The 42318-nt window shown below is 30.3% G+C and carries 41 protein-coding genes, 1 pseudogene, 1 riboswitch and 1 other annotated feature; of the genes and pseudogenes, 4 read left to right on the plus strand and 38 right to left on the minus strand.

Annotated elements, in window-relative coordinates:
• From hisF to ACX6CF_RS16675, 20 genes and pseudogenes are all read right to left on the minus strand, one after another.
• Window positions 1-463: imidazole glycerol phosphate synthase subunit HisF (gene hisF, locus ACX6CF_RS16580; protein ID WP_458786469.1), on the minus strand; the 463-nt coding region annotated here is incomplete at its 3' end.
• A gap of 72 nt (window positions 464-535) precedes the next feature.
• On the minus strand, window positions 536-1255 hold the full coding sequence (gene hisA, locus ACX6CF_RS16585) for a 1-(5-phosphoribosyl)-5-[(5-phosphoribosylamino)methylideneamino]imidazole-4-carboxamide isomerase (RefSeq protein ID WP_458786470.1): 720 nt from the start codon (window positions 1253-1255) through the stop codon (window positions 536-538).
• Window positions 1256-1288: 33 nt separating this feature from the next.
• Window positions 1289-1888 (minus strand): imidazole glycerol phosphate synthase subunit HisH, encoded by a 600-nt coding sequence (hisH, locus tag ACX6CF_RS16590; protein WP_458786471.1) that lies wholly within the window; start codon window positions 1886-1888, stop codon window positions 1289-1291.
• Window positions 1889-1995: 107 nt separating this feature from the next.
• Window positions 1996-2583 carry an imidazoleglycerol-phosphate dehydratase HisB gene (gene hisB, locus ACX6CF_RS16595; protein ID WP_458786472.1) on the minus strand — a complete coding sequence of 196 codons (588 nt, stop codon included), beginning with the start codon at window positions 2581-2583 and terminating at the stop codon, window positions 1996-1998.
• A gap of 13 nt (window positions 2584-2596) precedes the next feature.
• Window positions 2597-3667: a histidinol-phosphate transaminase gene (gene hisC, locus ACX6CF_RS16600; protein ID WP_458786473.1), complete on the minus strand. Its 1071-nt coding sequence runs from the start codon at window positions 3665-3667 to the stop codon at window positions 2597-2599.
• Window positions 3660-4955 carry a histidinol dehydrogenase gene (gene hisD / locus ACX6CF_RS16605; RefSeq protein ID WP_458786474.1) on the minus strand — a complete coding sequence of 432 codons (1296 nt, stop codon included), beginning with the start codon at window positions 4953-4955 and terminating at the stop codon, window positions 3660-3662. Before hisD ends, hisC begins: the two co-directional genes overlap by 8 nt.
• Before the next feature lie 14 nt (window positions 4956-4969).
• Window positions 4970-5602, minus strand: coding sequence for an ATP phosphoribosyltransferase (hisG, locus tag ACX6CF_RS16610; protein ID WP_458786475.1), 633 nt, complete (start codon window positions 5600-5602; stop codon window positions 4970-4972).
• Window positions 5599-6867, minus strand: a complete 1269-nt coding sequence (gene hisZ / locus ACX6CF_RS16615) for an ATP phosphoribosyltransferase regulatory subunit (protein ID WP_458786476.1) — start codon at window positions 6865-6867, stop codon at window positions 5599-5601. The genes hisG and hisZ overlap by 4 nt, the downstream gene beginning before the upstream one ends.
• Window positions 6868-7068: 201 nt before the next feature.
• Complete coding sequence (gene recU, locus ACX6CF_RS16620) at window positions 7069-7599, minus strand: Holliday junction resolvase RecU (protein ID WP_458786477.1); 531 nt, start codon at window positions 7597-7599, stop codon at window positions 7069-7071.
• Between the two features lie 36 nt (window positions 7600-7635).
• A complete protein-coding gene (gene queG, locus ACX6CF_RS16625) occupies window positions 7636-8730 on the minus strand; it encodes a tRNA epoxyqueuosine(34) reductase QueG (RefSeq protein ID WP_458786478.1) in 1095 nt (364 codons plus the stop codon).
• Between the two features lie 10 nt (window positions 8731-8740).
• Window positions 8741-9706 (minus strand): RluA family pseudouridine synthase, encoded by a 966-nt coding sequence (locus ACX6CF_RS16630; protein ID WP_458786479.1) that lies wholly within the window; start codon window positions 9704-9706, stop codon window positions 8741-8743.
• Window positions 9707-9719: 13 nt separating this feature from the next.
• Window positions 9720-10289 carry a hypothetical protein gene (locus tag ACX6CF_RS16635; RefSeq protein ID WP_458786480.1) on the minus strand — a complete coding sequence of 190 codons (570 nt, stop codon included), beginning with the start codon at window positions 10287-10289 and terminating at the stop codon, window positions 9720-9722.
• A 48-nt stretch (window positions 10290-10337) separates the two neighbouring features.
• Window positions 10338-10886 (minus strand): GNAT family N-acetyltransferase, encoded by a 549-nt coding sequence (locus ACX6CF_RS16640; protein WP_458786481.1) that lies wholly within the window; start codon window positions 10884-10886, stop codon window positions 10338-10340.
• A 150-nt stretch (window positions 10887-11036) separates the two neighbouring features.
• Entirely contained in the window at window positions 11037-11576 is a 540-nt protein-coding gene (locus ACX6CF_RS16645) for a hypothetical protein (RefSeq protein ID WP_458786482.1), read from the minus strand.
• An 81-nt stretch (window positions 11577-11657) separates the two neighbouring features.
• The gene (gene thiC, locus ACX6CF_RS16650) at window positions 11658-12965 is read right to left on the minus strand and encodes a phosphomethylpyrimidine synthase ThiC (RefSeq protein WP_458786509.1); all 1308 of its coding nucleotides are present in this window, start codon (window positions 12963-12965) and stop codon (window positions 11658-11660) included.
• Window positions 12966-13007: 42 nt separating this feature from the next.
• Window positions 13008-13592: pseudogene (gene thiE / locus ACX6CF_RS16655) on the minus strand (thiamine phosphate synthase); the annotation flags it as partial.
• Window positions 13576-14406 (minus strand): hydroxyethylthiazole kinase, encoded by an 831-nt coding sequence (gene thiM, locus ACX6CF_RS16660; protein WP_458786483.1) that lies wholly within the window; start codon window positions 14404-14406, stop codon window positions 13576-13578. The gene thiM and the pseudogene thiE, both read right to left, overlap by 17 nt.
• Window positions 14399-15190: a bifunctional hydroxymethylpyrimidine kinase/phosphomethylpyrimidine kinase gene (gene thiD / locus ACX6CF_RS16665; RefSeq protein ID WP_458786484.1), complete on the minus strand. Its 792-nt coding sequence runs from the start codon at window positions 15188-15190 to the stop codon at window positions 14399-14401. Before thiD ends, thiM begins: the two co-directional genes overlap by 8 nt.
• Entirely contained in the window at window positions 15187-15690 is a 504-nt protein-coding gene (gene thiW / locus ACX6CF_RS16670; protein WP_458786485.1) for an energy coupling factor transporter S component ThiW, read from the minus strand. The genes thiD and thiW overlap by 4 nt, the downstream gene beginning before the upstream one ends.
• A gap of 138 nt (window positions 15691-15828) precedes the next feature.
• Window positions 15829-15936: riboswitch (TPP riboswitch) on the minus strand.
• Window positions 15937-15996: 60 nt separating this feature from the next.
• Entirely contained in the window at window positions 15997-17478 is a 1482-nt protein-coding gene (locus ACX6CF_RS16675) for an alpha-L-fucosidase (RefSeq protein ID WP_458786486.1), read from the minus strand.
• Window positions 17479-17593: 115 nt separating this feature from the next.
• Between ACX6CF_RS16675 and ACX6CF_RS16680 the strand changes: the two genes are divergently transcribed.
• Window positions 17594-18430, plus strand: a complete 837-nt coding sequence (locus ACX6CF_RS16680) for a helix-turn-helix domain-containing protein (protein WP_458786487.1) — start codon at window positions 17594-17596, stop codon at window positions 18428-18430.
• Between the two features lie 67 nt (window positions 18431-18497).
• Here ACX6CF_RS16680 and ACX6CF_RS16685 read toward each other — a convergent pair whose 3' ends face one another.
• Both ACX6CF_RS16685 and metG read right to left on the minus strand, forming a co-directional pair.
• The gene (locus ACX6CF_RS16685; RefSeq protein ID WP_458786488.1) at window positions 18498-19331 is read right to left on the minus strand and encodes an MBL fold metallo-hydrolase; all 834 of its coding nucleotides are present in this window, start codon (window positions 19329-19331) and stop codon (window positions 18498-18500) included.
• A gap of 165 nt (window positions 19332-19496) precedes the next feature.
• Window positions 19497-21119 (minus strand): methionine--tRNA ligase, encoded by a 1623-nt coding sequence (metG, locus tag ACX6CF_RS16690; protein WP_458786489.1) that lies wholly within the window; start codon window positions 21117-21119, stop codon window positions 19497-19499.
• A 146-nt stretch (window positions 21120-21265) separates the two neighbouring features.
• Window positions 21266-21528, minus strand: a binding site (T-box leader).
• A 235-nt stretch (window positions 21529-21763) separates the two neighbouring features.
• Here metG and ACX6CF_RS16695 point away from each other — a divergent pair.
• Window positions 21764-22930: an amidohydrolase family protein gene (locus ACX6CF_RS16695; protein WP_458786490.1), complete on the plus strand. Its 1167-nt coding sequence runs from the start codon at window positions 21764-21766 to the stop codon at window positions 22928-22930.
• A gap of 46 nt (window positions 22931-22976) precedes the next feature.
• Window positions 22977-23252 (plus strand): DUF503 domain-containing protein, encoded by a 276-nt coding sequence (locus ACX6CF_RS16700; protein WP_458786491.1) that lies wholly within the window; start codon window positions 22977-22979, stop codon window positions 23250-23252.
• Window positions 23253-23305: 53 nt separating this feature from the next.
• Here the strand turns inward: ACX6CF_RS16700 and ACX6CF_RS16705 are convergent, their stop codons facing one another.
• From ACX6CF_RS16705 to ptsP, 12 genes are all read right to left on the minus strand, one after another.
• On the minus strand, window positions 23306-24097 hold the full coding sequence (locus ACX6CF_RS16705) for an HAD-IIA family hydrolase (protein ID WP_458786492.1): 792 nt from the start codon (window positions 24095-24097) through the stop codon (window positions 23306-23308).
• Window positions 24098-24241: 144 nt separating this feature from the next.
• Window positions 24242-26416, minus strand: a complete 2175-nt coding sequence (locus ACX6CF_RS16710; RefSeq protein ID WP_458786493.1) for a beta-galactosidase — start codon at window positions 26414-26416, stop codon at window positions 24242-24244.
• 12 nt (window positions 26417-26428) lie between these two features.
• Window positions 26429-27766 carry an L-fucose/L-arabinose isomerase family protein gene (locus ACX6CF_RS16715; protein WP_458786494.1) on the minus strand — a complete coding sequence of 446 codons (1338 nt, stop codon included), beginning with the start codon at window positions 27764-27766 and terminating at the stop codon, window positions 26429-26431.
• 2 nt (window positions 27767-27768) lie between these two features.
• Window positions 27769-28620, minus strand: coding sequence for a class II fructose-bisphosphate aldolase (locus ACX6CF_RS16720; protein WP_458786495.1), 852 nt, complete (start codon window positions 28618-28620; stop codon window positions 27769-27771).
• A gap of 12 nt (window positions 28621-28632) precedes the next feature.
• The gene (locus ACX6CF_RS16725; RefSeq protein WP_458786496.1) at window positions 28633-29631 is read right to left on the minus strand and encodes a dihydroxyacetone kinase subunit DhaK; all 999 of its coding nucleotides are present in this window, start codon (window positions 29629-29631) and stop codon (window positions 28633-28635) included.
• A gap of 13 nt (window positions 29632-29644) precedes the next feature.
• Complete coding sequence (gene dhaL / locus ACX6CF_RS16730; RefSeq protein ID WP_458786497.1) at window positions 29645-30280, minus strand: dihydroxyacetone kinase subunit DhaL; 636 nt, start codon at window positions 30278-30280, stop codon at window positions 29645-29647.
• Window positions 30281-30292: 12 nt separating this feature from the next.
• Window positions 30293-31135 (minus strand): sugar phosphate isomerase/epimerase family protein, encoded by an 843-nt coding sequence (locus tag ACX6CF_RS16735; protein WP_458786498.1) that lies wholly within the window; start codon window positions 31133-31135, stop codon window positions 30293-30295.
• Window positions 31136-31277: 142 nt separating this feature from the next.
• Window positions 31278-32585: a PTS ascorbate transporter subunit IIC gene (locus ACX6CF_RS16740; RefSeq protein WP_458786499.1), complete on the minus strand. Its 1308-nt coding sequence runs from the start codon at window positions 32583-32585 to the stop codon at window positions 31278-31280.
• Window positions 32586-32739: 154 nt separating this feature from the next.
• Window positions 32740-33027 (minus strand): PTS sugar transporter subunit IIB, encoded by a 288-nt coding sequence (locus tag ACX6CF_RS16745; protein WP_458786500.1) that lies wholly within the window; start codon window positions 33025-33027, stop codon window positions 32740-32742.
• 42 nt (window positions 33028-33069) lie between these two features.
• The gene (locus ACX6CF_RS16750) at window positions 33070-35100 is read right to left on the minus strand and encodes a BglG family transcription antiterminator (RefSeq protein ID WP_458786501.1); all 2031 of its coding nucleotides are present in this window, start codon (window positions 35098-35100) and stop codon (window positions 33070-33072) included.
• A 43-nt stretch (window positions 35101-35143) separates the two neighbouring features.
• Window positions 35144-35413: an HPr family phosphocarrier protein gene (locus ACX6CF_RS16755; RefSeq protein WP_458786502.1), complete on the minus strand. Its 270-nt coding sequence runs from the start codon at window positions 35411-35413 to the stop codon at window positions 35144-35146.
• Window positions 35414-35443: 30 nt separating this feature from the next.
• Entirely contained in the window at window positions 35444-37153 is a 1710-nt protein-coding gene (ptsP, locus tag ACX6CF_RS16760; protein ID WP_458786503.1) for a phosphoenolpyruvate--protein phosphotransferase, read from the minus strand.
• A gap of 417 nt (window positions 37154-37570) precedes the next feature.
• Between ptsP and trhA the strand changes: the two genes are divergently transcribed.
• Complete coding sequence (gene trhA / locus ACX6CF_RS16765) at window positions 37571-38227, plus strand: PAQR family membrane homeostasis protein TrhA (RefSeq protein ID WP_458786504.1); 657 nt, start codon at window positions 37571-37573, stop codon at window positions 38225-38227.
• 18 nt (window positions 38228-38245) lie between these two features.
• Here the strand turns inward: trhA and ACX6CF_RS16770 are convergent, their stop codons facing one another.
• From ACX6CF_RS16770 to ACX6CF_RS16785, 4 genes are all read right to left on the minus strand, one after another.
• Entirely contained in the window at window positions 38246-38845 is a 600-nt protein-coding gene (locus tag ACX6CF_RS16770) for a thermonuclease family protein (RefSeq protein WP_458786505.1), read from the minus strand.
• Between the two features lie 43 nt (window positions 38846-38888).
• On the minus strand, window positions 38889-39650 hold the full coding sequence (locus tag ACX6CF_RS16775; protein ID WP_458786506.1) for an SDR family NAD(P)-dependent oxidoreductase: 762 nt from the start codon (window positions 39648-39650) through the stop codon (window positions 38889-38891).
• Between the two features lie 17 nt (window positions 39651-39667).
• Window positions 39668-41584, minus strand: a complete 1917-nt coding sequence (locus tag ACX6CF_RS16780; RefSeq protein WP_458786507.1) for a YgiQ family radical SAM protein — start codon at window positions 41582-41584, stop codon at window positions 39668-39670.
• A 2-nt stretch (window positions 41585-41586) separates the two neighbouring features.
• Window positions 41587-42318, minus strand: a 732-nt coding sequence (locus ACX6CF_RS16785; RefSeq protein WP_458786508.1) for a sensor histidine kinase, incomplete at its 5' end; no start/stop codon positions are given.

Here is a 42318-nt window from a genome sequence, read left to right on the forward strand (position 1 = left end):
CATCAATACCCGTATTGATGCGTCCACCATTGATATAGACATCCCAGCTGTTATGTTCTTCGTTTCGCTTTGCATCAATCGCAACAACAACACATTGATTGCCAAACTTACTTGCGGCTTCATTGATAAGTTCAGGTCTTCTTATTGCCCCAGAATTTACAGCAACTTTATCAGCTCCAGCTCTAAGTATTGTTTTAAAATCATCGAGGGTCTTAATACCGCCCCCTACAGTCAATGGTATAAAAATTTGTTCAGCAGTTTTTTTCACCACGTCCACTATGGTGTCTCTTCCTTCATGGGTAGCGGTAATATCTAGAAATACGATTTCATCTGCTAAACTCTTATTATATATTTTAGCTACTTCAACAGGATCACCTGCATCTATTAAATTAACAAAATTGATTCCTTTTACAACTCTCCCCCTATCAACATCTAAACAAGGGATGATCCTTTTTGATAACATATAAACACCCTTTCTTACATATAAAGAACTCTTTTTTAGTTTAATATGAATAATTCACAAAAAGTGGTCTAGTTAGTCCTCAAACAATGAAATGGCTTCTTTTAAGTCAATTGTATTGGTATATAGTGCTTTTCCAATTATAGCTCCCTCAGCATTAATTATTTCCACATCCTTAAGGTCTTTTATAGAAGATACACCTCCAGAAGCAATAATATCTAAACCCGTTTCATCTATTAAATATTTTGTATAATCTATATTAGGACCAATAAGCATTCCATCTTTTGAAATATCTGTATAAACAATGGTTTTGACACCGTATCCTCTCATCTGTTTACATAAATCTAACGCAGATACGACACTCAGTTCTTCCCATCCATTAATAGCAACCATGCCATCTTTCGCATCTATCCCGACAACAATTCTATCGCTACCAAATTTCTTAACAGCATCTTTTACAAAGCTAGGATTTTTTACTGCCAATGTACCTATTATAACACGAGTTATTCCAACACTTAATCTGTCTTCAATATCTCTTATAGATCTTATTCCACCGCCTGTTTGTACAGGTATATTTACAGAATCAACTATTTTTTTAATAGCATCTTTATTAGTCCAATTACCATCTAATGCACCGTCCAAATCAACTACATGGATATATGAAGCTCCATTATCAACCCACTTTTTTGCTATAACATAGGGATCATTAGAGTAAATTGTCTGTTCATTGAATTTTCCTTGTTTTAACCTAACACATTTACCATTTTTAATATCTATTGCTGGATATAATCTCATAACTTTCCTCCATCCATAATTACAAAATATCTATTATAAAGAAACAAAATTCCTCAGTATTGAAAGTCCTATGACTCCACTTTTCTCAGGATGAAATTGTAAGGCAAATATATTCCCTTCTTGAGCTGCTATCTGGATCTCTTTGCCATAATTAGTTTTTGCACTAACAATATTTTCTGATGTTTCCAAATGATATGAATGTACAAAATAAACATGTATATTTTTTGGTAATCCTTTAAACAAAGGGTCTTCTTTAATAATATTTAATTTATTCCATCCCATATGTGGTACTTTTAGATCAGTATCAAATTTAACGATATCTCCATGTAGTAGTCCTAAACCTTCATGTGATCCATATTCACTTGATGAATCAAATAATAGTTGCATTCCAAGGCATATCCCGAGAAGCGGTTTGCCTTTATTAACACTATCATGTATGAATAAATCGATCTTTTTTTCCTTAATAAGATTTATAGCATCTTTAAAAGCACCTACACCAGGCAATATAAGTTTATCTGTTTTTTCCAATTCCCTAACATCAGAAGATATTATATAGTCTACACCAATATACGAAAGTGCATTTGATATACTTCCTAGATTACCCATTCCATAATCAATAATACCAATCTTCATCACATCCACCCTTTCTTAATATGATAAATCTTCAAAATTAAAAAAGATTAATCTTAATATAAGTACTTTTCCAAATGATTCTATATAAGTTCAATATATATTATAGTTTAAAGAACCCCTTTAGTAGTAAGAGCACCCTTTATTCTAGAATCTATAATCGTAGCTTGATCAAGAGCATTTCCAAATGCTTTAAATATACCTTCTACAATATGGTGATTGTTTTTACCATCTAATAACTTGATATGAAGATTCATTTCAGCATTCATAGCTACAGCTCTAAAAAACTCCTCTACCATTTCTGTATCCATAGTACCAATCCTATCAGTTGATAATTCAACATCATAATTCAAATATGATCTTCCGGATAAATCTAGAGCACACAATATTAGCGTTTCATCCATTGGAATAACTGCAGAACCGTATCTTTTGATACCTGTTTTATCCCCTACAGCTTCTTTTAAGCATTTACCAAATACAATACCGATATCCTCAATAGTATGGTGGCAATCAATTTGTAGGTCGCCTTTACATTTGACATTAAGATCAAACAAACCATGTTTAGAGATATGTGTCATCATATGATCAAAAAATCCAACACCTGTATCTATTTCATAATCTCCAATTCCATCTATATTTAATTTTAGACTAATATCAGTTTCATTAGTCTTCCTATTGATTTCACTGATTCTATCCATTCTATTAACTCCTTTATTTTAAGTTAATCTCATATTTTTTCATAACGTTGATTAATTGTTCATTTTCTTCCTTAGTACCTACTGTAATACGAATACAATTAGCCAATTCCCCTTGCTCTCCATAACCTCTAACAAGAATCTTGTCTTTTTCTAGTTTTTCAGCAATTTTAGCATCTGACACTTTTATTAATAAATAATTAGCATGTGAAGGATATACCTTATCTACATAATATATTTCTTCTAAATTATCATTTAGCCATTTCCTATTATGAATTATTTCTTTAACCCTTATATCATATTGTTGACTATTTTCTATAACGATTTTAGCTAAAAATTGAGATAATGAATTAAGATGATAAGGTGGTATAACAACATTTATCGCATCTATCATACTCTTGGAAGCAATTCCATATCCAACTCTAAGACCTGCTAAACCATAAGCTTTTGAAAAAGTCTTTAACACTATAAGGTTATCATATTTTCTGAACTTCCCAATCATTGTGTCATCTATATATTCACTATAAGCTTCATCAATTATAAGTGGACATTTAATCGTTTGTAAAAGTCTTTCAATGTCTTTAGTAGATATAATGTTACCTGTCGGGTTGTTAGGTGTACATATAAAAACACATTTAGGCTTAATCTCATTATATAAATCTAATATTTTATTTACATCATAAGAAAAGTCATCATTTAATTTAAAATCTACCGGAACACCTCTATTTAATTTAGTTGCAAGTTTATACATACTAAAAGAAGGTGTTGGCATTAATACCTTATCTCCCGGTTCTAAAAAAACCTTTAATATACAATCAATTAGTTGATCAGAACCAACAGAGCAGACTACATTATCCTTTTCTACTTGCCAAAACTTAGCTAAAGCATCCCTTAATTCATTACAATCAGTATCTGGATATCTTCTTATATTATTACAATCATTAATCCATTCCTTTACTTTATCAAGAATCTTTTCTTCATGAAGATACGGATTTTCATTAGCATCTAGTTTGATATCGCATTCTTTTAAAGGAGCATGGTATGGTTCAAAGTCTTTTAAATCTTTTCTTATATAATCTTTAATCATTTTCAAATCTCACCTTTATTGAATTTGCGTGTGCAGTCAATTGCTCTGCATTTGCAAATTTTATTATATCTTCTTGTAATTCTTCTAGAGCTTCTCTGTCAAAAGAAATAATACTTGATTTCTTAATGAAATCATCTACACTTAATGGTGAAAAAAACTTAGCTGTCCCATTAGTAGGTAAAACATGATTAGGTCCAGCCATATAATCACCCAAAGGTTCTGGACTATAATTTCCTAAGAAAATTGCACCTGCATTTTTAATCTTAGGTAGAACCGTAAAAGGCTCTTTCGTACATATTTCCAAATGCTCTGGTGCTACCATATTACTTAAATTAACAGCTTCATCTATTGATTTAACAACTACTATTGCTCCAAAGTCATTAAGTGATTTTTGTAAAATATCTTTTCTACTTAAATACGATGTTTGCCTAATTAATTCTTTTTCTACTTTTTTCCCTAAATCATCACTGTTAGTAACTAAAATAGCTGATGCCAATTCATCATGTTCAGCCTGGGATAATAAATCAGCTGCTACATATTTTGGATTAGCACTTTCATCTGCTATAACTAACACTTCACTAGGACCAGCTATGGAATCTATACTTACATGTCCATACACAGCCTTCTTGGCTAGAGCTACAAATATATTCCCTGGTCCAACAATCTTATAAACCTTAGGAATAGTCTCTGTTCCGAATGCTAATGCAGCCACTGCCTGCGCCCCACCTACTTTGTATATTTCATCAACACCACATTCATTAGCCGCAACTAAAGTAACAGGATTCACTTTTCCCTCTTTATCAGGTGGTGTCACCATTACTATTCGCTCTACCTCTGCCACTTTTGCAGGCATAACATTCATTATAACAGATGATGGATAGACCGCTTTCCCTCCTGGAACATATACTCCGACCTTCTCTATTGCTGTAACCTTCTGCCCCATAATACTACCAGTGTCACAACTATCAAACCAACTCACTTGCTTTTGTTTTTCATGATATTGTTTAATTCTTTTCTTGGATTTTTTTATAATTCTAATTAAATCATCATCGACTAGCTTATAAGCTTCTTCAATTTCTTCTTTCGTTACCTTCAATGATTTCTTATCAAGCTTGACACTATCAAACTTCTCTCCATATTCAAAAATGGCTTTGTCTCCATTATTCTTCACATTATTAACTATACTAGCCACTATCTGCTCATACTTCCCATAATTATCAGGGGTTCTATCAAATAACATCTTATGCAGTTCATTAATTGAACAATCACTATAATTAATGTATCTCATATAATTATCACTCCTTAATCTAAACTTCTCAATCCTTTAATTATCTTAGATATCCTCTCATTCTCCATCTTCATACTCACTCTATTAACAACCATTCTAGCAGATAATGGACATATTTCCTCTAAAACAACTAATCCATTATCTTTTAATGTAGTTCCTGTTTCTACTATATCAACAATAACCTCTGATAAACCAACTAAAGGGGCAAGTTCTATTGATCCATTCAGTTTTATAATTTCTACGGTTTGATTTTTTTTATTATAAAAATAATCTTTTGCTATATGAGGATATTTAGTAGCCACCCTTATAAAGCTTCCTTTATCCATTACTTCTTTCATTTCACTAGGTCCAGCAACAATCATCTTACATTTACCAAAACCTAAATCCAAAACCTCATATAAATTTTTCTTTTCTTCAAGTATAGTGTCTTTTCCTACAACACCTATATCCGCAGCTCCATATTCCACATATGTAGGCACATCACTAGCTTTAGCTAGAAAAAATCTTAATTTTAGCTCTTCATTAGTGAATATAAGTTTTCTTGTATCACTTTTCATTTCATCACAGTTGATTCCTATTTTTTCAAATAATTTAACGGTCACTTTAGCTAGTCTTCCTTTAGCTAATGCAATTGTAAGATATCTCATGCTTTTTCACCTCTATCTATTAGTTCATTAATTGCTACAACTGTTTTATCCATAGTTTGTAAGTTAACCATTACAACTTCTTCATTATTGTTAAAACTCATAATGCCACCAATACCATGTTTTTTACCATATTCAATATTATCTTCAATTGATTTGTTTAATAATCCAATTTGTACGTTCATTCCCTTTGACCTAAACTCTTCAGATATCATTATAGCTTGCTTTCTAGTTTGCTGGTTATAAACTATCAATGTATCTATATTAAATTCCGGTAGAGAAATCTGCTGTCTTTCAATAGCTAGCATTAATTCGTCAATAACAATAGCAAAACCTATAGCCGGTACATCTTTACCAAATTGCTTTAAAAGTGTATCGTAACGACCTCCATCAACTATTGAAACCCCAGTACCGTATGTGTAACCTCTAAATATAATACCAGTATAGTAATTAAGACAGTTCACTAGTCCAAGATCAAAAGAAACATAACCTTCAACACCATAATCACAAAGTATTTCATAAACCTTTTCCAATCTATCTAGTGATTTAATCGCCTTTTCGTTATTTGTTAACTTCCTAGCTTTTTCAATAACTTCTACAGAACCAAATAATTTTGGTAGATCTAAAAAGACTTGTTTCAGCTCCTTTGACATATTACATCTAGTAAGTAATTCTTCAACAGCAATGAAGTTTTTTTCATCTACAAAATTCCTAAGTTCTTCCTCTTCATTAGCATCAAGTCCAGCTTCTTCAGCAAGCCCTTTAAAAAATCCTGCCTGTCCTAGATCTATTTGAAATTTTTCAAGACCAGCCATACTCAGGCTATTAATAATCAAAGCAATTATTTCAGCATCTGCATCCTCACTATTGATACCTATCAATTCTACTCCTGCCTGTGTGAATTCCCTTAACTTTCCTTGATAACTCTTGCCATTTCTGAAAGTGTTACCAACATAACAAACACGTACAGGATTTTTTTCATTCTTATAATATGTAGAAACATATCTAGCAATAGAAGGTGTTATATCTGGTCGAAGAGCTAAAATATTTCCATCTCTATCAAAAAATTTATACATTTCTCTTATATCCACAGTTCCACGCTCATGATTAAATACATCATAGTATTCAAAAGTAGGAGTCTGGATATCCCTAAAACCATATCTATGGAATACAGACCCTATCCTATTTTGCAATTCAATTTTTTTAGATGTTTCTTTAATATTAAAGTCCCTAACGCCTTCTGGCGTATGTAATAAACAATCTATCATACTAATTACGTCCTTCCTGAAAATATTTTTAAGTATATTAATATAAATTATTCTAATTATCCTTAATAATAAATGTCGTTATGCTTTCGCGCATTAAAGTGCTAATTCATTAAATCATCTAATTATTGTAATATTATATGTTAATTTACTATAAATGTCAACATCAAATAACAAAAAACATTCTCAAATATTTAACCTGAATTAGTTTTTATCAATATAATTTTTGATTTGCTCTAGATAATGCAGATAAATTCCATTTTTATTAGATATAATGTAAGACTTATCCATTTCTTTATACGGTATAGATTTTCTACCACCTATTTTAGCTTTTTCCCAATAACTTTTAATGTTTTGGTAAGGTAAATAAAAATACTCGTTATATTTAGAAAAATAGACCAAAAAGAAGGCTATGCCTCCTTGTTTTTCATAATCCTCCATAAAAACCATTTGATGTTCATGTATATTCTGTAAAGGAAGTATTTCTTTCGTAGTTTCTTTTGCATCAAAACATACTGCAATTCCTTGTACAACTCCAATATAATCCACTGTACTTTTTTGTTCAAAGTATGCTAATGAGATTTGCCTAGTCTTTTGATCAATTTTTATAGGTTTAATCGGAGTGGGAATCTTCTGAATTAACGCTAATCCATTTTCTCTGTATTTTTTATTGGTATGATTAATAAGTTCCTCAAGGGTACTTCCTCTTAATCCTCTTGAATTCCAATATGCCATAATACCCCCACTTTCTAATTCTAACTTAATCTATATTTATTTCAACTTATCTATTCCCTTTTCTATTAACATAAGTATATCACTATCATTTTCTTTAGCTTTCATTTTCTCTAATGAATCTAAGCCTTCTTTGAATGAAAGTCTCACTATGGAATCAATTATTTCTTTTCTTATATCTATTCTAATATCATCTAAATAATTATTTAATATAGTTAGTGCTTTTTTACTTTTTGAATTTCCTAAAGCAATTATTGCGTTTCTTTGTAATAACTTTTTTCCTCTCCATCCTGAAGAAGATATTCCATAAGTTTTTTTAAATTCTTTGTTGCTCATATTAAGCAGCGAATCATATTGCGGATAAGGCTCAATAACATTAGGTAAATCTTTATTATCAACTTTATTATATGGACATACCTTTTGGCAAACATCACACCCATATACTTGTTGACCCATTTTTTCCTTAAGCTCATTATTTATCTGTCCCTTTTGCTGGGTCAGATAGGAAACACATAGATTACAATCTATTTCATTATTTCCTATTATAGCTCCACTTGGACATGATTTAACACAGTTATTGCAACTTCCACAGCTAATAGAAATTTCATTTTCATCTGGCTCAATATAAAAATCTGTTAGTATATACCCTATGAATACTCTGGAACCATATTTTTCATTTATTAACATAGAATTCTTTCCAATAAAACCAAGACCCGCTCGTCTTGCAACAGCTCTATCTGAAAACGGACTTATATCAACAAATATCTTAGTATTGCATCTTACAATACCCTGAAGATGCTCTTCCATTAATTTTAACTTGGCAGTAACAATCTTGTGATAATCTTTTGATACAGCTGCCATACTGATATTACCTCTAAGAGTATTATCATTCTGTTTTATGGGATTATTATTATATGCTTCTAGAATAACAATAAAAGACTTAGCATTTTCTAAAGTTAAATCGGGATATACTTTTTTATTATAATCTTTTGATTCCAAATCACACATATATTTACTGGTATCACGATTATATAAAATATCTTCAAGTTCATAAAAAGGTTTTGCTAAGCAAAACCCAATTTCATCAACATCAATTTTCTTACTGTATTTTATTAAATTATTCTTTATATCCATAAAATCACCTTCAATGGCTAAAAAGTGTATCAGCTATTTTTTTGAATCTACCATTTATATCTGTAATTAATTCTTTATTATCTAAATATAAAAGATGTCCATCTTCAATGCTGAATTTAATCTTATATGCATGAAGCAACTGATGTTTCAATCCATATCTATCTTTAAAGTAATCATTTATCTTCTTATTACCATACTTATAGTCGCCAACAAGAGGATGTCCTATACTAGATAAGTGAGCTCTTATTTGATGGGATTTACCTGTAACTATCCTAACATCAAGTAACGTATATTCTTTTCCAATTTTAATTGGTTTATATATGGTCTTAATATAACTACCCATCTCTTTATTGTTTGAAATGGATACCTTATTATTAATGGTATCTTTTGTAAGATACCCTTCAATTGTATTAGTTGCAGATATTATACCTTTTACAATACACATATAGTGCTTATCCAATTCATTATTAGATATGAGCTTATTCAATTCTTGTAACGTTTTTATATTTTTCCCTGCTATAACTATACCACTAGTATTTCTATCCAATCTATTGCATATTCCTGGACGGAAACCTCTAGTTACTTCTGGATCATATTCACCTTTATCAATCAGATAACTTATTATTTCATCAACCAAAGATATACTATCGCTATCATTAGGTTGCGATAATAAACCAATAGGCTTATTGCATATTAATATATTATCATCCTCATATATTACTTTATGAGTTATTGATACCTTTTTGTCAATGTTATGATTACTAAATTTCTTGATGGTTTCAGTTGATAAATATATCTGAAACACGTCATTTTCATTTATGATTTCATTTCCTATAATTCTTTTTTTATTAAGTTTTATTCTCTTTTTTCTTAACAATTTATATATAAAACTTTTGGAAGCTTCATTAAAATATTTCAATAAATATTTATCAGCTCTTTGATTGCTTTCATCTTTTGATACGATTATTTCTTTCATATATGTCTCCAATTTATATTGAATTATCTAATAGTACATTTGCTAAAGCTACTTGACTTTTTGTATCCACATTATTTAATAGTGTTGATAATTGTGTTATAACATATGAATACATAGCTTGTTCATCATTATATACTTTAACTGTAGCTGTATAACCTTTAGGGTTTATTAATTTTTCAATCAGTTCTTTGTACTCCATTACTTGTTTTCTGGTCTTTTTTTCATCAATCAATAATATGACTTCTTTATCACTAACAACTGCTACTTGATAGAATAATGTTTTTTTACCTCTTACAACAACTAGGCTTGATAAATAAACTAATCTATCGCTTATTTTTTCGAACTTACGATAAATATCCTCTTTACCTTCTTTATATTGCCTATATAAAATATATTTCACAAAAAATTGAGCTTCTGGCAAAGCAAGTAATACAGTAATTAATAACAATACATTACCACTAGTAAATACAAACCTATCTATAATATATAATGCCAATATTATAATAAATCCTACAATCATTAATAATAAATAACTTCTTTTTTGTGAACGAATGTATCCATATTCTCCCTTTGGTTGTCTCATGTTAATTTCCTTTCATATAAACATTTGTCTTGTAGATTATACCACAAATTAGTTATATTGAAAATATCTTTCTCTTGTCATAACGTAACGTACATAATCAATACTCATACCGCTTAACATCTGGGCATTCTTATTGATTCCTTTTTGTTCAAAATGTAGTCTTTCTGGTATAGCTCTACTTTTTTTGTTTTCTTCAGCTACATAAACATAAACTATATTTAATTTCAATTCATTAAATATAATAGCAAGAAAACTTTTACAACAAGTAGTTATTATACCTCGCCCTTGATATTTTTCTGCAAGCCAATAACCTAAAGAAGTAGATTTTTCAGACCAATCAATGCTATGTGTTCCTAATTTACCAACTATCTTGCCTCTATATATTACATTACATTGAAATCCATTGTTACTTGCATATTGATGCATAGCTTTGTACGCAGTATATCTGCAATCTTTAGGACTTTTCACCAAATCCACCCAAGTAAGCCATTTTTTCAGATGATTTCTGGAAGAATCTATAACTTTATATACTTCCTCCGAATCCTGTACGTTGGATAACCTAAGATATATATCATCATTAACTTTATATTCAAACATATAAAGTTTTCAATCCTTTCTTATAATGCATAGCATTTATTCCTTTGTATTATTATACGCTTTTTAATGAAACTATTTCATAAAAATTTCATATTAAAAAAGATTCCATGAGATATCTCACAGAATCTTTTACTTATGATTACTTAAAACTTATTGAATGCCTAAGATACCAGTTAAGTCAGAATCTTCACTAATAATCCATTTGTCATCTACAAGTTTTAATTCAATTACAGTCTCAGTTTCTTCCGTAGCAATTTCTTTATCTTTTGTTACTTCGTCAAGAGCATTCTTTATCATATCTTGACCTTTCTCAATACTGTCACCAGCTTGATCACCAAGATTAATGTCTACTGAAGACACAAGTGATGCAACAATATCCTCAAGTTTTGGATGTGTAACCTTAATCTTGACAGTTGCAGTATCATCAGTTATTTCTGAGTCAACAACCTTATATTCTAATTGACCAAATAATAAATCATTCATTGGATTATTTTTCATTTCGTCAAAAGATACGTCTTCAACTTTAGTTTCAAGGTTATCATAAGCTTTTTCGAAGTTTCCTTCAATCAAATTATCCATAAAAGCTGAAACTACTTTTGTAGCTTCGTTGTCTTTCGACGAAGAATTACCACATCCTTGAAACATAAGCATAGATAATACCACTACTGTTACTAAAAAATACTTTTTCATTCAATTCACCCTCATTTAAATTATTTGTATAAAATATACGTTAATCATTATACATATATAATATATAAATGTAAAGTGTTTTTAATCTCTTAGTATATTTATATCTTCACCTTTTAATACTTTGTTAAGGTTACGTACTGCACACATTTTACCACACATTGAACATGAATTCTCATCTTCTGGCTTAGAACTTTCACGATATTTCTTAGCTTTTACAGGATCTATGGCTAAATCAAACATTTTATTCCAATCAAGCTGTTGTCTAGCATAACTCATATTATTATCCCATGTTCTTGAATCAGGTAATTTTTTACCGATATCGCCAGCATGAGCTGCAATTCTAGTAGCAATAATTCCTTCTTTCATATCATCGATACTAGGTAATCTTAGATGCTCTGCAGGAGTTACGTAACATAAGAAATCAGCTCCACTGGCAGCTGCTACCGCTCCACCAATAGCTCCAGTAATATGGTCATATCCTGGTGCAATATCAGTTACTAAAGGACCTAATACATAAAAAGGTGCACCATGACAAAGTTTTTTCTCAAGTAACATATTAGCTTCTATTTCATTTATTGCCATATGTCCTGGTCCTTCAATTATTACTTGAACATTTTTTGCCCAAGCTCTTTTTGTTAATTCCCCAAGTACTATTAATTCCTTAATTTGACTTGCATCTGTTGAATCAGCGATTGCTCCTGGTCTACATGCATCACCAAGACTCACTGTAATATCATATTTTGCACATATATCAAGTAATTCATCGTAATGTTCATAGAATGGGTTATCCTTTTTATTTAACTGCATCCAAGCGAACATAAGAGAACCACCTCTTGAAACTAAGTTCATAAGTCTTGGGTTTCTTCTGAATGTATTAGCTGTTTCTCTATTAATACCAGCATGAATAGTTACAAAGTCAACACCGTCTTTACCATGTTTCTCAACAACATCCAAAAATTCTTTTTCTGTAATATCTTTTAATTCTTTATCATAGAAACCTAAAGCATCATATACAGGTACTGTCCCTATCATAGCAGATGACATATCAATAAGTTTTTTTCTGAATTCCTCAGTTTTACCATAATTACTAAGGTCCATGATTGATTCTGCTTTCATATCAATAGCTACTCTTACTTTTTCTAGTTCTCTATCTATATCATAACTGTCTTTTGATATACCTAAGTTAACATTGATCTTAGTTCTTAATCCTTCTCCCACACCTTCTGGGTCAATGTTCTTATGGTTTTTGTTAGCTGGAATTACAACTGTACCTACTGCTATTTTACTAGCTAGATCATTAACATCCATATTCTCTTTTTTTGCAACTATTTCCATTTCTTTTGTAATAATACCTTTTTTTGCAGCATCCATTTGTGTAGTATAGTTCATTGTATTCCTTCCTTTCGAAAAAGCGTCTTTTAGTTTTTTTATGGCATCTTTTATATTTTTTGAATCGTAAATCTCAGAAATGATAGCGATTGAATCTACATTATCATTAATTTCTTTTGTTAAATTTCCTGCTGTTATTCCTCCAATACCAACAACGGGTATAGGAACAGCATTTTTAATATCAATTAATGTTTTGAGCTTAATCTGTACTGCATCAAGTTTAGTTGGTGAAGGAAATAAAGCTCCCACTCCAAGGTAGTCCGCTCCTTCTTCAAAACATCTTATGGCATCTTCAACAGTTTTCGCTGTTGCACCGATAATAACATCCTTGCCAAGAATTTCTCTTGCTTCTTTAATACTGGTATCATCTTGTCCAAGATGAACACCCTCTGCTCCTATTTCTTTCGCAATATCTACTCTATCATTTATTATAAGAGAAGCATTATATTTATCACATAATTCTTTTATTTTTGTAGCTTCATTATATAATAGCTCTTTATCTTCTTCTTTACTTCTATATTGAAAAATAGATATTCCTTCTCTAAGGGCTTGTTCAGTCTTATCTAGTAGAATATTAAAGTCTGGATATTGTTTTGAAATTAAATATAATTCATTTTGAAATTTCATTGACAACTACCTTCTTTCTATCTATAAAATTCTTATCTTTCATATTATAAATACTATCTAGTAATTTCACTTTAAATGTCCCTACCGATTCTTTTTCTTTTAGATTATCATCGACTAAGACAGCAGCCTCATTCATAGCTGAAATGCCATAAATACTACTTGCAAAAGCATCACCAGTTTTAGCTAATGCTACCGCAATAAGTGGTGAAATCATACATCCTGTTCCTGTTATAGATGTAAGCATTTTAGAACCGTCATTAATTTTAGCAACATATTTATCACTACAAACAGTATCAATTTTCCCTGTAATCGCTACTATAATATTATATGTCTTGGCAACTTTATATCCAATAGCCTCAATATCTTCTACATCCATTTCTTCTGAATCTACACCTTTTGAATTAGTCTCTAGTCCAAGAAGGGCTTTAATTTCAGATGCATTACCTTTAATAACATCAATTTTGTAGTTATTCAGTATATCAAATACTATTTCTTTTCTATAACTTGTAGCGGCCACACCAACAGGGTCTAATATTATAGGTACATTGTTGTTGTTAGCAACCTTAATTGCTCTTTTTATTGATTTTAACTTATTAGATGTTATAGTCCCTATATTAATCACTAGGCAATTACTAATTGATGTTATTTCATCAACCTCTTCAATAGCTTCCGCCATAATTGGACTACCACCAAAAGCAAGAGTCATATTTGCAACATCATTAGAAGTTACATAATTAGTGATATAATGTATTAATGGCTTCATTGAATTTTTATATATTGTACTAAAGTCAAAATTATCCATATAGTTACTCATAATAATTCCCTTCTATGAAATGATTAACTGGTCCATCTCCAGAACCTATTGAAAATCCACCTGCTATCGCTTTTGTAATATAATTTTTTGCCAGTTTAACTGCATCAGTAGTATTTTGCCCCTTACTGATATTAGCTGCTATAGCAGAAGATAATGCACACCCTGTTCCATGTGTATTAGGGTTATCTATTCTTTGGTGGTTATAATATGTAAACTTACTACCATCAAATAAAACATCACATGCTGTATCTCTAAGATGGCCACCCTTGACCAAAATATTTTTTGGACCAAGTTCATATAATTTTTTACATGCTGTTTCCATATCATCTGTATTGCTAATAGCTGTATCTGTTAATCGTTCTGCTTCAAGTATGTTTGGAGTTATAAGGTTACATAACGGAAACATATCTGTTACAATACTTTCTATTGCATCACCCTTAAGTAATATCCTTCCTGTAGTAGATATCATGACAGGGTCTAAAACTATCTTTGGTAGATTATATTGTTCAAAAGTATTAACTATAGCTGTTACTATTCGTTTGTTAAACAACATTCCTATTTTAATACTGTCTACTTTAATATCATCAAAAATAGCTTCTAATTGTTTTGTAATTGTGATAGGTTCTAATCCTTGAATATAAGATACTTTTGTAGTGTTTTGGGCAGTTACAGCTGTAATAACACTCATACCATATACTCCATGGGCATCAAAGGTCTTAAGGTCTCCTTGAATACCTGCACCCCCACTACAATCTGAACCTGCAATTGTTAACGCTGTTTTCATTGTATAGATACCTTCTTTTTGATTACTAATTTTTTTAATGCTGTAAGTTCAAATAGTAATACAGCTATTACCGCTCCTGCAAAAGAACTAATAATAAATGGTATTACTAAACCAAATATTGCAGCTTGTCTGCCCATAAATAAGATACCTACTGGACATGCTATTATAGCTCCAATAATCCCTGTTCCTATTACTTCGCCTAGAGCAGCAAGATATGTATTAGCAAATCTTTTAAACATTAGACCAGCAAATAGCGCTCCAAAAATACTTCCTGGAAATGCTAATAATGTTCCCATAGCAAAGATATTTCTTAGTGTGGATATAACTATTGCATTAAGTACTGCGTATACAGGTCCTAATAGTATTGCAGAAATTACATTGATTAGATGTTGCCATGGAAAACATTTTGAAGCACCAATAGGAATATGATACGGGCTTAGTACAACACCTAGCGCAATAAGTACACCAGATAAAGCTAATTCTCTAGTTTCAAATTTCATGTAATCATTTCCTTTCCATAATAATCAATTAACTTATTGATAAGATAATCAAATATATTAATGACGGTTTATTGGCGAAGCAAACCTATAAATAACAAAAAGGCAATCCGAGGATTGCCTTACTACCATTATATTAATTAATATTACGATAAGCTTCCCTCCGCTGGTACGAACCAGATCAGGTCAAGGGTCAAAGAATATCGTTCTTTATCTCAGCTAGCTATACTAGCCCCCCTAGCCAATATTCAATTTTATATTCGAGTATATGGTAACATATTTAATTAATATAATCAATAGATTTTAAATTTAATTAATCTTTATCTTAATACATACTGGATAAGTTGTATTTATAGTCTTATCAATTGACACTATTAATCCATTTTCGTTCAGTTCATAATTCAAACCATCATCATAGCCTAGAATCTTAACATCAATTATATCCCCTGCAAAATATTTACTACCTTTTTGCAATGATTTAATGACCACTTCATTATTATCAGGCCATCTTAATACATTAGCATAAATATAAGGTGCATTGTATGTAAATCTTATATCCTCACTTGTAAAGGATGAACGCTTTTCATCATTGAAAGCACCTTCAATAATTTCTGTTGGTCCTTCACCAAAAGTACTCCAATATTCTGTATTATAGATTGATTCACCATTTATTCTTAACCATTTACCAATACATCTTAATACATTTTCTTCTTCTTTTGTTATTGTCCCATCAGATTTTGGACCAATATTAAGTAATAGACAACCATTTTTACTAACAATATCTACAAGATCACATACTACCGATTCAGGTGTCTTGAAATTATTGTTTTCAGTATATCCCCAAGAATTTGTAGCTATTGCTGTATCTGTCTGCCATAATCTAGGTCTTATAGAAGCTAATTGACCTCTCTCAACATCAAATATGGCAGTTCCTTTAGCATAAGCATCAAATTTATAATTGATAGCCACTTCTTCTCCCCATTCTACAGCCCTATTATAGTAATAAGCTGCAAATTTCTTTAGATATGGTTTAAACGCTAAATTTTGAATCCACCAATCAAACCATACAACTTTTGGTTGGTACTTATCTACAAGTTCACAAGTTCTAACAAGCCAATTCTTCAAGTGGTCAGTTGATGGTCCTTTACTATGAATATTATGAGTAGTCTCATGTAGTTCTTCATTTTCAAATAGTTTTACAGCATGACCATAAGGCTCTTGAAACTGTGTATCTTGTAAACCAGAATCAAAATCTCTGAGTCCTGACATAAACCAATAATTCTCAGCTCTATGGCTGGATGCAGTAAAAACTATATCTTTCTCTTCTGCAGCTTTTTTTAATGCACCTAATATATCTTTCTGAGGACCCATTTTCATTGCATTGAACTCAGACAATTCACTATCATACATCTGGAATCCATCATGATGTTCTGCAACTGGCATAACATATTTAGCACCAGCATCTGCAAAAAGCTCCATCCATTTATCAGCATCGAATTTTTCACCTTTGAACATTGGTATAAAATCTTTATACCCAAAGTTTTTATGTTGACCATAAGTCTTTATATGATGCTCATATTCTTTTGACCCTTTTATATACATATTTCTTGGATACCATTCATTACCATAAGCTGGTACTGAATAAACTCCCCAGTGAATGAAAATACCGAATTTCGCATCCTTATACCATTTGGGTTCTTTATATTCTCCAAGTGACTCCCACGTATCTTTATACGGTCCTTCGTTAATGACCTTTTCAATATCTTTAATATAATCTTTTATTTGTCTCATACATTTTCTCCTTTCGCACTATATATTTATATTTTAATTAGTCTGTGATATAATATAAATATAAAATACTAACCTATTTTTATAATATTTTTAATTAGTCAATAAGGAGAATAAAATGTCAAAATCACAAGATAAAATGATTTCAAAATATATGTCTTATCTCAGGGTTAATTTAATAATATCAGCTTACAATCAAGTTCCACTAACTTGGAAGGATACTCAATCTAATCTAGGTTATTGTAAAATATATTTTATCGAAAAAGGTGATGGTGTTATATACATTGATGGTGTTGCATATTATCCAAAACCTGGAGATATGATGTTTATACCTGAAGGCTGTACACATGGTTATTCAACAATAAGCCCAAAAACTTATACCAAACACTGGTGTCATTTTAATGCATATATTGGTTCAATTACCATATCAGATTTCTTAGATATCCCATATATGAAAACAATAAAAAATCCCCAAAAAATCATTTCACTTTTTGAGGACTTAACTGCTTATTATAATAGTGATAATCCTTTTTCACCACTGAATGCTCAGGCAACTCTTATGCAACTTTTATCAACATACTTTTCAGAGATATGTAACAATGAAATAACTTTGAAGACGCAAGCAACAGATACCAAGCTTAATCTCCTATTAGATTTTATAGAAGAAAATCTTCACACCAAGATTACCATTAATGAACTTGCTGATTATATGAATCTCCATCCTAATTACTTGATAAGGTTATTCACAAGTACATTCGGTCTCTCCCCTATGGAGTATATAAATAGACTACGAATTGAAAGAGCTAAGGAGTTGTTAACTATTAATAATGAAAGTATCAAATTAATATCTGAACTAGTTGGATTTAGTACCCCATACTATTTTTCTCTAGTCTTCAAAAAACAAACTGGACTATCTCCAAAACAATATAGACAGTTAACCTCTGATAAGCTTTAAATAAAAGATGCATATAAATAAGAATAAAAATTATTATACAATTCTTATTCTTATTTATAAACCAATATTAAACTTCTACTACCATTCCATCATAAGCCATCATTAATCCCTTTTTCTTGAATGTGTCTTTATCTCTATCATAAACAACAAGACCATTATGTGAAAAATGTTGAGAGATAACGGTACTTTTTTCATCTACTGCAGTATTTTCTCTTAAAATATGTACAATCTGTTCATTATCCTTTAAACACATATGAGTTGAATTTTCATTGGTTTCACCAAAACCACATGTACAATCTAAAATAACTAAATCGAAATAAAGTTTGGTTATATAATCAATAACATCATCAAAATAATAAGCTGAATCCAGCCCGTATAACATTCTTTTACCATCATGTTCGATTATATATATTAGACACTCTTCTTCATCATACATAGTTCTATGTCTAGCAGATAATGGTGTAATTTTATAATCTTCTATAAAAAATGATTTGAAAGGTTCAGCTCTATTAAGTGTAAAATGTTCATCAATATCCCCTGAAAAATCCTCAAACTGATCTAATATATCTAAACATGTTTTGTTAGCATAAATATTTAATTTGGGATTACCCTCATTTCTATAACCTGGTAATTTAAATTCTAAATCATAATAATTGAAATGATCACTATGAGAATGTGTAATCAAAAGATATTCTAATCTTGAATAATCTATTCCATATGTATGAACATGATGCATAACATCATTAGTGAAGTCAATGACTATCTTATCATCAATAATGATACTTGAACGTTTTCTGATATTCTTTCCCCCAAGTCTTTTAGATTCCATACATATTGGGCAATTACAAAATAGTGCAGGTATGCCTTCAGCAGCCGCTGTTCCTAAGAATTGTACTTTCATAAATTTTACCTCCATGTAATTATATTAGTTATTAAATCATGATAACTTCAATATACTCTCTTGGACAATTTATGTCAATAATATAATAAATCATTTTATATATACATACCTATATTATTTTGTATTTAAATGCATTCAGAGATATAGTATTAAAACTATTGATAATTAGTTGATATTTAACTTTTCAAGTTCTTCATCTATAATTTTTTTATCTATTCTTTCAAATAACTTATCAATACTATTAATGCTTTTTCCACTTTCAATCAATTTTAATTCCCATCTGTCATCGATTCCCAGCCATTTTATAACCTTATTAGATGAAAAAGGTATAAATGGTTCTAACAATACTGCTGTATTAGCTATAATCTGAATACAGTTATATATAGTATTTTCACACTCTTTTATATCTGTTGTTCTAGTTTCCCAAGGTTTATTTGTATCAAAATATTTATTGGCACTTCTAAGTAGATTGAATATTTCTTCTAACCCTGCTCTCAGATTTCCTATCTCTATGTTTTCCCCAGTAGTCTTATATATATTCTTTAACTGTACCTCTATATTCTCATCAAAACTACCATTAGGTATTTCATTATTAAAATATTTCTCTATAAAAACAATTGTACGATTAATGAAATTACCATAAGTACCTAATAGTTCTCCATTATGCCGATTAATCAACTCCCTGAAGGAAAAATCTGTATCCCTTTTTTCCGGACCATTAGCAATAAGAAAATATCTTATAGTATCTGGATCATAACGATTAACGATGTCTTTTATCCAAACAGCATAATCTTTACTTGTTGATATTTTTTTATGTTCTAGTGTTAAGTATTCACTTGAAATAATTCTATCTGGAAGATGATAATTTTCTCCATTAGCTAATAACAATGATGGAAGTATTATAGTATGAAATGGTATATTATCTTTACCGTGTACGTAATAATGCAGAGCTTTTTCATCTTTCCAAAAATCGTTAAAATCTTTATTGGATTGTATCGCTACCTTGCTAGAAGATAAATAACCAAGTACATTCTCAGCCCATATATATATTTTCTTGTCACTGTATCCTTCTCTTGGAACTTCAACACCCCAGCTTAAATCACGTGTCAAAGCTTTATCTCTAAGACCTTCATCTAAATAACGATTAGTAAAATCTATTGCGTTTTTCCTCCAATATTTAGACTCATTAACTAGTTTTCTTAAGTCGGATTCAAAATCTGATAATTTCAAATACAGATGTGTGGATTCTCTGAAACCAATTTTTTTACCACATACTGCACAAGTACCATTAATTAATATCTCTGGTTCAAGTACTCTTCCACAAGCATCACATTGGTCACCTCTTGTTATCTCTCCACATTCAGGACAACTACCTTCAACGAATCTATCTGGTAGATATTCTTCACAATTAACACAGTATGCTTGTTGTACTCTCTTTTCAATAATGCTTGAACTCTTATATAATTTGCTATGAAAATCCTTAATAAATTCATTGTGTTCATCACTCGTGGTTTTACCATAATAATCATATGAGAATCCAAGAGCATTAAAGCAATCCACAAATTCGCTATGATAAAATTCAGCTATTTCTAGTGGAGATTTACCTTCTTTCTTTGCTTTGATTGTAATTGGAGTTCCATAACAATCACTACCCGAAACATAACATACCTTATCACCTTTTTGTCTATAATATCTAGCAATGACATCACCTGATATAAGTGAAGCCACATGCCCTATGTGTAACGAACCATTTGCATAAACCCATGCACCACTAATTATTACATTCATCTTATTACCTCTTTCTATTTTAATATTGTTAACTATTAACTTATTAACAAAAAACGACTATCTCTACTTGTAATGGTATAGAACAGTTAACTGTTAATCTGTATTAGGGTAAATAAAAAAGCGCTCACCTCCCGGAAATATTTATTTCCGGGGACGAATGCTTAAAATGCATAATCGTGGTACCACCCCAGTTTATCTGTATTTCACAATACAGATCTCATCAAGTACGCTTAGGAAATGACCTAAGTTATACTTTATCGCTATAACGGGCGATCCCGTCGCAGCCTAAACTACTGTATCGGTGCGCAACTCCAAGACCATGTTCAGTATATTCATAAATGCCCATTCTCAGCTACATGGGTTCTCTGTAAAATAATCCATTACCTACTCTTCTTTTCTATGTCTTTCAGGGTATTAAGTTATACTATATTATATTATTATTTTAATAAATGTCAATAGAAAACTCTTAATTTTAAAATATAATTTTTATTATACTTTGATAATATATCCAGTATATGATATTATATTATTACAATAAATATATAGTTATATAACTACTTAATTTATAAACTTATATAAAAACAATATATCTACTTTCAATTTAATAAAGACATAATTCTTATAAATTTATTGGAGGGGATTAAGTGAAAAGAGTTTTATCATTAGTTATATTTTTATTATTTCTACTTGTGGGTTGTACTAAAAGTGAAAAAACAGTTTTTGATTTAGGAATTACTAATTGTTCCATTTTGGACGTAAACAGTGGCACTATTCAAGAAAACGGTACTATTGTTATTAATAACAATAAAATAATCGACGTAGTATTTGATAATAGTAAGAAGTACCTCTTCAAAGAAACATTAGACATTAATAACCAATATATTTTACCTGGTTTTATCAATACTCATGTTCATTTATGTAGTAGTGATGATTATATTCAGTTACAAAAATGGGTAAAATATGGTGTAACAGCTGTTAGAACTTTAAATGATTTTGATAATTGTACTCTAACAAATGTGAAATCAGAATTGAATAGTGACAATAATAATTGTACTCTTCTTACCTCTACTCCAATAATAACAAAACCAAATGGATATGGGCACTATTTTATTGATTCAATTACCGAAGCTATTGAATCTGTTGAACATCACGTACCTTTGGGTGTTGATGTAATCAAAATAAGTATAGAAGACTATATTAACCGTAAAACATACAATATGCTAGAATTGGATGAAATCAAAGCTATTACAAAAACAGCTCATGCAAATAATTTGAAAGTTACTGCCCACGTAACCAACTCTTACAATATACCCCTAGTATTAGATGGAAATGTAGATGAAATAGCTCATATGATTATAGGAAATGTAAGTGATGATGATATAAAAGCACTTATTGATAAAGGAGTCACTTGGATACCAACTATGGAACTATGGAAAGGTGTCAGTAATAAATATACCCTTGATTGTTATGATATAGCTATAGATAATCTTAGAAGATTCTATAATGCTGGTGGAACTGTAGTATTTGGAACAGATTATGATGGATTTGATATTAATTTTGATGATAAATTCCCTATAACAGAGGTAATTTCATACAAAGAAGCAGGTATGTCAAATATTGATATTATTAGGTCTGCTACAATCAATGCAGCAAAATCATGTAATATTGAAAAAAAATTAGGTTCAATAGATCAAGGTAAAATAGCTGATCTGATAATTTGCAAAGAAAATCCCTTAGAAAACATAGAAGGATTAACTGATTTAAGCTATGTAATCCATAATGGTCAGATAATTTCACATCTAAATAATTAAAAGACATACAAAATCAAATCAAGCGAAAATGTTAAAGGTGAGATTAATGAATGTAAAAACAGTAACTATAACTATAATAATATTTGATTCATATTCATTAAAGGACAAGCGTAGCGTAATAAAAAGTATTATTCATAAAACTCATAATAAATTTAATGTGAGTATCGCTGAAGTAGCAGATAATGATATATTAAATAAAAGTATACTAGGATTGTCAATAGTTAGCAATAATAATCAAACCAATGAACAAATCTATTATAATGTTGTAGATTTTATCGAGAATAATTATCCTGTTGAGATTATTGAGATAACATATTACTAACTAATGTAAAGGTGGCAATATATAATTATGCCACCTACTATTTATTATTTTTTTTACAAGTCTTCCCCTAATTCTTTTAAAGAAGGATACACAAAATCAGCAATAATATCTGATTTTTCATATTCCCTAATAGTTGTTTCTCCAGACAAAACTACCGCTGTAGCAATATCAGCATTAATTCCTGTTTTTATATCAGTATATAATCTGTCACCAACCATAGCTATTTCTTCTCTATTGTAACCATATTTATCACAGATAACATTAATGATATCAGCATTTGGTTTTCCAATTACGTGTGGTCTTTTACCAGTTGAAGCGGCAATAAAATCTATCATTGCACCTGCATCTGGCATAAATTTTCCTCCCGCAAGAGGACAATTATAATCAGGATGCGTAGCAATATATGTTACTCCATCTCTTATATAATCACATGCTATCCATAATTTTTCGTATGTAAGGGTAGTATCAAACCCTAACACAACATAATCTGGAGATTCATTTATTCCTTTTACCAGCTTAAACCCTGCATTAATGAATTCTTCTTCTAAAAGAGGCGTACCAAGCAAAAATACAGTAGCTTCAGGTTTTTCATTCTGTAAATAAATTGTTGTAGCTTCTCCAGAGGTAAATACTTTATCAGGTTCCACGTCACAACCTAATCTCTTTAATTTTTCTACATATGCCATTCTATTCTTAGATGAATTATTAGTTAAAAAAAGAAATTCTTTATCCTGTTTCTCAAGAATCTTCAAGAAATCCATAGAACCATCTATAAGTTCATCCCCTAGATAGAAAGTACCATCCATATCTAACAAAAAGCATTTTATTTTATGTAAATCTCTCATTTACAATCACCATCCTTCTAAATTTTTTATACCATATAGACGTTTCTTGAACCAAATGATTATAGCAAGGAAACGTCCAAGTATCATAAACTAAATGCAATTTATGAAAACCTAAACGTCCCCATGACATTTGATACAAGATAATCAGAATAATTTTATTATCTTAACTTGATCTTTTAATATTTTTGTTTCAATTAATATACTATCATTTTCATTTTGCACATCAATGGTTTCTTCAGTCATTATATCAATTGCTCTATGATATTGTCTATCAGTTTTCATAGCAATTCTAACATATTTTTTGCCATTAATAAAGAATCCAGAATGTTTTTTGTTGACATAGTTTGTAATAATTAAATATTCTTCTCTATCATTTTCTAAATAGTGTACATCAATTTCTTTAACACTTCTATTAGTGTAATCTACACTAATCTTAGGACCTAATCCTTTTGGTAATAGAATATCATCTATAATATCCCATAATAGATATGATTTCTCTTCTAAATAAGCCACATCTGGATGAGTAGCAAAATATACTGCTTGACCTTTTCCATAATTATTAATTGTCACTGCTGGTTTATCATCATTGAATCTTGCCAGTATATCCACATTTTTATCATTTATCTGTAAAATTTCCTTGTGCCAATATCCAGTATAGTTTTTCATATCATAGGACACATTAGGATTGATTCCTGCTTCTATTTCTATTGCTTCAACACCAAATACATCATTTAAGTTATAGCAAGGTATTTTATGATTGTACCATCCATACTGACCTAACATTCCACATCTAGCTGTTCCTATTAGTGTACCACCTTGATTAACATACATATCCAATCCCTCAGCTAATTTATCATCTACAACAGACATGAAAGGCATATATAGAACAGGATACTTATCAGCATAGCCATTTTTTACCAAATCTTCATTAACAAATTCTATATTGTAACCTTTTTCCCAGAAGGTTGTATATGCACCTCTTAAAGCTTTTATTAAGAAATCCTCTTGTCCCATACCATTTAGGACAATAGCATTTTCTTTTGAGATTAATATCGCTATTTCGCCCTTATTATTACTAGATTTCACAAAAGATTTTCCATATTCATTAAGAACATTACCTATCTTTTTGGCTGCAACTGTTCTTTCTGTTTTGCCACCATCCAAATCAACGATAGCTCCCCAATGTAGCGGTTGGAAATCCCATTCCCGCCATCCTTGATATAATGTCAACTTAGCATCATGTCCTACTGCTTCAAATACATTTCTTATTAAATCAAAACCTTTTACATTTCTACTTGGTCCTAAAACCCAGCCATTGATAGGACCGCTTTCAGTCTCTAACAACCAGTAATCTTTTCCTAATGGTTTTGATGTACTTTTTGCCATATCCAAGAACATGGATGAAAATTCAGGTTTCTTCTCTAGTTTATTCCCACTACCAGGGTATAAATCATATCCAACTATATCTACAACTTTTGCCATTTCAAATTGATCAAGAGCTGTTAAGACACCTAGAGGATCTTGAGATTTCAAGAAGAAAATATTTGTAGTAGTCAGATGCTTAGTATCGTATTGTTTTATGATATCATTCTGCCAACTAATGAATTTCACAAAATTATCCATCCAGAATAAACGAAAATCCAACCATCTAGTAACACTTGACCAACTAGTTGGTTTTGTTTTTGGAGGTTCAACTTGTTCCCATGAAGTATGGCAAGTATTGGTTGCTCCCCATCTATATGCATAATTCAATTTCTCTAAGGTTTTATATTTGTTTTCTATCCATTTCCTAAAATTCTTCTTAGTATGATTACAATAGCAATATATATCTATATCTCCCTCTTTTAACGGCATAAAAGGGAAACTTACTTCATTATGAATCTGATAAGCATATAATGCATCATGATCTTTATATCTATTGATTAATACAGTTAAATATCTATCTACTTCACTTATATATCCAGGATTATCTATACATGCCCAAGTATAAGACACGTTATTAGGATATTGCTCTCCATGATTATTAAGTATATTTACATCTGGATATAATTCATGTAACCAATAGGGTGGTGATGCTGTTCCTGTTCCAAGCAGAATCTTTATATCATACTTAAGGCATAAGTCAAAAAATTCGTCTAAAAACTCAAAGTTGAATTTACCCTTCTCAGGTTCTATTCTATCCCATGTATTAAAAAGTTCAGCAGTTCGTATCATATTGATACCAGAATCTTTCATTAACTTAAGATCCCTGTCCCAATCTTCTTTATCATGCATTAACGGATAATACCCAGCTGCATAAATAAAGTCATCTCTATCCATATTAATGCCCTCCTAGCAATCTATTACTTCTATTCCCATCCATTTACAAGTTTCTATTAATATATCTTTTATTTCACTATAAACAATAGCATAATGATGTTCAATTCCATTAGTCATTATTGTATCTAATACTTTACTTATAGGTGCATCAAATCTTATATCTGCTTGATTAGCCACTAATTCCCTATCTTCTTCAATTCCTTCACCTGTAGCCATGAACATCTTGTATTTATTTTTAGCTTCTTTTAATTTCATCATTGTAAGTTTTCCAAGTTTCATCTTGAACTGAACTGCGAATCCCATTCCTTGTTTGATAGTTGGATGTTCCAAGTACTCGGTTGTTTCTTTATCTCTTGCTAAAGATAATGGAGCTGGTCCACAGTGCCAAGCTTTTGCAACACCTTTTTCATTTATATTAACTAGATCAGCGAAAAAGCATGGGGCTTTTGTAATAAGATTTTGTATATACATTGTTGCAAGCCCTGTTATATCACCTTCACATGAAGTAGCTACTCCAATATTATTAAGTCTTGAAACAACACCACAAACACTACAACCCATTAATTCTTGAAATTCAGGCCAGCATTTAATAGTAAAACCATCTATATTATTTTTTTCTTTGTAATCTTGTATCGCTAGATATATTCTTGCTGATTTTTCTAGCATTTCATTAGTTGTAGTAACTTTGGCAGGTTCTCCTACCATTACTTCTATTTCTTTTTCAACTCGTTTGGATGAGATGTTTTTTACATCCTGTATTAATGATGCTAGAGAATAATATACGATCTCAGGACCTATCTCATGACGAAACCTTACTTCATCAACATTGGATAAATAAAATCCTGGTACTCTTCCTCCAATAATACAGAATTTACTTTCTTTCATCTTCATCTTTATTTCAATAGCTCTAATTGTATTTATTACTTTGTTATAAGTAGCCTCATCTTCTACGTTTCCATAAACATAACTATATTTCTTGTCTACTTTTTCTAAAAAACTGCCATACATATTAAGCCCACACAAAGAATTAAGTGGAAGTCCGTAAAATCCTTCTATAACAGGTTCAGGGAATCCCCACATCAATAGTGGTGTATGTTCAAATAATTCAACTATCTTCATCATGCAGCTACCATAAGAATATGTACCGCATTGTAAAATCAATAAATCTATATTCTTTTGTTTTAGATTAGATAATTCGCTGTAGATTTCTTGTTCATCAATAAGTGTCTTACCACAACATAAGATTTCGTAATTGCTGTTATCCAGTTTTTCTAGAGATTTCTGTAAATATTCATTAGCAATATCATATCTAAAATTAGGGAATCCTACTGAAATCAAACCAATTCTCATATCTATTCCTCCTCTACATTTTTGCAAATACGGAGTTTCTTTTCAATCTCTCTCATCATACATTGTCTTGCTTGTTCTTGAGCATTCATCATATATATGTTTTTATTATTTGTATAAGCATCTACAAAACCTTTAACAAAAGCTCTATCTACTTCTGTAAATATATTAACTTTCCTAATTCCTCTTGAAATTGCCTTTTTTATATCAGCATCAGGTATTCCTGTACCACCATGGAGAACCAAAGGTATACCTGCTTTTTCATATATTGCACTTAATCTATCAAAATCTAGTTTTGGTTTGGATTTATATTGTCCATGAGCATTTCCTATAGCTACAGCCAGACAATCCACACCAGTCCTGCTTACAAATATTTCTACTTCGTCAGGGTCAGTCATGTAACCTTCTTCACTACTATCAGAAGCCTCTACACCACCAACTTTTCCTAATTCTGCTTCTACTGTAACATTTTTTCCCTTAGCATAATTAACAACTTTTAATGTGTTTTCTATATTAGTATCAAAGTCAACTATTGAACCATCGTACATTACCGAGGTAAAACCAGCATCAATAGCCTTATAACAATCTTCAACTTCAACAGCATGATCCACATGTATGGAACCCTTTATGTCATAATCTCTACCAAAAAGTTTTATCATTTCCACTATCTTAGCATAAGTTATTTTCTGTGCTTGAATCTGCATTGGTGATATCTGTAAGATAATAGATGATTCCATTTTCTGTGCTGTTTCTAATAACCCAGTTATTGTTTCCATATTACTAACGTTTATCGCTGCAACAGCTGAGTTATTAGCCTTAGCTTCCAATAAAAGCTCTTTCATAGGTAATAACTGCATATGAATCCTCCTTTATATATGAAAACCAGGTGCATCAGTTGTTTTTGACCACTGTTTCTTCATTTCTTCATCAAGTTTACAAAAAGCTAATGCTATTCCACCCATCTCTTGAGTAGTAATATAATTGCCAATAGCAGGTTTATAAGTTTTTATTCCAGATTTAGATAATATTTTCTCTACTTCATTATAGAATATTAATAATTCCATGTAAGTAGTTTGTCCACATCCATTGACTAATACAGCTACTTCATCACCTTTTTCATAAGGTTTATCTTCAATTAATTTTTTACACATAACTTTTGCAATCTCTTCTGCTGTACCTATCTTCATAGTATGTGCTGCTGCTTCTCCATGAACGCCCATACCTATTTCTATTTCATCATCAGCTATTTCAAACATCTTATATCCAGTAACAGGTGATGTTCCAGGTACAGTTGCTACTGTTAATGTTCTAGTATTATCTCTTACCATTTCTGCCATTTTTGCTACTTCTTCCAGCTCATGACCATCTGCAGCATAAGAGCTGGTAATTTTATAGTTGAATAGTGTTCCTGCTGTGCCTCTTCTTTCAGTTTCTTCTTCTTTTGGAGCAGAAGCTATATCATCATATAATATTACACCTTTGCATAATATATCATCGTCCTCTGCCATATCTATAGCCATTTTTGAATTGATAACATCACCAGCATGGTTAGATATCAAAACACATACTCCCTTACCATTCTCTGATGCTTCTATAGCATCATATAATGTATCGGGACTTGGAGCAGCAAATACTCCACCATATGCATTAGCTGTCAACATGTTTTCTCCAACAAATCCTATACAAGCTGGTTCATGCCCTGAACCATTACCAATGATGACACTTACTTTATCCTTTTCAATCTTTTTTCTTATTACGACATTACTATTAGGTAATTTTTCGATCTTATCTTCATAGGCTTTTACAAAACCCTCAATTGTATCACTAACAATATTATCTGGATTATTAATAATCTTTTTAACTATCATAATATCCCTCCTACTATTTCATATCTTTCAAATATTCATATATCGTTTTAATTAGATAACTAAAAGATGTAGCACCTGCATCTTGATGACCAATAGCTTTTTCTTGTAGATACCTAGAACGTCCTCTTCTTGCAATCAAAGGAATTGTATTATTAACCCCTTCTTTTGCTGCACTGACAGCTATTTCAAAACCATCTACTAAATTTTTCCCTTCGTTCTTAGCTTTTCCAAGTGCTTCTACCGTAGGATGTATGGAATCTATCATTGTCTTATCTCCTACTTTAGCACCACCTAACTCCATAACCTTTAACATACCATTATTGAATCCTTCTGAGAATTCACCTAATGAAACTGTTTCTTTACCTTTACAAGCTTTTGATATCTCAAGAAATATACTTCCATATAGAGGTCCCATTGCTCCACCTAATGTAGATATCAACGTACGACCATATGTTTTAAAATACTCTCTACAAGACCCTTCCTCTAAAGCTAAAACTTTTTCCTTAGCTGCTTTAGCACCTCGAGCCATAGTAACTCCATGGTCACCATCACCAATAATTGCATCTAACTTAGATAATTCATCTTGTTTTTCAATAAACATATCTGCTATTTTTATCAACAATTCTTGTATTTGCTTTGAATTCAACATATTACTCCTCCTTTATATTTCAAATAACTGTCTCATGAATTTTATCCCTTTTTCAGCAACAATAATGCCACTTTCATCTATATTACGCCATATGAAGACGTCATTTCCAACTCCACAGTTAGGCACAACAAAATTTTCTAATGTAATCCATCTATTATATTTAATTGACTCTATTCCTTCTTTTACTTGTTGCCAATTTATCAGTCCTGTACCCGGTGCGCCTCTATCGTTCTCACAGAAATGAATATGATATATATTCTTTCCGCCCTTGATTAAAGCATTCTTCATAGATTTTTCTTCAATGTTAGCATGAAAAGTATCAAAATGAAGTTTAACATTCTCGTTATCTATTTCATTTATGAATGCTAATCCGTCTTCAACTGAATTGATTACATATGTTTCATATCTATTAATCATCTCAAGAGCTAGTACAACACCCTTTTCTTTTGCATAATCACCAATTCTTGATAAATTTTCTATACTTCTTTTAATATTATCTTTTCCTACTTCTCTACTCATACAAGTACCCCAAGGCGCATACAAAACACCTCCAAGGCAATCTGTCTCCAATTCACTACATATATCTAAACATTTTTTTAAATGATTGATTCCGTTTTCATTAATCACACTATCTTCTGCAGAAATATCTCTCTGAGGATTCATACCCGTTCCACATGTACATTCTAAAGAATACTCGTTCAACAATTTTTTAGCTTTATCTACCTTAAAATTATCTGGATCCATCAGTGGAAATTCCACTCCATCATAACCATATTCTTTTACCTTTCTTATGTATCTAAAAATATCTTCATCCCATTCATTAGTAAAAGTAGATAAATGTATACCTAATTTCATAATTTCACCAACTTTTTAAATTATTTAATTCAACTTATATATTTCATATTTTTAAAATGATACACATGATAGTACTCAAGTTATATTATCATGTGTATCAATCAATACAATATTACATACTACAAAATTTTTATGGATTTTATTAGAACAATTTACCTATCAACGAACCAATAACTGACCATAATGAGAAGTCATTACCACCAAATAACTGGTTGAATCCAGCTACTGTATTGAACACTACAGGAATGGAAACTGTTACTAACAATACCATCAAGACACCACTTACTATACTAGCTATGACTGCTCCTCTTCGTCCACCTGTTGCATTAGCAAAGATAGCACCTGGAGCTACATCAAAGAAACAAGCAACTGTCAATGGTATTACAGCATATGTTAATAATCCTGTTGATGCTAGTACGACTATCGTTAGTATACTTGTTGCCATACTTACAATAAATCCAATCAACAATGCATTTGGTGCAAATGGAAATACCATTGGAATATCAAGTGCTGGTATTGAGTTTGGAATAAGTTTATCAGAAATACCTTTAAATGCAGGAATGATTTCACCAAGCATTAATCTTACACCAGTTAAAAGTATTGTTAAACCTGCTCCAAATGTTAAACCTGCCATTAAACTAAATGTAAATAAATCGTATTGCATACCACCAATTGTATTAAGACTACCTATTGCACCACCGAATATACTAACTCTCGCATCTGGACCAATAATTAACCCGACTACAATATAAGTTGCAAATACTATTAATGATGTTGCAATTGTTGTATCTCTAAAAAATTCAAATGCTTTAGGGATTTTAAGATCTTCAGTAGATTTTTCTTTGTTTCCAACTAATTTACCAATACCTGCACCAAGTAAACAGTATAGTGAAGCACTATGTCCGATAGTGAAATCATCCGAACCTGTAACTTTTTTTACAAAAGGTCTTAATAATGCTGGAACAACAATGATATATAATGCTAAGAATAAAGTTGCAAATATTGTAAGTGCTGTACCAGTTAATCCTGCTTCAACACCAACAGCTACGAAGATATATGACATCCAGAAGAATATATGCCCTGTTAAGAAGATATTTTTTATTGGAGAGATTCTAGCTACTAATAAGTTAATTGCGAAGGCAAATACTATTACTAAACCTATAGTTGTACCATAGTCACCTAAGAAATTGAGCCAACCTTCTGGATTAAACTGATTACTTGCAGGTAGATCATACAATGTGGAAAATGCTCCTGAAAGTGGAGAAACAGCATCTCCAATAATGTTAACCCCTTTGAATAAAATAATTACTCCAATAATAGTTTTAAATGTTCCTTTTATTACTTCACCAAAACTTTTCCTTTGAAGTAATAAACCAATTAATGCTACTACACCTAAAAACAAAGATGGTTGCTTGAAAATGTTTGAAGTTAAATAATTAATAACTGACATTATGTAACTCCTCCTTTTATTATTATTTTATTTTAGAGACATATTACTTACTTAGTTATTTAGTAACTCCATTTATTAATTCTCTAACACAACATAAGTTAAGACTATACCGAAATATTGTGTTAAAGAATTAAACTATGGTTTTTAAACTAAATTACATTAGTCCTTTTATTACTGGCATTCCTTTTTCTTCAATTTCTTTATTACTCATAAAATTATCGATTTGAATAAGTGGAGCTTTTGATTTTCCTTGAAGTTGTGAATACAACTCTTTAGAAGTAAAAATAACATCTGCGTTGATTCCTGTAGCAGTAGTAATATCAGCATTAGTTACTTCAGCATCAATTCCATTTTGCTTAAGGACTTTTTCAATATTCATTTTAAGTATTAAGCTTGTACCAACTCCAAAACCACAAACTGCTAAAACTTTGATTCTTGCCATTAATTTCACCCCCTTGCATCGTATAACTTGATTTATATTATGTTATACTGTTTCTTCGTTTAATAATTTATCTAGTATAACTTCTTTATCATTGACATTCTTTAATAGTTCAATATTCTCTTCCACAGATAAGAATCTAGCTAAATCTTGTAATGCAACCATATGCTCATTACTATTAGGTGCTGCAAAAGCAAATACTATACTTACTGGATCGTTTTGTTCACTACCAAAATTGACTGGTTCTTTTAGAGTTATCATACTCATACAAGTAGATTTTACATTTTCATCTGGTCTTGCATGTGCAAAAGCTACACCTGGCATAATAACAATATATGGTCCCAAATCTTTTACTGCTTGAATCATATTATCAATATAGGCTTGTTCTACATTTCCTTGTTTTACAAGAGGTTCTCCAGCCTTCATAATAGCTTCTTCCCAATTATCTGCGGCAACTCCTAGTTCAACAACTTCTTCATTCAATACATCTTTTAACATGACAATCTTCCCTCCTAATACCCTGTCACTTATACTATACTTGTATATTTGCTTGAATTTATTTAATCTTATAATGAAATTTCTTATATCAAATATTTCATTATTTTCCAAGAATGGACTTACTTTAATGACATCAACATTACTCAATTTAAATTCATTAGTTGTAATTACGACATCAATTTTATTTTTGTATTTCTCATAATCATAGATTGAACAGGTTTCTATAATATTAAGTTCTGGTAATACCTTTTTTAGCTTAGTGGTTAACATACTAAGTATTGATACGCCTTCTGTACATATTACCAAGGCTGAAGCTGAAAATCCTTTATCTGATAATCTTTCATAGGCTGCCCTGATATGAAGAGTTATATAGCCAATTTCATCATCATTAATCTTAATATCATAAGCTTTTTCTAGATAATAAATGCTTTCTCTAGCTATTTGAAAAACCAAAGGATATTTTTCTTTTATTGAATCAATATATTTATTAACTATCTGTTTGTTATTCTTAAGCCTATTTAATGCAGATTTCAGATGAAGAGCTAACCCATTAATTAATTGAGTATCTGTATGAAAATCTACCTTTAGCTCTTTTTCAAAATATCTTATAATATGCTGTGTACAGTTAATGATTTCTTTATTGAATACTTGTGAGAAATTCATACTTTTTAAATCATTAATAGTATTATAGGATTTTGATTCTATAATATAAGCTGCTATTTCATCTACTTCTTCTTCAGTAAATACAGCATTATATATTTTCAGTTTATCAGCGATTATATTCGCTATTTTATATTCCTTAAGTTCTCTTATCTGTTTTCTTTGTTTTATGATTATATGATTATTTTTTATACGATTGATTGATATCGTAAGATAAAAAACTAATCTTGTAAGTGCTATATCTGTTAAATAAAAGCTATGGGTTTCTTCTATATCTTTCAATATATCAAATATTTGTTCTACTTCATCAATACTTAATATCCTATAATTGTTCTCCCATAAATTTATTAATTCTTTATAATTGGATTTGTTTTTAACAGTTAAGATAATATTATTAATACTTAAGGTTTCTAAAAATAGTTCTAATAAAAGACTTCTTTTGTCCACCTCATTACCAACAATTCTTATTCCTTTTCCATATACTTTTTCAGTTTGCAATTTGTTATCTTTTAAATATCTCTTCACATCTTTCAGTATCTTTATCACTGTATTCTTACTTAGATATAATCGGTTGCTGATGTCTTCAATTGTAAGCTCTTTTTCTGACATCAATAATTCTAAAACAATATATCTTACTCTTTCTCTTTCAGATAAAACCCTATTTTCAATGGATAAGAATTTTAATTTTTCCAACAAGAGCGTTTTATCAGTTATCACTTTTAACTCAATACCTTTATTAGGTATTTTTACTAGAGTTGCTTTGTTTTCATTTAACCAGTCATCGATTAGTTCTAAATCATATCTTATAGTTCTAATACTAACATCAAATTTAGATGCAATTGTTTTAACAGAAACATATTTATTTTTATTAATTAAATATGTAATAATTTCAATTTGACGTTTATTTAAATAATACATAGCTGATACCTCATATATCTTTTGTCAGTTAGAAGTTACTTTCCTATTCATCTTCACCGAATCTATTATCAACTAACTCTTTTAGCTTATCTACTGCATTTTTTTCATCTTCACCATTAGCTTCAATAGTAATCATTGTACCTTTTGTTGCTCCTAGAGTTAATAGTCCTAGAATACTTTTACCATCAACTTTTACAGTATCTTTGACTATTTTAATATCACTTTTGAATTTCTGAGCGGTTCTAATAAATGTATCAGCTGGTCTTGCATGTAATCCTGCTTCATTTAATAATTCTACAGTAACGCTTGTCATAATTATCCTCCATATCTCTTTTTATTATTTTCAAATAACTTCAATTTTACTAATAAATTTTTGAATTTGCTTCCCTTTTTTCATTTTTAATATTTGTGGTAACTCTTTTTTTATATCGTTAATACTTACTTTACTTATTAGATATCTTGCTTGTAACAAGGAACTTGCATTCATACTCAACTCATCTAATCCCATAGCCAATAGAATAGGTATTAATTCCGTATTGGAAGCTGCTTCTCCACACATTCCTACCCATATTCCTTCTTCATGAGCATTCTTGATTATAAGATTTATCAATCTTAAGACAGCAGGATTAAATTCATCGTATAGATTAGCTATCTTATCATTTCCTCTATCAACAGCTACTGTATATTGTATTAAATCATTACTACCGATAGAGAAAAAATCAACTTCTTTTGCAAAAACATCTGACATAATAGCCGCTGACGGTATTTCTATCATCATTCCAATTTCAATATTTTTGTTAAACAGTAATTTATTATTATTTAATTCTACCTTTATTTCTGCAAGTATTTTTTTTGCTTCTTGTATTTCATCCATATTGGATATCATAGGAAACATAATTTTAAGATTTCCATAATTACTTGCTCTAAGTAATGCTCTAAGTTGTGTTCTAAACATATCTTGTCTATCTAGACACATCCTGATAGCTCTATATCCAAGAAATGGATTCATTTCTGTAGGTAGATTGAGATACGGTACTTCCTTGTCACCACCTATATCGATAGTTCGTATTACAACTGGTTTATTTTTCATGTTCAAAATGACTTCTTTATAAGCTTGAAATTGCTCTTCCTCTGTTGGTAGTTTATCCCTATCCATAAATAAAAATTCAGTTCTAAATAATCCGATACCCTCTGCACCATTATCGAGAACACCTTTTATATCACTTGGCATACCTATATTTGCCACTAATTCAACATTAATTCCATCTTTTGAAATGGTTTTTTTGTCTTTATACTTTTTGTATACCAATAATTCTTTTTCATAATCACTTTTTTTATCTTCGTACTCTTGAATGATTTCATTATCTGGATTAACTATTACCTTACCGGTATTACCATCAATTATTAAAAAATCATCATCCTCTATATTTTGTAATAAATCATTTATTCCTGTGACAGCTGGTATTTCCAAAGTTCTTGCTAGAATAGCAGTGTGTGATGTTTTACCACCGAATTCAGTTATAAAACCACGAACCTTATCTTTATTGAAACTTGCTGTATCTGATGGTGTCAGATCCTTTGATACAATTATTACTTCTTCTGTCATAGATTCAAAATCGCATTGTTCTATACCTAAAAGATTATATATAACCCTGTCTGATACATCTTTTATGTCTGATGCTTTTTCTTTCATATATGCATCATCCATATTGTTGAAAATTGAAATAAAACCATCGGATACTTCTTTTATGGCTGCCTCAGAATTCATTAGACAATCTTTTATTTTATTAACAACTCCATCAGTAAATGTTATATCTTCAAGTATTAATTCATGTGCATCGAATATTCTAGCTTCTTTTTCTCCTATTTCAGCTAAAGTTTTGTTACGTACTTCTTTGATTTGTATCTTACTGCATTCTATAGCTTTGCGAAATCTATCTATCTCAGCATTAATATCTTGAATACTTTCTTTAATGATTTCTATATTATTTTCTTTTTTTACTTTGGCCTTCGCTAATACTATCCCTGGTGATATACCAATGCCGTTTAACATTTAATCACTCTCCCGTTATTTTGAACAATTTTTATATTATAATAATAGAACCATTATGATAATTATACAAGTGCAAATGCTTGCACCAATAGTTGCAAATAAAAATTATATAATTAGCTAACCTATTTTAGAAACAATCTAGATATATTAACAATAATAAATAAATGCTGGGTCTGTAGCAATTATTCAATTCAACTTATTTATTTGAAAAAATTACTAAAAATAGTCTTGAACTATATCCAAACATGTGATATCATATTTACATTGTTATATGTAGTTATTGATACTACATAATGCATTTTTTCAAACTATCTACTATAGCAATTTATTGCACATTATATACTCTATTTTTGACATATTACTTAATACTTATTATTAATATAATTGAAATGTTTTATTATGAAAGGAAGATTTTTTATGAAATTAAAAGTTAAAGACCCAATAAGCGCATTAACCCATTTCATCGGAGCAGTTATTTCTTTGATAGGTGTCATCTTATTAGTATGGAAATCTTATCATGTTGCAACAATATGGCATACTTTATCTTTTTCTCTTTTTGGAGTGAGCCTTGTGATGTTATATACAGCAAGTACTGTTTACCATATAATTGAAAAGCCTAAGGCATTAAGTGTTATATTACGAAGAATAGACCATATGATGATTTTTGTATTAATTGCAGGAACATATACACCAATCTGTTTAGTTCCTCTAAGAGATGGTTTTGGATTTACCTTGCTTACTATTGTATGGTGTACTGCAGTTGCAGGTGTCTTATTAAAAATATTTTGGATTAATTCACCAAGTTGGTTTTCCGCAGCTATTTATATAATTATGGGATGGTCCGCAGTCCTTGCCATGGGACAAATCAAAGAAACATTACCTCCTAATGGATTCATGTGGTTACTGATAGGCGGTATTATATACACTATCGGAGGTATTATATATGGACTCAAATGGCCCAATTTTAATTCTAAGAAATTCGGTTTTCACGAATTATTTCACCTTTTTGTATTAGGTGGAAGTGTTTGTCATTTTATATTGATGTACAATTATATAATGGTCACAAATTTATAGCTAGCCCTTGGGCTAGCTTCATTTTTTTGTTTTCCATAATCCAGTTTTATTATTTCTTGCCTTCTCTTCAATTTTCACAAAAGTTTTAGAATATTTAACATCCGGAGGATATGTCATAACATTAGCATATCCTTCTTTTAAAAGTATCGCATTAAACATTATATCTTCAAGTCTACTTTTATCTGGCTCCTCTAGCCATATGTACCGTAATAATCTACCATATTTATCAGTATCACTGACATCTTTTTCTAGATATACTTGTTTTCCATCTAGTTTTTCTTTAGTAAATTTACTTGCTTCTTTCCCATAAGGCTGAGGATTTTTTGAATAACGCCCTACAGATTCAGGTGTATTAACTCCTACAAATCTAACTTTCTTGTCTACTCCACCCATGGTAATAACAACAGTATCTCCATCAACAACCCTGCTAACTACTCCAACTTCATAATTAGTATCAATTGTTATACTATAAAATAAGCTTTTAACAGTTTGAAATAGATCTTTAGCCATATTCACATTTTTGTCATTAACATCTACTTTGAAACAAAATAGAAATGCTAATGCAAGAATAGTAGCCAATATTCCTTTGAATTTAATTTTTTTCTTTTTCTTTCGCATATAAATTTATCACTTCCATATTACAGTTGTATTTATTATTTAGTTATTTAATAAATCTCAGTATTAAGCTATGAGGTACAACCTTAGATAATATTTGCAAAGCTTTCATGCTTTTCCCTTGTATAGAAATATAATTACCTTTTCTTGAATCATATAAAGCTTTTCTTACAACGGATTCAGCTGGTTCAAAGAAAAACTTTTTAAAAGATTTGGGTTTTTCATTGTTTGATGCAACTCTAAAAAATTCTGTTTCAACAGGTCCAGGGCATACTGCAGTAACATAGATTCCTTTACTTTTTAGCTCTCTTTCAAGTGCTCTAGAAAAACTTAGTACATAAGATTTAGTAGCAGCATAAACTGCAAACTTAGGCTGTGGTAAAAAAGCGGCAGAAGAAGCTATTTGAATGATTCTAGATGATCTTTTCATATACTTAAGTGTTTCCTTCGTTACATAAGTCAAAGCTTTTATATTAACATCTATCATATTCATATCATCATTTGAATCAATTTCATCAAAACTACCAATTTTACCAAGTCCAGCATTATTAATAAGTAATCTGACATTGGGATTTTCTTCACGTAACATATTGCTATATTGTTTTAAACATTCTTTTTTGGATAAATCCATATCTAATATCTTAAATGTTTGTTTATGATATGTTTTTACTAACTTTTCTAATCTTTCTTTTCTCCTTGCTATTATCCATATTTCATCGAATTTATAACCTTTAGACAAACATATTTGTCTAACAAATTCTCTTCCGAACCCTGATGAAGCACCTGTTATGACAGCTATCTTTTTCATTTGATTAACCCCTTACATCATTTTTTCTTTTTTTTGTGCACATTACGAATGGTTTTTCTTTTTTTCTTTATCTTAGTATTATCAGATTTCTTATTAGTATTACCATAATTTTTTTTATTATTATAGTTACCACTACTACCTTTTGGTCTTATAAGACAATCCTTATCAAAACCAATTAAGTCTTCTCGGCCAGTTAAAATCAAAGCTTCGTGAACTAATCTATAATTATTGGGATTTCTGTATTGTATTAATGCCCTTTGCATTGCTTTTTCATGAGGAGATCTTGGTACAAATACTTTTTCCATTGTTCTTGGATCAAGCTCTGTATAATACATACAGGTAGATAATGTGGAAGGCGTAGGGTAAAAATCTTGTACTTGCTCAGGCATATATCCCAAATCCCTTAAATAAATTGCAAGATCAACTGCACAGTTAAGATCAGACCCTGGATGACTTGACATAAGATATGGAACTAAATATTGCTTCTTATTTAATTTTTTGTTTATATCATTATATTTCTTAACGAATTTATTGTATACATTTACCTGAGGTTTACCCATTTTCTGTAACACCTTATCAGATATATGTTCTGGTGCAACTTTTAATTGTCCAGATACATGATGCTCAACTAATTCTTTAAAAAACGTATCATCTTTATCTTTCAGAAGATAATCAAATCTTATACCTGAACGAACAAACACTTTCTTAACTTTTGGTAACTCTCTAAGTTTTCTAAGTAAGCTTAGATAATCTGAGTGATCTACTTTAAGGTTATTACATGGTTCTGGAAATAAACATTGTTTATCTTTACATGCACCATATTTCAATTGCTTCTCGCAAGCAGCATGACGAAAATTAGCAGTTGGACCACCTACGTCATGTATATAGCCTTTAAAATCTTTATCCCATGTAATATCTTCTGCTTCACTAATTATAGACTTATGACTTCTTGTCTGTACCACTCGTCCTTGATGGAATGTAAGAGCACAAAAACTACATCCTCCAAAACAGCCTCTATTGCTGATTAGACTGAATTTAACTTCTTTTATTGCAGGAATTCCTCCATCTTTTTCATATACCGGATGATATTCCCTCATATATGGTAATGCGTAAATACTATCCATCTCTGGTTGTTGAAGTGGTGTGGTTGGAGGATTTTGAATGATATACTCATTATTTTTGTATTGTTCAACCAATCTCTTTCCATTAAAAAAATCAGTATTGTTATATTGTGCCATAAAACTTTCAGCATATTTTTTCTTATCTTTAATAATATCTTGATATGATGGTAATTCAACATAATCATATACGCTATCAAGATTTTTTGATTTATATGCTGTTCCTTTTATATAGGTGATATCCTTAACATCAATACCGCTATCCAAAGCTTCTGCTAATTCTATTATTGATCTCTCACCCATGCCATATAGTAAAATATCAGCTTGGGAATCAAGTAATATTGACCGTTTAACTTTGTTGTTCCAATAGTCATAATGCGCTAATCTTCTTAAGCTAGCTTCTATTCCACCTAATATTATTGGAACATCTTTATAAACCCTTTTTATCAGATTAGAGTAAACAATCGTAGCTCTATCAGGTCTTTTTTCTATGATACCACCAGGTGTATAGGCATCCTTTTGTCTTCTTTTCTTTGCGACACTATAATGATTAACCATTGAATCAATATTACCGGCAGTTACCAAAAATCCTAATCTTGGTCTTCCAAAAACAGTAATATCGTCAGTAATATCCCATCTTGGTTGAGGGATTATTCCAACTTTATAACCATAAGCCTCCAAATATCTACTAATAATTGCTACTCCAAAAGATGGATGATCTACATATGCATCACCACTAATAAATGCAAAATCAACCTCTTCCCATCCTCTTTTTTCCATATCTGCTTTACTTATCGGTAAAAAATCTTTTGTCATTTTTATCTATCCTTTGCTATGCTATTATCTATTTTGTTGAGTGTTACAGTAAATAAGGTTTTATTATCTTTACTGCTAACACTAATATCACCATCATTTAATTCTACTATTGTTTTTGCTATAGCCAAACCTAATCCAGAGCTATCTGAATCATGTGCCCTTGATTGTTCAATCTTATAAAATCTATTAAAAATGAACTCCTGCTGGTATGCTGGTATTATATTATCATAATTAATAAAATGGACATATATTTTTTTACCCTTAGATTCAAGGTCAATATCAATATATTTACTATTTTCACCGCTGTAACGCACCGCATTAGAAATCAAATTTTCAAATACACGGAATAATAATTTACTATCTGCATATGCTTCATACTTCTCATTTTCAAAATGCAATCTACACTCTAAGTCTTCTTTCAAAAAAAACGGGTAATATTCTACTACTAATTGTTTTAATAATTCCTTTACATTAAGATTAACTTTTTCAACTTCAATACTTGATGAATTATATTTAGTATAATTAAATAGCTGTTCTATCATATTTTTTAATTGAATGGTCTTTTTAAAAGCTATATCAGTATAATATCTAAGTTCTACTTCATCTTTATAGTTATCCCTATTAATTAATTCAAGATAACCGTAAATAGAAGTCAATGGGGTTTTTAGATCATGGGATAAACCTGTAATCAAATAACTTTTACTTTCCGTCGCTTCTTGTTCCTCTCTAATCAG

This window comes from Vallitalea sediminicola, from assembly GCF_054408565.1.

What these genes read in the sequence shown, in the direction of transcription:
- trhA (WP_458786504.1), top strand. Translation starts at nt 37,571, where the DNA reads ATGAAATTAAAAGTTAAAGACCCAATAAGCGCATTAACCCATTTCATC.
- ACX6CF_RS16745 (WP_458786500.1), bottom strand. Translation starts at nt 33,027, where the DNA reads ATGGCAAGAATCAAAGTTTTAGCAGTTTGTGGTTTTGGAGTTGGTACA.
- ACX6CF_RS16705 (WP_458786492.1), bottom strand. Translation starts at nt 24,097, where the DNA reads ATGAGAGATTTACATAAAATAAAATGCTTTTTGTTAGATATGGATGGT.
- hisA (WP_458786470.1), bottom strand. Translation starts at nt 1,255, where the DNA reads ATGAGATTATATCCAGCAATAGATATTAAAAATGGTAAATGTGTTAGG.
- hisH (WP_458786471.1), bottom strand. Translation starts at nt 1,888, where the DNA reads ATGAAGATTGGTATTATTGATTATGGAATGGGTAATCTAGGAAGTATA.
- ACX6CF_RS16775 (WP_458786506.1), bottom strand. Translation starts at nt 39,650, where the DNA reads ATGAAAAAGATAGCTGTCATAACAGGTGCTTCATCAGGGTTCGGAAGA.
- ACX6CF_RS16680 (WP_458786487.1), top strand. Translation starts at nt 17,594, where the DNA reads ATGTCAAAATCACAAGATAAAATGATTTCAAAATATATGTCTTATCTC.
- hisD (WP_458786474.1), bottom strand. Translation starts at nt 4,955, where the DNA reads ATGAGATACATTAATTATAGTGATTGTTCAATTAATGAACTGCATAAG.
- ACX6CF_RS16640 (WP_458786481.1), bottom strand. Translation starts at nt 10,886, where the DNA reads ATGTTTGAATATAAAGTTAATGATGATATATATCTTAGGTTATCCAAC.
- thiW (WP_458786485.1), bottom strand. Translation starts at nt 15,690, where the DNA reads ATGAAATTTGAAACTAGAGAATTAGCTTTATCTGGTGTACTTATTGCG.
- ACX6CF_RS16635 (WP_458786480.1), bottom strand. Translation starts at nt 10,289, where the DNA reads ATGAGACAACCAAAGGGAGAATATGGATACATTCGTTCACAAAAAAGA.
- hisC (WP_458786473.1), bottom strand. Translation starts at nt 3,667, where the DNA reads ATGATTAAAGATTATATAAGAAAAGATTTAAAAGACTTTGAACCATAC.
- ACX6CF_RS16645 (WP_458786482.1), bottom strand. Translation starts at nt 11,576, where the DNA reads ATGAAAAAGTATTTTTTAGTAACAGTAGTGGTATTATCTATGCTTATG.
- ACX6CF_RS16630 (WP_458786479.1), bottom strand. Translation starts at nt 9,706, where the DNA reads ATGAAAGAAATAATCGTATCAAAAGATGAAAGCAATCAAAGAGCTGAT.
- recU (WP_458786477.1), bottom strand. Translation starts at nt 7,599, where the DNA reads ATGGCATATTGGAATTCAAGAGGATTAAGAGGAAGTACCCTTGAGGAA.
- hisB (WP_458786472.1), bottom strand. Translation starts at nt 2,583, where the DNA reads ATGGATAGAATCAGTGAAATCAATAGGAAGACTAATGAAACTGATATT.
- ACX6CF_RS16755 (WP_458786502.1), bottom strand. Translation starts at nt 35,413, where the DNA reads ATGACAAGCGTTACTGTAGAATTATTAAATGAAGCAGGATTACATGCA.
- ACX6CF_RS16725 (WP_458786496.1), bottom strand. Translation starts at nt 29,631, where the DNA reads ATGATAGTTAAAAAGATTATTAATAATCCAGATAATATTGTTAGTGAT.
- ACX6CF_RS16780 (WP_458786507.1), bottom strand. Translation starts at nt 41,584, where the DNA reads ATGACAAAAGATTTTTTACCGATAAGTAAAGCAGATATGGAAAAAAGA.
- ACX6CF_RS16685 (WP_458786488.1), bottom strand. Translation starts at nt 19,331, where the DNA reads ATGAAAGTACAATTCTTAGGAACAGCGGCTGCTGAAGGCATACCTGCA.
- ptsP (WP_458786503.1), bottom strand. Translation starts at nt 37,153, where the DNA reads ATGTTAAACGGCATTGGTATATCACCAGGGATAGTATTAGCGAAGGCC.
- ACX6CF_RS16675 (WP_458786486.1), bottom strand. Translation starts at nt 17,478, where the DNA reads ATGAGACAAATAAAAGATTATATTAAAGATATTGAAAAGGTCATTAAC.
- thiC (WP_458786509.1), bottom strand. Translation starts at nt 12,965, where the DNA reads ATGAACTATACTACACAAATGGATGCTGCAAAAAAAGGTATTATTACA.
- ACX6CF_RS16735 (WP_458786498.1), bottom strand. Translation starts at nt 31,135, where the DNA reads ATGAAATTAGGTATACATTTATCTACTTTTACTAATGAATGGGATGAA.
- thiM (WP_458786483.1), bottom strand. Translation starts at nt 14,406, where the DNA reads ATGAGTAACTATATGGATAATTTTGACTTTAGTACAATATATAAAAAT.
- ACX6CF_RS16720 (WP_458786495.1), bottom strand. Translation starts at nt 28,620, where the DNA reads ATGCAGTTATTACCTATGAAAGAGCTTTTATTGGAAGCTAAGGCTAAT.
- queG (WP_458786478.1), bottom strand. Translation starts at nt 8,730, where the DNA reads ATGGATATAAAGAATAATTTAATAAAATACAGTAAGAAAATTGATGTT.
- ACX6CF_RS16740 (WP_458786499.1), bottom strand. Translation starts at nt 32,585, where the DNA reads ATGTCAGTTATTAATTATTTAACTTCAAACATTTTCAAGCAACCATCT.
- ACX6CF_RS16700 (WP_458786491.1), top strand. Translation starts at nt 22,977, where the DNA reads ATGAATGTAAAAACAGTAACTATAACTATAATAATATTTGATTCATAT.
- ACX6CF_RS16715 (WP_458786494.1), bottom strand. Translation starts at nt 27,766, where the DNA reads ATGAGAATTGGTTTGATTTCAGTAGGATTCCCTAATTTTAGATATGAT.
- dhaL (WP_458786497.1), bottom strand. Translation starts at nt 30,280, where the DNA reads ATGTTGAATTCAAAGCAAATACAAGAATTGTTGATAAAAATAGCAGAT.
- ACX6CF_RS16750 (WP_458786501.1), bottom strand. Translation starts at nt 35,100, where the DNA reads ATGTATTATTTAAATAAACGTCAAATTGAAATTATTACATATTTAATT.
- metG (WP_458786489.1), bottom strand. Translation starts at nt 21,119, where the DNA reads ATGAATGTAATAATTAGTGGTGCATGGGTTTATGCAAATGGTTCGTTA.
- ACX6CF_RS16770 (WP_458786505.1), bottom strand. Translation starts at nt 38,845, where the DNA reads ATGCGAAAGAAAAAGAAAAAAATTAAATTCAAAGGAATATTGGCTACT.
- hisG (WP_458786475.1), bottom strand. Translation starts at nt 5,602, where the DNA reads ATGAGATATCTTACAATTGCATTAGCTAAAGGAAGACTAGCTAAAGTG.
- hisZ (WP_458786476.1), bottom strand. Translation starts at nt 6,867, where the DNA reads ATGATAGATTGTTTATTACATACGCCAGAAGGCGTTAGGGACTTTAAT.
- thiD (WP_458786484.1), bottom strand. Translation starts at nt 15,190, where the DNA reads ATGAAAACAGCGTTAACAATTGCAGGTTCAGATTGTAGTGGGGGTGCA.
- ACX6CF_RS16710 (WP_458786493.1), bottom strand. Translation starts at nt 26,416, where the DNA reads ATGGATAGAGATGACTTTATTTATGCAGCTGGGTATTATCCGTTAATG.